A 57671-nucleotide genomic window follows, 5' to 3' on the forward strand; every position below is an offset into this window, starting at 1 on the left:
GGCTTCACCGTCAGTAGCTCGGTGACCCGAAGATCGTAGTTCTCGCTGTCGTGGAGGTCGTAGCGGTGCAGCAGTAGCCCGAGCACCAGCATCGCCTCGTGGATGGCGAACTGACGCCCGATGCAGGCTCGCTCGCCGGTGCCGAACGGCTTGAAGGCGTGACCGGACCGGGCCCGGACGTTCTCCGGCAGGAAGCGGTCCGGTTCGAACTTCTCGGGGTCGCCCCAGACGGCCGGGTCACGGTGCAGCATCGGCAGCAGCACCATCACCCATTCACCCTTACGAACACGGTACGTTCCGTCCAGAACGGTATCTTCTCTGGCCTCACGGGCATAGCCGGGCGCGGTTGGCCACAGTCGCAGCGCCTCGTCCAGAACTCGTCGCACGTAGCGCAGCTTCGTCACCTGCTGGTACGTCGGATCGACGTCCCGATCACTTCCCCAGACCTCATCGACCTCGGCCTGGGCGCGGGCCAGCGCCGTCGGGTTCTTCAGCAGGTAGTACAGCGCGAAGCCGAGTGCTCCCGAGGTGGTCTCATGCCCGGCGATCAGGAACGTGATGATCTGGTTGCGGATGTTCACCTCGTCCAGACGCTCTCCCGTCTGCGGGTCGGCCGCTTGCAGCATCAGCCCGAGCAGGTCGGCGTCGCTGTCGGCTCCGCTGCTGCGCCGGGCCTGTACGACCCGGTCGACCTCAGCCGACATGAACTCGATGTCCCTCTTGTTGGCCGCGATGGCACGTCGGCGCAGCCGCGCCATGAAGGGCAGTAGGAAGGTCTCCTGCTGGGCGAAGCGCAGCGCGCCGACCATCGCGGTGACGAACGGGTGCACCTCGTCGCGGTCGAAAGAACCGAATTCATAACCGAATCCGGTGCGGCCGATGGTCTCCAGGGTCAGCTTGGTCATGTCCCCGACGACATCCACCGGGGTAGCGCGCTCGGCGCTGTCGTCCCAGCTGCTGATCAGTTGCCGGGCGACGGTGAGCATCGTCGGGTGATAGCCGTGCATGGCGCTCTGAGTGAAGGCCGGCATCAGGATGTTGTGCGCACGCTGCCAATTGGGCTCGGCGTTGTAGGCGGTGAAGAGCCCGTCGCCGGCCAGTGGGCGTAGCTGTTCGAGCCCGACGCCGACGTGTTTGGCGAAGCGGCTGTCGTCGGCCAGCTCCGCGGTGAGGGCGGCGGAGGTGATGAAGACGATGTCTCGACCGAGCACCCGGCGGGCGAAGATCGGGCCGAGTGCTCGCCCCATCCGCATCGAATCCTGCACCGGCGTGCGGATCGAGACCCCGAGGATGTCGCCGAGAAACGGCACCCGTCGCGCCGGATGCGGGATCGTCGAGGTGTCGATGGTGGTGCGCTGCGGCCGTGACGGCGGGTTGGCCCGGGTCAAGTTGATGCCGTCGGCGTTGTGGGGGCACGCGGTCTTCGGGGAGGCGGGCACGGCTTCTCCAGATCGGGGTGGTGGCGCGGCATCGTGGTGATCGAATCGTGGGTGATCGAATCGTGGTGATCGAATCGTGGTGAGACCAACTCGCGGCGATACTGAATCGGAATCTAATAGCAGCATGAGGTCTTATTGACTCGGTGTCAAGTAAGATCTCGACGTGCCCACCAGGACCCGAATGAGCGTGGCGGCGCGACGCCGCCAGCTCGTGCAGATCGGGGTCGAGCTGCTCTCCACTCGCCCGTATGACGACGTCTGGGTGGAGATGGTGGCCGACCGGGCCGGGGTCTCACGTGGCCTGCTGTATCACTACTTTCCGACCAAGCGTGACTTCGTGGCGGCCGTGGTCAGCGACGAGTGCACCCAGATGCTCGAGCTCATCGAGACCGAGCCCAAGCAGACGGTCACCGAGCAGCTCTACCACGGGCTGGACGTCTACCTGGCTTACGTGCAGGAGCATCGGCTGGCCTATCGCATGCTGCATCAGGGCGCCCTGACCAATGACCGCGAGATCCGCCGGATCATCGGCGATGCGATGAGCGTGCAGGAGGAGCGCATCCTGCAGGCGCTGCAGAACGACGCCGAAAGCGGCTCCGACGAGCCCAGCGCCATGGTGCGCCTGGCCGTCCGCGGATGGCTCGCCTTCACCATCGCGATCTGCCTGGACTGGCTCGACGAGTCGCGACCTTCGGCCGAGCTCACCCGTCAGCAGGTGCGAGAGCTCTGTGCGCAGTCGCTACTCAGTGCGGTGGCTGCGGCGCGAGTTCAGCAGTAGCCGGGGCAGTCTCGACGACCGTCCGCATTGCGTGTGCGGTCATCCGGGCCTGGTCGATCGCGGCGTCGCTGAGGGCGGCCAGCGGTGCGTCCGCGCGATGCACGCTCTCGCGGATGAAGCCGAGCACGTCCGCGGCTGAGCACGGTCGAGCGAAGAAGTAGCCCTGGCCGATCTCGACATTGGCATTGCGCAGGGTGTCGGCCTGGTGGGCGTACTCGATTCCTTCGGCCACCACGCTGAGGTCGAAGGCATGCGCCGCCGCGACCATCAGGCGCATCAGATCCTGGTTACCCGGCTCGGTCGAGATGACGAAGCTGCGGTCGATCTTGAGGATGTCGACCGGGAGCATCGGCAACTGGCCGATCGAGGTGTAACCGGTGCCGAAGTCGTCGATTGCGATGAGCACACCCTGCTCCCGCAGTTGGTGCATGTTCTTCTTGGCGATGATGTTGTCGACCAGCACCGTTTCGGTGAGTTCGATGACCAGCTGCCGCGGTTCGACTCCGGACTGGGCCAGGGCCTCGGCGACCTCGGCCGGCAACTGCGGGCTGATGAGATGACGACCGGAGATGTTCACCGACATGGTGAGCGCGGCCAGATCGGGGTCGAGCGCCGTCCATTCGGCGAGCTGGGTGGTCGCCGTCTTCAGTACCCACTTGCCGATGTCGTTGATTAGCGTCGTGTATTCGGCGATCGGGATGAACTCGTCCGGCGGGACCATGCCGAAGCCGGGGCGGTCCCAACGGATCAACGCCTCCATGCCGTGCACGGTGCCGCTGACGAGGTCGACCACAGGCTGGTAGTACAGGACGAACTCGTCGTTCTCGAGCGCGTTGACGATCGCCTGCTCCAGTTCGAAGCGGTCGGCGATCTCGCTGCGCAGGTCATCGTCGTAGATGCCGATCCGCCCACGACCGGCGCTCTTGGCCCGGTAAACGGCGGCGTCGGCCTCGCGCAGCAGCCGGCTCGCGTCGACGTGCTGCCCTTCGCGGCAGAGCGAGACGCCGACGCTGGCGCCGACGCGCACCTCGCGGCCGTCGATCTCGATCGGCAGTGACGCCGCTTCGACGACCCGTTCGGCGAGGTGGAAACAGGCACCCTCGTCCTCGATTGCCTCGAGCAGGATGACGAACTCGTCACCGCCGAGGCGGGCCACGGTGTCGCCGGTACGCATGATGTGCTGCATTCTGCGGGCCATTGTGCGCAGTACGGTGTCACCGGCGGCGTGCCCGAAGGTGTCGTTGACCGCCTTGAAGTGATCGAGGTCGACGAACATGACAGCGGTCATCGAGCCGGTGCGCTGAGCGCGGTGCAGGGCACTGTCGATCTGGGCCAGCGCGCGGGCGCGGTTGGGCAGTTCGGTCAGCGGGTCGTGGGCGGCGCGATGAGCCAGCGCCTCCTGGGCGCGCTCCCGGTCGCGCAGCGCGCTGACGATGCGCTCGACCGAGGCGTGCATGAGGGCGCCGAGGGGGCCCGGGACGGGTTGGGAGACAACGCTGCTCTCCAAATCGCCGAGGTCCCCGTCGGCGACGGCGGAGGCCTGGGACTCGATCATCCGGAGACTGTTCACGGAGGCCGCCAGTCCGCGGGCCACAGTGCGTACTTCTCGCGGGCCGCTGACCGCGACGTCGATGAGTTCGCCCTGGCTGACCTTGTCGGCCTGGTAGGCGAGTCGATGCAGCGGCCCGGTGAGCGCCCGCTGGGCGCGCCGGGCGGCGAGCAGGCTGATGGCGACGACGAGCAGGCAGAGCAGGATGACCATGATCAGGGTGCGGGTCGCCGCGCTCTGCTGTTTCTTGGCCGAGGCGAGCACCTTGTTCGCGGTGATGTCCTGAATGGTGGAGAGCGCCTTCACCCGCTGCGGGTCGTTCATCACGACCTTGATCGTGGTGGGTAGACCCAGTGGCTTGGCTGACGTGACCGTTGAATCGAAGATATCGTTGAGTTCCTTCGGGATGGGCTCGTTCATCGTCTTCTGCCAGGCGGCGGCGATCTCCGGTGAGGCCTGCGAGGTCACTGACTCCGAGCCTGAGCGGGAACTGCCCCAGCTCTGTACCCAGCTCAGCTGCGCGGTGGCCGCCGGGGCGACCGCGCCCGGGAACTGGGCGGTGGCGAAGTAAGCGGCCAGCTGCCCACCGAACTGGACGGCGCGGCTGACCAGGTCCAGGTCCTTCAGAGCCTTGGTGGTTGCCGGGTCGAGGCCGTAGTGCATGGCCAGCGCGGTCTGGCTGTTCTGTACGGCGGCGAGGTCGTAGACGGCGGTCATCGCCTCGGTGAAGGTGGTCTGCGGCTGGGTGCGCTGATCGATGGTTGCGCGCAACGACTTCAGCCGGGATTGGAACTGCTTGCCGATGCTGCCGAGGTCCGAGCGCGAGGCCACCTTGGCCAGCGCGTCATCGGTGGTCTTGCGCAGCGCGACGACGTCGTTCGGGTTGCCGGCGAAGAGGGCAACCTGCGCGGCGTTGAGGTTGAACTGCCGGAGGATGTCCTGGTTGGAGAGGATCGAGTTGATCATCGCGGGGAGAAGCTCGGCCTGCAGACCGGTGCGGACGTGGTCGAGCTCGACTGTTCCCTCGATGAGGCTCTCGACCTTCTTGTCCGACTGCACAGTCGAGGAGTGCGCGACGATTACCGAGGCAGCCGCGAGCCCCACGCCAATGATCGGGACCATGACTAGGGAGAGCAGCCACAGGCGCAGGCTTCCGCCATCGGCGGTTCGTTTCTGAAGGAGTCGTCGCACATCGTGGTTATCGACGTGCGACCCAAATAAATTAGTTGAAAGATGAAACAAATGGCAATTTCGGTTCAGATTAGTGGCCGAGGAAACCATTTTCGGTGAACCGGCATGCCTAAGAGTGCTGAATTAGCTTGCCTGGTCGGCGAAATGCCGATTTTCGCTACGCTCCGAGTTGCCTAGGCCACCTAAGGTCAAATGTGAGCTGGGTCTCATCTGCTTAGTCATTCCGGCCGCTGAAGGCCAACCGGGCGCCGATACCCACCATAAGTAGGCCTCCGGTGCCACCGAGAGTAGCCAGCCGCCCCGGGGAGCGGGCGAACCAATTCCGCGCCGATCCGGCCACCACGGCCCAGAGGCTGTCGGAAAGGAGTGCGACCAGAAAGAAGATGGCCCCGAGGATCAATAGCTGCACCGGGACGTGCCCGGCGGGTCGGTCGACGAACTGGGGGAGGACAGCGGCGAAGAAGACCACCGATTTGGGGTTGGCCAAGCCGACGGTGAACCCCTCGCGGAGCACCCGCAGCCGGCTCTGCGGTGCCGGACGGTTGTCAAAGACGGCGCTCAGTGCGCGGCGGTGACGCAGCGCCTGCACACCGAGGTAGATCAGGTACCCGGCGCCGGCGAGTTTGATGATCGTGAAGACGGCGATGGAGCGTTCAACGATGGCGCCGACCCCGAAGGCCACCGCAACCACCTGCACGTAGACGCCCAGCGCATTTCCGAGCACCGTGATTAGCGCGCCCGTGCGGCCGATGACCAGGGCCCGGCTGATGACGAAGAGCACGCTCGGCCCGGGGACGGCGATGAGCGCGAACGCAGTCAGCGTGAAGGTGACCAGGTGGTTAGTGGGAACCATGCAGTGACTCTAAGGCCGGTATACGGGCAGCGGCGCCGGAATTTCGGTGCCTGTGGACAGCCGGATGGGCTGTGGACAGCTGTCGCTCCTAGCCGGTGATGTACTGCTCGAGATCGCGGCGCTGCTGCTCGAGTTCACGGCTGCGGTTCAGCACCACGTCGCCGATGGTGACGATGCCGACCAGCGCGCCGTCATCGATCACCGGCATATGGCGGATGCGTCGATCGGTCATGGTCTGGGCCACCTCATCGAGCGCGTCGTCGCTGCTGCAGCTGATGACATTGGTGGTCATGATGTCCTCGACCTTGGCCTGCAGCAGGTCGCCCTGCAGACTGTTCAGCTTGCGGACGAGGTCTCGTTCGGAGACGACACCGATGACCCGGCTGTCGAGGCTCACCAGCAGCGCGCCGACGTTGTGCTCGGCCAGTTCGCTCAGCAGCGTCCGGACGTCCGCGCTGGGCGCGATCGTCACCACGTTGGAGCCCTTGTAGCGCAAAATGTCCGAGATCTTCATCTATGCCTCCACTGTTGTGCGCTCTGTTAACTGGCTGTTAGCTGGCTCACATCGGGCCAACTCAAACCTAGCCAACCCGAGGGCGAACGGGAAGGGGTTCCGGCGGCGTTGGTGTCGTCTGTGGGGGCGTGTCGTAGTGCTCGGCTAGCGTTCCGGGCATGACGGCCAAGCTGAAGCGCTGCGCGTGGGCGGAGGGGTCTGACCTGATGCGGGCCTATCACGACGAAGAGTGGGGTGTTCCGTCGCGGGACGAGCGCTACCTCTTCGAATTCCTGACCCTCGAAGGGGCGCAGGCCGGTCTCTCCTGGTCCACCGTACTGAACAAGCGGGCCCGGTACCGCGAGGTCCTCGACGACTTCGAGCCGACCGTGGTCGCGGGGTACGACGCGGATCGGCTGGATTCGCTGCTGCTCGACCCGGGGATCATCCGACACCGGGGCAAGGTCGCCTCACTGGTCACGAACGCCGAAGCCTTCCTAGCGGTACGGGCCGAGTTCGGTAGCTTCGCGACCTATCTCTGGGGGTGGGTCGACGGGCGGCCGATCGTCAACGCGCCGCCCTCTGGGGTCGCGCTGCCGGCCACCACGGAGTTGTCGGATCGGCTGAGCAAGGATCTGAAGAAGCGCGGCTTCAAGTTCGTCGGCTCGACGATCGTCTACTCCTACCTGCAGGCGGTCGGCGTGGTCGACGACCACGTCGAGGGCTGCAACACCCGCGCCCTGGTCGGGTAGCCCGGCCGAGCGCTGGTCAACTCCAGCCTTGTGCTGGTAGTTGCCGATTCTGGCGCCAGAATCGGCAACTACCCACACAAGGCCGCGGTGAGTAGTCGAGGCGGCCGCTAAGCAGTCTCCGATACGACGCCGGCGCGGCAAAAGCGTTCTGTACGATTCGCCGATGAACGGCAATCGAGTCCAGGTCGCGCCGGCGCCGGGCCACCGGCCGGCGCGACGCTGCCTGGGCCTCGCCGTCCTGGTGCTCGCCCTCAGTTTCGGCGGCGCCTTCTGGGGTGATCTGCGTCCTGGTGACGCAACTGGCTGGTCCACGGTCGAGTTCGGACTCACCTTCGCCGCTCTGGTGCTCGTCGCAACGCTCCGTCCCGAGTTGCTCTACGCCCGCACAGCCTGCGCGCGGTTTCGCGGCAGTCGCGAGGCTCCCTCCAGACTGGCCCGCTACCTGCTGGGGACTGTGCTGTGGATCGCCGTCGTCGCCGTGCTGCCCCTGGAGCAATTCCGGTGGCATCACGTTGTGGGCTCTGTCCTGGCCTTGGGCTTCGCCCTCGCGACCGGGTTCTTCGCCGACTTCTGCGGGATACTTGCCAGTCCCTCTAATTGGGGACTCGGGCGAACGGTGCGCCGGGAGTATCGCTTCAACCCGCCGCCCAATTGGCCTCACCCGCCGGCCGGCTGGGTTCCGCCGGCGGGGTGGGCTCCTGATCCGGCCTGGGGGCCACTCCCTGCCGGCTGGCCGCTGTGGGTCAAGTTCGCCGCGTGACCGCAGAACCGGGCGGCGGCGCGGTCGTCTGCCCGCCTTGTGTTCAGGGTTGCCGGTTTCGGGCTCTAGATCGCGTATTACCCGCACAAAGCTCGCCACCTCAACGGAATCGCCGCCGCGCAACCGCGTTCCAGCGAAGCCGGCGGCTAGTTGCCCAGCGACTGAAGCACGCTGTGCACCATCCGGGTGCCGCCACTGATCAGCAGGGTCACCGCGATTGCGGTGAGCAGGATTCCGGCCAGCCGGCCGAGGACGATCTGCATCTTCTGCGACGACCGGCGGGCCACGTGTCCGGCCGCGTAAATCGTTACCCCGGTGACCAGCGCATAGAGGGCCGCCGCCACGCTCAGCCCGATTGCGCCATGGACACTGCCGACGTCGGCCCGGAAGGCGACCAGGATTCCGAAGGTGGTGCCGCCGATCGTCAACGGGAACGTGATCGGCATGAAGGCGACTGATCGCCAGCCGCCGGTCTCCGGATCCGCCTGAACCTCCTCCGGCTCCTTCGCGATGAACTGTTCCTCGGGTCCGGTCATCAGGTGAATGCCCTCAAAAATAAGGGCAATGCCACCAGTGACGACCAGCGAATCGGTGGAGAGCCCGAGCACCTTCTCCAGCAGTAACTCACCGATCCAGATCGCGACGAAGGCGATCACCAGCACGTTGACGAAGAGCGCTATCGCTAGGCGCAGTTGATCCTTCGCGCTGAACCGGGCGATGATCGGCAAGTAGGAGGAGAGCGCCGCCGCCGGACTGTAGAGCGCGACCAGCGTGATGAAGAGGACGACCGCGTCGTCCACCGCGAAGCTGTTGGTACCGCTCACGTCTGCACCTTCGCTGGGCTACTGATGGTTACCGATCTGGTGACTAGGGTCTGGCGGTGACGGTGACGGTGGTGCTGGCCTTCGTACCGTCGCGCTGATATTCGACCGGGATCTGGTCGCCCGGCTTGGCCTTCACCAGCGCGAGGAAGATGCTGTTCGCGCTGGTGGTGGCCCGACCGTTGACACTCGTGATGATGTCGCCGACTTTCAGCCCGGCCTTCTCAGCCGGCCCGCCGGGCGTCACCGCCTGCACGAAGAGCCCGTCCGTGACGCCGAACCGTTCAGCCACCGCGTCGGGGATCGGTGCCGTCGAGATCCCCATCACCGGCGGATTGAACTGGCCGCCGCTGATCAACTGGTCGGCCACCAGGATGGCTAGGTTGACCGGGATGGCGAAACCGATGCCGACGCTTCCGGAGCTGTCACCCTGACCGGATCCGCCCGGGACGGTGGCGATGGCCGTGTTGACGCCGACCAGGTGCCCCGCGCAGTCGACCAGAGCGCCGCCGGAGTTGCCCGGGTTGATCGCCGCGTCGGTCTGGATCGCCCCGGCCAGCACAGCCGTCTGCCCCTGATCGGCCGGAACGGACACGTCCCGACCAAGCGCACTGACGATGCCGGCGGTGACGCTGCCGTCCAGACCCAACGGGGCGCCGAGGGCCACCACCGGCTGACCGACCTGCAGTTCGTTCGAGTCGCCCTGGGCTATCGTCGGCAGGCTCTCGTCCGCGTCCACCTTGATGACCGCGAGGTCAAGCGCGATCGAGCGCCCGATCAGGGTGGCCCGCTCGGTGTGCCCACTGCTGAAGAGGACATCGATGACTCCCGAGTTCGCCGCGGCCGAGATGACGTGGTCGTTGGTCAGGATGTAGCCGTCGTCGCGGATGATCTCGCCGCTTCCACTCCCCGATCCGGAACTGGTGCGCACGGACAGGGTGACGACCGTCGGCAGCACGGCGTCAGCGATCGTGACTGCCGGGCATCCGGTGGATTCCGCGCTCTGCGCGAGTGCCGTCGTGGAGTTGTCGCCGGCCAGGTGGACGACCAGGCCGCCGATCAGCCCGCCGACCAGTGCGATCAGCGCACCGAAGACGACGAGGAGGTAGCTGCGGTTGCCCGGGTGCCGGTCGCCGGGCCGGTGCGGGTCGGCCGGCTGGGCTGGTTCTGAGGGCCGGCCGGGTTCAGCGGGTGAGGTCGGTTCGCTTGACTCCGAGGTCGTCACAGAAAAAGACTCCCGCGATGTCCGGCGCTTCGACTCATTCTCTACGGGTGACTATTCGACTACCGGCCCAGATTGATCGGTGCCAGATCCCTCGGCACCCGGTTGGTCGGTGCTGGGTTGGTCGGTGCAGGGTTGGTCGGTGCTCACCGGCGCGATGACGCTGCTCGCTCGCCAGTGCAGCAGCGCCACCGCTCCGAGCCCGAGCGGGACGAGCAGTGTCATCACCCGGAAGACCACCAGTGCCGCGACCAGGCGAGACGTGTCGCCCGGGTCGTGGTCGGCCAGCAGCGCGATCAGGGCGGCGTCGAGAACACCGAGCCCGACCAGTGGGAGCGCCGTGATCGGGTAGACGCAGAAGAAGGCGGCGAAGATGGCCACCAGGCTCAGTTCCGAGCTGGTGATGCCGACCGAGCGGATGCTCACCGCCAGGATCGTGGCGTCTGTGGTGAGCTGGAGGATCAGCGCTGCCGCTGATGGTGTGCTGGCCCTGACGATGCGATTCGACGCCGCCCGCTGGAAGTCGGCGAAGCTGCTGCCCCAGGCCTGCGGGTCGATCTTGTCGGCTCCGGCGCGACGGGCCAGCCGTCCGGCCCGGGCTCCGGCGGCGTGCGCGATGCGCTCTCCCTTTGCCGCGATGACCAGACCCACCAGCAGGACGGCGACCACCACCACGCCGGAGACGGCGGCGGCGGTGTAGGCCCCGCTGTTGTCGTAGAAGGAGATGTAGAGCAGCAGCCCGATGATCGGTGCGCTGAACCGGGCCACGTAGTAGAAGAGCGAGTTGACGATGATTCCGGCGATGCCGACCGAGGTGTCGATCTCCCAGGAGGCGAGCATGCGCTGGCGCAGGAAGACATCGGCCGGGTTCGGCGCCACCACCGACACCATGAAGCCCGACATGTCGTTGGAGAGCGCGCGCTTGATACCCAGTCCGGGAATCAAAAGCGCCAGCGGTGTCGCGTTGCAGACCTGACGAAGCGCGACCAGCACCAGCAGCACCAGCACTTCCCAGATGGTCAGCTGTCCGATCGCGTCCGCGACCTGATGCCAGTCAACGCGGCGGACGAACTGGGTGAAGAGCACCAGAAAGAGGATGTAGATCAGGTACTTGACGATGGCGCCGAGCACCGTCCGCCATCGGGGGCGAACCCTCCCGCCCCCGGCGTCACCGCCGAGTGACTCTGCCGTGGTGCCGGGTGGGTCGGCCGGAGCGGACTCAGAAGACAAGCGCGCTCTCCAGTTGTCCGTCGGCGATGGCCCGCTGCAACTGGACATGATCAGTCGCGTTCTGGTCGGCGTAACTGACCGCGAAGCCCTGCAGCGCCTTGGTGAAGGCATCCCCCCGGCCGACGTAGGAGGCGATTGCAACCGCATCACCGGAGCGGGCGTGCGCCCGGGCCAGCACCTCCCCGCAGGCCGTGGCGAACTGGCTGAGCCGTGGGGCGATGCGGTGGCTGTCCGGGATCACCTTCATGTCGCGGAACTGGCGGACGTAGAAGTCGAACCCACGAGCGGTCGCCCAGCCGGCGAAGATGTCGGTGGCCGTCTGTAGCTGCCGCTTTCCGTTGACGACCCGCTGCCCATGGTTGGTCGTGTCACTGCGCTTGAGGTACCGCTCATAGACCGACGGACCGGCCTGTTTGAGCTGCAGGAAGAGCGGATCGTCACTGCCGCCGCGCCCGTCCAGCAGCACCAGATACACCTGCATGCCGACGCTTCCCACGCCGACGATCTGGCGGACCACATCGACGTAGGAGAACCGGTTGAGCAGATGCCAGAGATGCGGCTGTAGCGAGCCGCGGTAGGAGTCGATGACCTCGCGCGCCGTCTTCAGGTGCACGGCATCGTCGATGGCGACGCGGAACGGGGGGCTCTCCACGATGCGCCGGGAGCCGTCGGTCAGCTCGGTGAGCTTGTCGAAGGCCCCGGTGCTGGTACGCCGGTTCGCCTGCTTCTGGATGAACGCGTCGAGGCGGGCTCGATCCTCCACCTCGAAGAAGCCGAGGAGGTCGCCGACGTCGACCCGGTCGTACCAGACGGCCAGCTCGGGCGCGGTGGCGTACCGCGCGATCGCCCGCTGGTAGGCCCGGAGGGTGGCCTGCACGGCCTCGTTGGCCGTCGTCGCCGGGAGTTCGTTGTCCCGGGCCAGCACCACGATGCTGGCGGCCAGTCGCTTCACATCCCACTCGAACGGGCCGGGCAGCGTCTCGTCGAAGTCACGCAGATCGAAGAGCAGGTTGCGCTCGGGCGTAGCCCAGAGGCCGAAGTTCAGCACATGCGCATCACCGCAGAGCTGGACCTCTAGCCCGCTGTGCGGCGTGGCCGCCAGATCGGCGGCCATCACCCCGGCGGCCCCGCGGTAGAACGTCCAGGGCGAGACTGCCATCCGGGCATGACGGATCGGGATCAACGACTGCAGGCGAGTCGCATCCTGAGCCCGGATGACGCCCAGCGCATCCTCCCGGCGAGTCGCCGGGGACCACGGCCCAAGCGCCGATCGCTTGACTCGTCGGCGAGCGCCGCGGCCGATCGCGGCCCGTTCGGCCACGATCGGCTGCCATCCGATTGGCATCTACAGATCAGCTCGTCTCCACGGTGGTACCCGATACCGAAGTGGCATCAGGCGGTGGAATCAGAACGTAACAGGTTCGCGGATGATCGGGCAGGTCATGCAGTGGCCACCGCCGCGTCCACGTCCGAGTTCGGCACCGACGATGGTGATGACTTCGACGCCCGCCTTGCGCAGCAGGGTGTTCGTCACGGTGTTCCGGTCGTAGGTGAAGACCACACCCGGCTCGAGGGCGACCGCGTTGTTGCCGCTATCCCACTGCTGCCGCTCGGAGGCGTATACGTCGCCGCCGGTCTCCAGCACGTTCAGCGACGTCAACCCGAGCGACTTGGCGACGACGTCGGTGAACTTTGCCGATCCCTCGTCGGTGACGTGCACGCCCCCGGAGTCACCCCCGGGGCGCAGCGTGAAGGTGTGAACCGCATCCATGATGTTCGGATATAGGGTGACAATATCCTTATCGGCAAAGGTGAAGACCGTGTCCAGGTGCATGGCCGCGCGCAGCTTCGGCATCCCGGCGACCACCACCCGCTCGGCGCCGCCCTGCTCGAAGAGGGCGTTGGCGACCTGGGTGACGGCCTGCCGGGAGGTGCGCTCGCTCATCCCCATCAGGACCACGCCGTTGCCGACGGGCATGATGTCGCCGCCCTCGAAGGTGGCCTGCCCCCACTCCTTCTCCGGGTCGCCCCACCAGACCGTCGAGCCGACGAAGTCCGGGTGGAACTGGTAGATCGCCTTCATCAGCAGCGTCTCGTCGTGGCGGGCCGGCCAGTAGAGCGGGTTCAGGGTCACGCCGCCGTAGAGCCAGCAGGTGGTGTCCCGGGTGTAGAGCGTGTTCGGCAGCGGCGGCATCAGGTACTCGCGCACCCCGGTCGATTCGCGGGCCAGCGATAGGTAGTCCTTGCGGAAGTCATCCGGCAGGTCGGCCGTCGACAGGCCGCCGATGAGGAACTCGGCCAACTGACGCGGCGTCAGTGTCTCCAGGTAGGCGCGGGTGTCATCGACCAGCCCGAGCCCGACTTCGTTAGGGGTGATCTTGCGATCCAGCAGCCAGTCCCGGGCCGCGGTGTCGGCGACGGTGGCGGCTAGCAGGTCGTGTAGCTCGACCACCTCGACGCCGCGGGTGGTGAGCTTGTTGACGAAATCGGCGTGGTCGCGCTGGGCGTTCTCCACCCACATGACGTCGTCGAAGAGCAGATCGTCGGCGTTGGTCGGGGTGAGGCGCCGGTGGGCCAGTCCCGGCGCGCAGACCAGCACCTTGCGCAGCCGGCCGACCTCGGAGTGGACGCCGTAAGAAGCCGACGGAAGCGTGTCACTACTTGTCATGGGAAGTCCTCTGCAGAAGTGGGTTCGAGATGGATGAGTTCGATTACTCAGACGTCGATCCAGCCCGCCGCCAGGGCGACGATGCCGACGATCGCACCGATGATCGATACGGCGAAGATGAGCAGTTCGCGACTGGAGAAGAGCGTTCGGCCCTGCTCGCGACGGGCCATCACAAAGAGCACGGTGGCCGGTGCGTAGATGATGAACGACACCAGGACGAACTTGAGTCCAGCTGCGTAGAGCAGGAATGCCGTGTAAAAGGTGGCCAATAGCCCGACGATAAGGTCGCGTTGATAGCCGGCTGCACCCGGGGGTGCGCTCGAATCGTCCTCCGGTGGCGCGCCTGCGCCGCCCGCTCCAGCCGGTGGCGGGCCTGCGCCGCCGACCGGTACCGCGACCACGTCGCTGTAGGTCTCGCGGGTCAGTACGAGCTTCAGCGCGTAGGCCGCGGCCAGCAGGAACGGAATCAGCGAGAGGGCGCTGGTCAGGTCGAGGGCGAAGTTGAAGGCGTCGTCTGAGAAATAGGTGATGATCAGGAAGCACTGGCTGAGCAGCGTCGTCATGATCAGGGCCGGCACGGGCACGTCGGCGGCGCTCGACCGACGCAGGAACTTGGGCATGTCATCGTCCTTGGCCGCGACATAGAGCACCTCGGCCGCCATCAGCGTCCAGGCCAGATAGGCCCCGAGAACCGAGATGATCAGGCCGACGCTGACGAAGACCTTCCCCCAGGTGCCGACGGCTGACTCCAATACACCGGCCATCGACGGCTGGCGCAGCTTGGCGATCTCGCTCATCGGCAGCAGCCCGTAGGAGACGATGGTGACCGACGCGAAGATCGAGAAGACGCTGAGGAAGCCGAGCACCGTGGCCCGGCCGACGTCGGCCCGCTGCTTGGCGTGCCGGGAGTAGACGCTGGCCCCCTCCACGCCGAGGAAGACGAAGACGGTGGCCAGCATGGTTCCCCGGACCTGGCTGAAGAGCGAGCCGGCGTAGTCGGCCCCGCGGAAGTTCTGGGCGAAGACGTGCGGGTCCAGGTAGAAGAGCGCGATGATGATGAAGACGATGATCGGCACCAGCTTGGCGATGGTGACGATCCGGTTGATGGCAGCGGCCTCCTTCACCCCCCGCCGGATGAAGAGGAAGAACGCCCAGAGCCCGACCGAGGAGAGCACGATGGCCAGCACGGTGTCGCCGTCGCCCAGCGATGGCGCGATGGCGCCGACGGTCGACATGATGAGCACCCAGTACGTCACATTGCCGACGCAGGCACTGGCCCAGTAGCCGAAGGCCGAGAAGAATCCGAGGTACTCGCCGAAACCGGCCTTGGCGTAGGCGTAGACACCGGCGTCCAGTTCGGGCTTGCGCACGGCGAGGGTCTGGAAGACGAAGGCCAGCATCAGCATGCCGGCCCCGGCCACCACCCAGGCGATGAGCGCGCCGGCGACCCCGGTCTCCTGGGCGAAACGGCGGGGCAGTGAGAAGACGCCGGCGCCGACCATCGACCCGACGACCATCATGGCCATCGTCGGCATGCTCAGCTTGGCGGCTGGCCCTGATTCCGGGGTGGGGGCCACGTTTACGTCGGTGCTGGTCATAGGTCCTGCCTCATCGAGAACGTGCCAGATAGGTCTGCGACGTGGTCCCGGTGGCGGAGCGGAACCCCGCTCAGCCTGACGTGCCTGCCTCAGTCACGCCTCCCTCGCGCAGGGTGAGCGGCGACGCGGCAAGCCGAACCGAGGACGGCAATCCGGTCGTTTGACGGAACAGACTGCCGGGGTCATTTCGGGGCCTGCGGGGGTAGCGTGGTCGTCAAATCCGCCGAGACTCTGTCGAGGACAACCATGACTGCGTTGATGATGGCTCTGAGCGACGACGAACTGGCCGTTGTGCGGGAAACCGAATCCAGCGTTCTGTCGGCGATGAACGAGGACGAACTGGTGGATCTCCACACCCGTGTGCGCCGTGCTCGAACGAAGTATGTCGGGCAGTACCGGCGTGCGGCCGCCGAGCGCGTCGCCGGTGCTGGGGGGCGGGGCAAGGCGCGTCCGGCAAATCGACGAGCGGCCGACAAGGCTGAGATCTTCGAAGCAGCGTTGGCGAAGGTCAGCACGGCGCTGGCCAAGGCGGCCCGCAGCAGCGCGGCCGAGTTGAAGGCCGAGCGTCTGGCGGCCGCCCGCGCGGCCCGCGGGACGCCTGCCACGCCACCGGCCAAGAGCACTGGGCCGTCAGCGATGAAGTCGGTGAAGCGTCGGCCGGCGAAGTCGAGCGGACGCAAGAAGCGCGACGCCTCGTCGATCGCGGCCGGCGCCCGTCGCCAAGCCGCCCGCGACGCGCGCTGACGCCACCTGCGTCGGCGCCGAAGAATGGCATCGCCCCACGCTGCCCCACGCCGTGGTTGGGCCGGAGACGCGGCGATCCCCATCGCCCGTCTCCGGCCCATCACCCCCAGCACACCGGCCGCTGACCCCCAGACTTGCGTCCGTCAACAACCGGTACACACAACCGAAGAGTTCCAATTGACCCCAGCCAGCTGGCCTCTCTCCGGTCGCGTCCCCGAACGCCCATCCGTGGGCAGAGCTACTCCGGCATATCCATGAAACGGCTGTAATGGCCTTGAAAACTAACGGGAACGGTCCGGGTCGGGCCGTTACGGTGCTTGGCGATGATCAGGTCGGCCTCGCCCGCACGGGCCGACTCCTTCTCGTACATATCCTCGCGGTGCACCAGGATGACGAGGTCGGAGTCCTGCTCGATGGACCCGGACTCACGGAGGTCCGAGAGCATCGGCTTCTTGTCGGTGCGCTGCTCGGGTCCACGGTTGAGCTGGCTCAGCGCGATCACCGGCACCTCGAGCTCCTTGGCCAGTAGCTTGATCGCGCGGCTGAACTCGCTGACCTCCTGCTGGCGGGATTCGACGCGCTTGCCGGACGTCATGAGCTGCAGGTAGTCGATGACGATCATCTGCAGGTCGTGGCGCTGTTTCAGCCGCCGCGCCTTGGCCCGGATCTCCATCATGGTGAGGTTGGGCGAATCGTCGATGAACAACGGCGCCTCGGCCATCTCGCCGGAGCGACGCGCCATCCGGGTCCAGTCCTGATCGCTCATATGCCCCGAGCGCATGTTGTTCAGCGGGACCGTCGCCTCGGCCGAGAAGAGCCGCATCATGATCTCGAGCTTCCCCATCTCGAGGGAGAAGATGACCGTCGGCTTCTTGTGCTTGATCGCCGACGCCCGGGCGAAGTCCAGTGCGAGCGTGCTCTTACCGCTACCGGGGCGCCCGGCCAGCGTGATCATCTGCCCCGGGTGCAGGCCGTTGGTGAGTTCGTCCAGACGGGCGAACCCGGTGGGGATGCCGAGGCCGACGCCGCCTGAGCTCTGGATGCGCTCCGCCTCGTCGAGGGTTGCCTCCAGCAGGCTGCCGATGACGACGTAGTCCTCGCTGGTGCGGCGCTCGGTGACGTCGTAGACCTCGGCCTGGGCCCGGTCCACCACCTCGTCGACGCTGCCCACGATGTCGGCACTGCCAGAGGCCGTGTCGTAGCCCATCTGCACGATGCGGGTGCCGGCGGTGACCAGCCGGCGCAGCGTCGCCCGCTCAGCCACGATCTGGGCGTAGTAGCCGGCGTTGGCCGCAGTCGGCACCATCGAGATGAGCGTGTGCAGGTACGCCGCGCCGCCGACGCGGGCCAGCTGCCCGATGCGGGTCAGTTCGGCTGAGATGGTGACGGCGTCGGCCGGCTCGCCGCGTCCGTAGAGGTTCAGGACGGCGTCGAAGATGACCTGGTGGGCCGGTCGGTAGAAATCGGTGGGGCGGAGCACCTCGATGACGTCGGCGATGGCGTCCTTGCTCAACAGCATGCCGCCCAGCGCCGACTGCTCGGCGGCGATGTCCTGCGGGGGTGTCCGGTCGTACTCGGTGGGTGCATGCCCACGGGCCCCCGGCGCTGAGGACGGTGACACGCGGGTGTCGTCAGCGAGAACCACGAAGCCGGGCCTTTCGATATGTAGCTGAGGCACTCAGAACGCAGCGCATCGGCCAACCTGCAGAGACACAGGTTGGTTTACGCGCAGGGTCTGACAATTTTCTCGGCTGCGGTGAGCGGGGGCAGCGCATTCGGTGATGCGCTATCTCGAAGAGGACGCTATGCCTGTCCCGCGAGTTTGAGAAACGACCCTGTGGATAACGGTGTGCGCTGGCTGTGCGCAACTTCCAAACACGTTGTTAACAGGTTGTGGACAAGACTGTGCACGCCGAACAAGTTTTCCCCAAACCCCCTGGATTTGCTGGGCTGTGTTCTGCTCAGGGTGTGGACGAAAAATAGTTCGAGATGTTGATCGAGGCAGCCCAAAGGAAGCCCACCAGACCTAACGCAGATTTTATGTCGATTTGACAAGTGTTGAACGGGGCCAAATTGTGGTGTCCGAATTCAACCGCTGTGTGTAATCACGCTTCTGCACTGCGTGGAGCCGATGACTCGACAGAGTGCCGGTGAACGACTCGCAACTGCTGGTCAATCTCTGCATATTCGTCCAGATGGCCAGTCTCGGACCGGTCTGCACACCTGTCCAATCGGCTCTCAGGGACGTCACCTGAGCAATATCCAACAAGGTTGCGCGGCAAACTATTAATTCGGTCCGCTCGTGACGATCCTGCGAATCGGGCGCCCGGGTACGCATAGTGCAGGACCTTCGGACGGGTGGGCTCGCTGGGGAACGCAGAACGGCCCGGCGCCGCCCCCAGATGGGAGCGAGCGCCGGGCCGTCTGGACCAGCTTGTTGCTATCGGGCCGTATCGCTAGCCTGCGGTGACGTTCAGCGGCACCGAGGCCACGACGTCCGGGTGCAGGTCGACGGTGACGACGTGCGAGCCGACCGTCTTGATGTGCCCCGGCAGGTTGATGCGCTTCTTGTCCAGCAGCGGGCCGCCGGCCTTCTTGACCGCCGCGGCGACGTCCGCCGTGGTGACCGAGCCGAAGAGCTTGCCGCCGTTGCCGGCGTGCGCGACCAGCGAGACCGAGAGCTTCTCGAGGTCGGTCTTGATCTCCTGGGCGTGGCCGCGGTCGCGGATCTCCCGGGTGTCACGGGCCCGCTTGATCTGCACGATCTGCTTCTCGGCGCCCGAGGACCACATGATGGCCGCGCCGCGCGGGACGAGGAAGTTGCGGCCGTAGCCGTCAGCGACCTCGACGATGTCGCCGGCGAGTCCCAGACCACTGACTTCGCGGGTGAGGATGAGCTTCATATTCTTCGTCCTCCTTAGCGAGCGGTCGAGGTGTAGGGCAGCAGCGCCATCTCGCGGGCGTTCTTGATCGCCTTGGCGATCTCGCGCTGCTGCTGGGAGCTGACGCCGGTCACCCGACGAGCGCGGATCTTGCCGCGGTCGGAGATGAACTTGCGCAGCAGGGTGGTGTCCTTGTAGTCGATGTAGCCGATCTTTGCGGTGACCAGCGGGTTCGACTTCTTCTTCGGCTTGCGAATGGGTGGCTTTGCCATGGTGATTCTCCGTTAATTCTTGCTGGGAAGTGAGATTTAGAAGGGGGGCTCGTCAGAGAGACCGCCGGCCGGCGGTGCTGAACCCCATGGGTCGTCGGCGGGCTCGTTCGAGCGTCCGCCACCGGAGCCGAAGCCACCGGATGACCCTCCGCCGAAACCACCCTCGGAGCCCCGCGATGAGCGGTTCACCTTGGCGGTTGCGTAGCGCAGCGACGGGCCGATCTCGTCAACTTCGAGTTCGACGACCGTGCGCTTCTCGCCTTCCTTCGTCTCATAGGAACGCTGCTTGAGCCGGCCGGTGACAACGACGCGGGTGCCGCGGGTAAGCGACTCGGCGACGTTCTCGGCGGCCTGGCGCCAGATCGAGCAGCGTAGGAACAGCGCTTCGCCGTCCTTCCACTCGTTGCTGGCCTTGTCGAGGGTGCGAGGCGTCGAGGCAACGGTGAAGTTGGCGACAGCAGCCCCGGACGGGGTGAAACGCAGCTCCGGATCGGCGGTGATGTTGCCGATGACGGTGATGACGGTTTCGCCGGCCACCCTTAGACCGCCGCAGCCTTGATCTTCGCCGGCTTCTGCGGAGTCGGGCGCAGCACCTTGGTGCGGAGCACGGACTCGTTGAGGTTGAGCTGGCGGTCGAGCTCGAGCACGGATGCCGGCTCGGCCTGCAGATCGATGACGGCGTAGATGCCTTCGGTGTGCTTGTTGATCTCGTAGGCGAAGCGACGCTTGCCCCAGATATCAACCTTCTCGACGGTGCCGCCGTCATTTCGCACGACGCTGAGGAACGTGTCCAGCGACGGAGCGACGGTGCGCTCGTCAAGGTTCGGGTCGAGAATGACCATGACTTCGTAATGGCGCGTAAGGCTTGCCATACTTCGGCCTCCTATGGGCTAGTCGGCCGCAGACGATCTGCGGCAGGAGGGTGCCCGACGTTGGATCAGACACAGGGGTCGGACGTCGAGCAAACAACCTTTACAGAGTACCCGTAGCGCGGCTGAACCACGAAATCGTCGGGGTCTGCGCTGAACTCTGTCCCGGGGGGCGTCGGTTGGGCCGGGTGGTTCGACGCTGTGCGGAGCAAGCTGCAGTGGGCGGCGCGACGGAAGCGGGTGGTCGGTGGTCTCTCGCCCGATCTAACGGAATCTAGTCTCTCTGCTAGATAGGCGCATAGTCCTCTATCGAACCGGCTTTTCACCCGGACTTGCCGGCTTCGGGCTGCAGATCGGCAATTCCATGCGAAGAGTGGTCGGACGCCGCGCAGTCGCTTCGTCCGGGCAAGCGATGGCCCGAAACGTGGACGCGGTCAGGCCCACTTCTTCACGCGAACAAGAAGGGCCCGACCCGTCCGCCGCGCAGTCCCCCCGGATAGCGCAAGCTGGACGAGTCGGGCCCGTCTGAGGCTGATGTTGAGCCGCTGACGCGGCGCAGATCAGACAGTCTTGATGGCGGATACGTCGAACTCGAGGGTGATCTTCTCGGAGACGAGCACGCCGCCCGCGTCGAGCGCAGCGTTGAAGTTGATGCCGTAGTCGCTGCGGTTGAGCGTGGTCTTGCCTTCGAAGCCGGCGCGCAGGTTGCCGTACGGATCGGTGGCGACGCCGTTGAACTCCCACTCGACGGTGACGGACTTGGTGACGTCCTTGATGGTGAGGTCGCCGGTGACCTTGTACTCCGAGTCACTGACCTTCTCGACCGAGGTGGACTTGAAGGTGATCTTCGGGAAGGTCGGGGCGTCGAAGAAGTCGTTGGTGCGCAGGTGGCCGTCGCGCTGCTCGCTGGCGGTGTTGACGCTGACGACGTCGATGCTGATCTCGGCGCTCGAGGCGGCCGGGTTCTCCACGTCGAGGTGCAGGCTGCCCTCGAACGACTCGAACTGGCCGCGGACCTTGGTCACCATGGCGTGGCGGGCGACAAAGCCGAGACGGGAGTGCGCGGCGTCGATGGTGTAGTCGCCGGTGACGGTGGAGGCGTTCACTGCGGTGGTCATTTCTTCTCCTGAGAGTTGTTGTTGACTGGTTGTGTGTGCAGGTCGGGCGTGAGCGGCCCTCACGAACGGAGCCCGACCCGGCGAAGCAGGTTGTTGATCTGTCAACAATATTACACCAGATTGATGACGTGTCAACAACATCCGGCTATAGTGGTTGACATGACCAAACCAAGGTGGCTCAACGAGCAGGAGGCCTGCATGTGGCGATCGTTCCGTCTCATGTGGATGCGCCTGGATCAGGCGGTCGAGCAGCAACTGAGCACCGAGTCAGGGCTGTCGGGCGCAGACTACGCCCTGCTGGTGCCACTGTCGGAGGCCACCGAGGACGGCCTGCGGGCCCGGGACCTGGCTCGCGGGGTGAGCTGGGACCGCAGCCGCCTCTCCCACCAACTGCGCCGGATGCAGGAACGCGGTCTCGTTGAGCGCCGCGAATGCCCGACCGACGCCCGCGGCACGATCTTCGCGCTCACGCCGGCCGGGCGTGAGGTCATCGAACGGGCCGCTCCTTCGCACGTCGAGACGGTGCGCGAGGTATTCGTCGACGTGATGACGCCAGATGAGATCGCCACCCTCTCCGCCATCTCGCAGCGGGTGCTGAGCCGCCTGGACGCGAAGACCCTCGCGCCACACGTTGTGGGGAGTTAAGTTCCCGGAATCCGGGAAGAAGACTCCCCAAGCCGGAGGAGTTCGGGGGTACGGCAGTAGCCTCGCAGCTATGAGTGAGAAGAGCCTCCCCGGCACCGCGATCGGAGCCCACGTCGATTCGGTTGACCCGCTGTCGGCGGCCCGAGCCAACGGCGCCGAGGTGATCCAGTTCTTCCTCGCCGATCCGCAGGGCTGGAAGGCTCCGAAGCCGCATGAACTGCAGGCCGAGATTCAGGCCAGCGATCTCACCGTCTACATCCACTCGCCGTATGTGCTGAACCTGGCGACAACCAACAACCGCATCCGCATCCCGAGCCGCAAGATCCTGGCCCAGCACGCCGCCGGCGCAGCGGCGATCGGCGCGAAGGGGCTCATCGTGCACGGTGGGCACCTCGGCAAGGACGAGGACCCGGCGATCGGCGTCGACAACTGGCGCAAGGCCTTCGTCCAGGCCCAGGACGACAACGGCGGGTTTCCGCTGCCGATCCTCATCGAGAACACCGCCGGCGGCTCCAACGCCGTGGCCCGCCGGTTCGACCGGCTGGCCCGGCTCTGGGACGCCATCGGTGACTTCAACCCGGGGTTCTGCCTGGATACCTGCCACGCGTTCGCCGGCGGAGAGGACCTCGACGGCATCGTCGAACGGGTGCGGGGCATCACCGGCCGGATCGATCTGGTGCACGCCAACGACAGCCGCGACGCCTTCGACTCCGGCGCCGACCGGCACGCGAACTTCGGCGCCGGGAGCATCGATCCGGCGCAGATCGCCGCCATTGCCACGGCGGCCGGCTGTGACGTGCTGGTGGAGACGCCGGCCGAGGGTCAGTCCGAGGACATCGGCTTCTTGAAATCGGCGCGTGAATCCGCACTCGCGTCAGCTGGGCCGTCTTCGTCGGAGTCGGCCCGGGCCTGAGCCCGGGCGTCGGCGCTGGCCTCGTAGCGGACCTGCGCCCGGGCTGCGGCCCGCTCCCGGTAGGCACGCAGGGCGAAACCGTCGGCCCAGTAGTCACGCACGTTGTCGAAGACGCCACCGCCGGGATCGTCCAGGCCATGCTGGCGGACGACGTCGTGCTCGGGCCGCAGAATGTCGCGTACGACCAGGCCCATCAAAGCGATAAGGGCGGCGTCGCGGATTAGTACCACCGTCATCAGCGGCCCGTAGTCGATGCCCTTGTTGTTGGTGCCCATCAGCCAGAGCAGGAAGCTGATCCAGACGGCGATCTCGCTGAACTGCCAGAGCAACGCGGCGCGCCACCGGGGCCGGGCCAGTGCCACCAGCGGCAGCAGCCAGAGCGAGTACTGCCGGCTCCAGATCTTGGTGGTGAGCAGGAAGATCGCCACGGCCAGGAACGCCAACTGTGCCACCCGGGGCTTTCGGCGGGCCAACAGCCCGACCGCGGCGACCGCGGCCAGCCCGAGCATGACCACGATTGCCACCAGCAGGCCCGGCGGCTTCCAATCCTGATAGGACGGGTCGAGGCCCGCGGTGGCCAGGTGATGCACGATGTACCAGAGCGTGTCGGCCTCAGTCGAGCGCTCGACGTTGAAGTCGAAGAATCCGCGCCAGCCGGTGTTGTAGGCGATCGCGATAGGCAGATTCACGACCAGCCAGGCCGCCGCCGCAGCGCCGACGGCCCACACCGCCGGCCGATAGCGGCGGGTGCGAATCGCCAGCACGACTATCGGCAGCAGCAGCAGCACCGGGTACAGCTTCGCCGCAGTACCGAGGCCGATGAGGACACCAGCCAGGGCCGGTTGTCGCCGCGACCAGGCCCAGAGCGCGCAGCTGGCCAGCGCGATCGCCAGCAGGTCCCAGTTGGTGAAGGCGTGGAAGACCAGCAGCGGGCTCACGGCGAAGATCGCCGCGTCATACGGCCGCCGCCCGGCCGCCTGAGCCGTCGCCGCGACCGCGAGCAGCGCGCAGGCGGCCAGCAGCAGCGAAGTGAGCATGCCGAAGAGCGAGCTCTCCGCGTTGTCGGGCAGCAGGTGGTGCACGGCGTAGGTCAGCAGTGCGGTGACGTACATGAACGCGCCGGTGAGCACCGGGTACTCGTTCACCTGATCGCGGTACGGGACCGCGTGGACGTCGAAGCGTTCGGTGCTCCAGAGCGGGATGACGTCGCTGTAGCAGGCGTGCGTGTACTGGAGGTTGCTCGTCCAGTTGCCGCTGGCGCAGGGCGACTTCTGGGCAAAGCCGAGAACCAGCGTGATCGACGCCAGCGCCAGCAGCACCCTGATCGGCGACCACCAACCGGAGTTCCCGGCGTGCCGGCCCCACGGGCCACCGAGCGCGCCAGTGGCCTTGGCCACGGTGGTGTCTATCCAGCTCGGTGGCGGCTGTTCGATCTCCGGGGCGGAGGGGCTGGTGGGCAACTCGGGCGGCGGCACGGTCTCGCCGGCCTCAGGAGTCGTCACCTTCGAATCGTCGCACGCGGGATGACCGAGGCCGCGACGGACCATCGCCCAGCCCGCCGCAGTCCGCTTCAGCCCGTCTCAGTCCGCCTCGAGCCAGCCTCAAGCCAGCCTCAAGCCACCGCCGGTCTGCCCCCGGCTCAACTAGCCGCCGACGGCGGCTGTCTGCTGGGCGCCGGTCGGCACGGCCGGCGTCGGCGTCGGCTGCGGTGTCGGCTTCGGCTTCGGGGTGACGACCGGCTTGGGAGTCGGGGTCACCACCGGCTGCTGGGTCGGCACGGGGGTGGGGGTCGACCGGGTCGCCGGGGTCGGCGACGGGGTGCTGCTCGGAGTGGTCGAGGGAGCCGGGGTCGGCGTCGGCGTGCTGGCCGGGATCGCGCCGTTCTCGCTGATCTCCTGCTTACTGGCCAACGGCAACTTCGGCTTGCCCTTCAGGTACGCGTCCATGAACGCCTTCCACGTCTTCCCCGGCAGGTCGGAGCCGTACTCGGGCTTGCCCGCGGCGTTGAAGATCGAGGAGTTGTCGCCACTGCCGACCCAGACCGCCGCGCTCACCTGAGGCGTGTAGCCGACCGTCCAGGCGTCGGAGTTGTCCGTCCCGCCGACGCCCTTGTTGTTCCCCTCGGTGCCTGTCTTGGCGGCCGAGGCCCGCCCGTCCGCGAGGCCGAAGCCGCTGTAGGAGGCGATCGGCTCCAGCGTCATGGTGACGTCGTTGGCGACCTTCGCGTCGACCCCCTGGGTGGTGCTGGCGGTGTGCTTGTAGAGGGTGTTGCCGGCCAGGTCGGTGACGCTGGTGACCAGGTAGGGCGAGTTGGCCTTGCCGGCGTTGGCCAGCGTTGCGTAGCCGGCTGCCATGTCGATCGGACGAACTGGGTACCCGCCGATGCCGATGCCGAAGTTGGTGCTTCCGTCGGGCTCCTGCAGGGTGTTCTTGCCGCCGAGGGTGCGGGCGACACCGAGGTTGTAGGCGGTCTCGGCCACCTTGTCCGGCCCGGCACTGTTGGCCATCAGGTCGAAGGTGGTGTTCAGCGAGTACTTCATCGCGGTGGCCACCGGGATCAGCGCGCGGCTCTTGGTCTTGTCGCCCGGGTCGTTGTGAATGGTCACACCGGTGCCCGGAATCTCGGCCGCGAAGCTGCCGTTGACCAGCGAGTTGATCGCGGTCGGCGGGTTGCCGGTGCCATTCAGCGTCTGGGACAGGGCGGTCGCGAGGACGAACGGCTTGAAGGTGGAGCCCGGCGGGCGCACGCCGTCGCCGGCGTAGTCGAAGGTGTCGGGCTGGCCGGCGTAGTCAGTGCCGTTGGGGCCGCCGTAGTAGGCGATCACGCCGCCGTCACTGGGGTTGATCGCGACCAGTGCGTTCTTCATGTTCTTCTGCTTGGCCGTCAGCTTGCTGAACGTCGTCGTGATCGCGCGCTGGGCGGCGGCCTGGGCGTTGCGGTCGATCGTGGTCTTGATGATCAAGCCGCCGGCCTGAACCTGTTCGGCGGAGAGGCCGTGCGCCTCCACCTCGGCCGTCACGGCGCGGGCGATGAGGGCGTTCGGTCCGCTGAAGGTCATGTCCGAGGGCGGGATGGTGGCCGGGAACTTGGTCGCCGCCGCCGTCTCGGTGTCGAGGTGCTTCGTCTCGACCAGGCCCTCGATGACGTAGTCCCAGCGGGCCTTCGACTCGGTCGGGTTGTTGGCCGGGTCGTAGTACGTCGGTGAGCGCAGCACGGCGGCCAGCAACGCACTCTGGGCGACGTTCAGCTTGGCCGCGGTGGTGTTGAAGTACGCCTTCGCCGCGGCCTCTACCCCCCATGCCCCCCGACCGAAGTAGACGGTGTTCAGGTAGTACTCGAGGATCTCGTCCTTGGTGTAGTTGCGGGCCAGTTTCACCGATATCGCGATCTCACGCAGTTTCCGGCTCAGTGTCCGGTCGCTGTTGAGGTACGCGTTCTTGACGTACTGCTGGGTGAGCCCCGATCCACCCTGGGTGTCTCCGCCCTTGATGTCATTGAGGACGGCCCGCCCGATGCCGCTGATCGAGACACCGGGCTCGCTGTAGAAGTTACGGTCCTCGGCGGCGATGACGGCCCACTGGACATTCTTGGAGACCTGGTCGAGGGTGACCAGGGTCCGGTTGGTACCCGATTGCGCGAGCACGGAACCGTCGGAGTACTCGATCGTCACCAGCTGGTTGTTGATGCTCTCCTGGCGGGGGACGTCGCTGAGGCGGTAGACGGCGAAGACCGAGACGACCATGAGCAGCGCCAGCCCGGCCAGCAGCCAGGTGCCGATGACGCCGAAGCGGCGCCCCACCCGCTTGGGGCGGGACATGGCGGCGATCCGGCGGCGCTTGCGCAGCCGCCGGGCGGCCCAGGCGTCCGGCAGGTACTTGTCGAAGAAGCGTGGTTTCGGCGTCTTCGCGCTCGCGGTACGGGTCGTTGGACCGAACTCAGAGCTCGCGCCCCCGCCGCTGCCGGCCGGTCGGTTGGACGGCCCCTCGTGATCAGTCATCGCTGAACGACGCTACCGAGGACGCCCTGAGAATCGCCAATGCCTCTTGGCGCTCTCTTGGCCGGGGTCGGCGTCAGCCGCGCAGTCCGGCCAGCAGTGCCGGCAGCGTCACGCCGGCTCGGCCCTGCTCGACCATCGACCCCGACATGTACATGACGCCGGTGAGTCCGTCCGCCTTCGCGCGCTTTACGGCGAGGGAGAGGGCGAGCGGACCGCCGCCGCCAGTATTCTCGCCGGCGACTGGGAGGGCGTACTGCTTGGCCAGTGAGGCCAGGTAGTCGATCGGGGGGACTTGCGCGGCGGTGCTGCCCTGGGCGGGAGCGTCTAGCCACGTGCAGTAGACCGTGCCGTTGATGTGTGCTGCGGAGATGGCCGCCACCTGCGCCGGCCAGTCGAGACCGGAGCTGATCATGCCGTTGATCTCGGCGTTAGTTGAACCGCGATTGCCGGCGGTGATCGCGGCCTCAGTCATCCCCGGCCGCAGTCCCCACGATGGAAACAGGATCTCCTGGTTCAACGAGCCGAAGGCGGCCGCTACTGTCTTCATCAACCAGGTTTCGTACCCGGTCAGGCTGTCGTAGTAGAACTTCAACGAGGCCCGCGCCTGGGTCGCCGACGTGACGCCGGTGCCGACCGTCGGCCGCCAATTGGGGTACGGCGACTGGGCTAGGGCGGTGGCGTCGTAGTCCCAGAGCAGATTCGAGTGTCCGTTGTAGGTGGCCGGCGGGTAGCGAAGCTCGCCCGACAGCAGCCCGCCCACTCGAACCGTCGCGAAGTTCTTCGGCCCCAGCGCGGCAGCCACGTGGGCGATGTACTGCTGCTGGGCTGATCGCACCTGCTGATTGAAGACGGCATTTGGCACGTCCTGTGAGAGTGGGCCGTGCCACGCGTCGCCGTACTGATCGACGAATCGGGTCGCGCCCGGCAAGTCGAAGACCCACGACGGAGGGTATTGCAGACCCAGATCGAGCACGATGTGATAGCCCGCGTTTCGCAGGACAGTCAGCCGGGCGACCACCAACCCGATCTCGTAGCTGCTGAAGACACCCGGCTTCGGTTCGATGCTGTCCCAGCCCAGCCCTAGGGTCATCCGGGTCACTTGGCCATGGGCGAGGGTTGCTATCTGGTCGGTGGTCGGAGCGATGAGTCCGAACCACGGCGCCGTGGGGGTGATCGCAGGTTTGGCCGCCGGCGTTGGGGTCGGCGACGAAGTAGCTGCGACAGCGATAGTGGCGACTGCTGGAGTGGCGACGGGAGAGACAGAAGCCGGGGAGGCGAGTGCTGAGGCGGCGCCGCGCTCGGATCCGACTCCGAGGGCCAGGATTCCGAGAACCAGCCCGGCACGACGAAGCAGGTCAGCACGTCCGCGCAACCGGGGATCCATGGGTGCCCTTCTGGTGCAGTTTCAACCCAGCGACATTCCCCAATCCAATGTATGACCGCCGACTGACCGCTGCAACTCGAGCACGGTCGGCGACTGAATATTGCTGCGCGGCTACCGAGCGCCGCGTGATGCCTCCAGCGCATTGAAATATGCTCGTTCCTGGTCCAACGCGATCGAGTCCCAGTCAAACTGACGGGCAAAGATCCGACCCTGTTCACCCATCGCAGCAACCCGTTCGGTGTCCGAGTAGAGGGACAGCAACTCGGCGGCGAAGCGGCTGACCTCGAAGGCGGGCACGAGAACGCCGCAGTCGTCAGGGATGACGGCGCGTAGACAGGGAATGTCAAAGGCGATCACCGGTGTGCCGCTAGCCAGCGCCTCCACGGCGACGATCCCGAACGTTTCGAATCGCGACGGCATCGCCACTACCCGGGCCTCGCCCAGCAGTCGATGCTTGACCTCCCCGTCGACCCGACCGACGAAGACGACCCGATCCCTGATTTGCAGGGAATCGACCAACGTATGTAGGCGCTCCTGGTCTGGGCCGACCCCAGCGATCAGCAGTCGACCTCGAAGCTGCGGGGCCACCTGGGCGTAGGCCTGCAGAAGCAGATCGATGCCCTTCTGAGCGGTCTCCAGACGCCCCATGAACAGCACATCCTCGCCGGTCTGGAAGTCGTAATCGAAGATGTCGCGGTCGACACCATTCGCGATCACGTCGACGTGCGCCTTCGGTCGAGAGTCGAGAATCTTCGCTCGCATGTCCTCCGAAACCGTGACGAACCGGTTGTAACAGCGCAGCCCGAGCCACTCGAAGATGAAGAACGGTAACTTGTACTGCCTCGACTTCTCTTTGGCGTTTAGCCACTGCACCAAGGCGAGCGTCGGCCGCTGGGTCCAGAGCGGCATGAGGATGCTCGACAGCGGGGCAGCGAACTCTTCGACTACGAGATCGGCCTGGTATTTGCGGGCCGCGAACGGGAGCACGGCAAAGTAGCTCATCAGGCTGGGGAAGTATCCGATTGGAAGTCCGATCGGCACGTAGCGCACACCGTCTTCGACGCGCTCGGTCGCGCCGTTGTAGTTCGTCGTCAGCACCGTTATCGCGTGCCGGTCGGCCAGGCGTCGATTGACCTCTCGATTGCGCAGTGACCCGCCGCCACTGCCCTCTCGTCGATGATCCTCGAAGCCGAGGTGAAGAATCCGCATGGCGTTACCTTGGTCAGTCGGGCTTCCGTCGGGACGGGGCGAGCGAGCTGGCGCGTCCGGGGCGACAGCGATTGATTTCCTGAAGAACACGCGATAAGTCTGCACTGCGAGCAGCACCGTGCTCAGCCCCACCCATAGCAGCGGGCTCGTCCGGCTGATGCTTAGCGCAGCCACCACAGCAGCGCCGAAGATCCAGAAGGAACCGAGCGGGAGAAGCGAGACCCGCCACCGGCGCCGACAGTCGATAAGCAGCAGCAGAACGCTGGATGCAGCGCCGATCATTGCGCCGCTGGCGATGCCGGTGAGTCCGGCCCAGTGCCAGCCGAGCGGCACCGCGACCAGCGAGACAACCAGTCCGAGCGACTGGCGCAGCAGCGCTGGCCGGTAGACGGCGCGAGCCTGGTAGAAAGTTGAGACCAACTCGATGAGTCCAATGAGGAAGCCGGATGCGGCCGTGTAGGGCAGCACATCCGCGACCCGGTCAAATCCCGCTGGGAAGAGAAGCGAGATTACGGACAGCGGCAAGGTGGCGACCACGCACGCGAAGGGCACTGCGATGCGAAGGTAGAGCTGCACCGAGACGTCCAGCAGGGCACCCTCGCGCAGTTGTCGCTTGGCGATCAGCGGGAACGCGACTATCGCGATCGCACCGCCCAGAAATAAGGGGATCCGAGAGAGGATCATGCTGGCCTGGTAGCTGGCGGCTTCGGACGGAGAGGTCGCCAACACCGCGACCAGGACGACGTCGACCGAGGCCAACACCGATACGAGGCCCTGAATCGAGGCGACGCCGAAGATGTCACGCCAGACGGCGAGCCCGGTGACTGACCAGGATCGGAACAGCGGTCCGATGTCGGAGCGCATCAATACGAAGCCGGTGACGACGATCGCGGCCGACCCGAGTCCGAAGCCGCCGAGCGCGCCGGCCGCCCCAGCCCCGAGGCCGATGAGAGAGAGCCCTGAAGCTATCTTGACCGCGGGCTCGAGAACCTTGGTGGAGGCGAGCAATCCGAACCTCTGAGTGCCCTGAAGCCAGCCGCCGGCGGTGGAGGCGACGAAGATCGAAAAGGCGCTGATGGCCAGTACCAGCGAACTGGTCGAATCGGCGAACGATTGACCGATGACGTAGAGGATGAAGCCGGCCACCGTGCCCTGGACGGTGTTGATCAGCAGTGCGAACTTGACGATTCGCTGACGTCCGGTCCGATCGAGCGTCGTCGATGCCAGCTGCTTAGCCAGAATCCAGGGGATGGAGGAGACGGCGACGGTTCCCGCCGTGAGTAGCAGGGCCTGGCCGGCGGCAAAGATCGCGTACTCCTCGGGTGCGAGAAGTCGGGTCAGGGCGAATGAGTACGCGTAGTTGATGACACCAACGACGAAGGTCGAAAGGGTGAGCCAGCGCGCGCCGACGGCCAGCGCTGAAGGTGCTTCAGATGCCATCTCAGTGAGATCCGGCTGTCAAGGCTCGGACGTCGAAGAGGATGAGATCTCCATCGCTGCGCGAGTGGGCGACGAAGACCGGATCCGCGTTCGCCTGCAGATACCGGAGGAATTCCGGGCTCCCCTCTCCGTATCCCTGCCGGACGAGCTCGGTGTTGAGCAGGATGTAGTCGGCGTGATTCTGCTTCAACGCCTCGGCGGTCGACCACCTACCGATGACTACGTCCTTGAGCAGGAATTGAGCCGAGAACTCGGTGACCGATACTCGACTCCCAGCGGCAACGTGCGTCGGCTCCCACCGGAAGAACTGCGCGTAGAGGTTGTTGTCGCTGCGGTGAATGCGAGACCAGGCGGCGGAGTCGAAGAGGAGCAGCACAAGCAGGATCGCGCTCCAGAGCGTCCGCGCAACCCTGTCCAGTCGGTCCTGCCGGAGGCGGTGAACAACCGCGGCGATCGCCAGCACGCAGGGAACCAGCGTTATGTAGTACATCTGTTCTTCGAGCGACCCGATGGCCATCGCGTAGGTGAGGTATCCGCAGGCGGCCACGGTCCAGACACAGACCAGCGACCGCACTGCTTCGCGGGGCGTTGTCGGCTCGCTGCGCTCCCACAGACGCTGTCGCCGAATGAGCATCAGCGCGCTGACTCCGCCTGCGAAAAGCAGGAGATACGTGCCGGCCAGGTCGCCGAGATTGGCCAGTAGTCGATCAGCGAGGGAGACGTGCGTGGTCGCGGCGTTGAATCCGGTCGTCTGCTGAGTACCGACCAGGCGCGATATGCCGCTGGTGTGTGCCGTCCACCACGGGGCGAAACCCGTGGTGAGCCAGACCGTCAATGTCGACGTGGCGTAGATCGCCGACCCGATACCGAGAACGGTCAGCGGGTTGCGCCGCGGCCCGGCGGCTCGGCAGAGGGCAGCTAGGCCCAGGGTCGCCGCGAGGACCAGACCGAACGTCTCCTTACTGCAGAACGCGGCGCCGCAACTCACCCCGGTGAGCAGGGTGAGGATGGTGCGTAGACGGTTGGAGCCGTCGCGCGGCCGACCGAAGGTGGTGGCGAGAAGGGCGAGGAGAAGCACGGTGAGACAGACGAAGAACTGAGCCTCAGCCTCCAGCATTACTCGACTGTCAAAAGAGATCTGGAATGGGTCAAGGGCGATGACTGCCGCTACGCCCAGCGGGAGTGCCCGTGAATCAGTAAGGCGCCTGGCCAGCAGATAGCTGAGCACCACCGTCAATGATCCGAAGACGACAGGCACCGGGCGTAGCGCGAAGATGACGTCTTGGGGGTGGCCGTGAAGCCCGAAGAGACGCACAACAGCACCGAGCGTCAGGAAGACCATCGGAGGGTGCAGGTCGAAGGGGGCTCCGTATGATGTCAACCCATGGCCGGATGCAAGATTCGTCGCGATCTCGGAGTAAGTGACCTCGTCTATGAACATGTTGTAGGCGGATTTCAGGTGCAGCAGCCGGATCGTCAGGGCTAGTAGGAAGATCGGCACGCCCCAGACGATTGGCGCCGGTGAACGGCGTGGTGCTGGGGGCAGCGTGGCTGAGACGCTGTGCTTGCTGCGGGCTGGTCGGAGGTCAGTCACGGTCGGTGGAGGCTGCTTCCACTACGCCATTGATACCTGCCGTGCCGTTGCGTGTCTCCATGAAGTCTGGGCCTCGAGCAACTCGGATCGAGATCTCCGGTCGGTCGTCACTGGAAGGGAGGCCGATCCGGGCGAGAATGGACGGGACGCTCAGCGTGTCGGCCCCGGCCAGGAAGAGCGAGATCCCTGACGCATCGTTGGCCACCCGGTCCTCGTGGCGCAGCGTCGGTGACCAATTGACCGGCACGTACTCCTGTGGAACGTGGACTACCACGCCGAGGTCACTCCAGGTTCGTCGATCTTGGCGGGCGAGTTCGAGCCGCGCGTCCTCGGCGAGCAACGCGTGATCGATTTTCTCACCCATCTGCGCCCAGGTGAAGTTGGCGGCCCATGCCCGGCACGAGACCTGCATGTCTCGCTCCGTTGTCTCGTTCTGCAGTTCGTTCAGGGCGTTCTCCGCGGCTGCGGCCAACGGGCTTCCCTCCGGCGCCAGCCATCCGGTGACGCCGTCCCGGATCGAATCCCGCAGACCCGGGCGGTCAAAGGCCAGTACCGGTGTGCCGAAGGCGTTGGCCTCGATGACCGACAGTCCCCAGCCCTCGCCGGAGGAGGCGTTGATGCAGAGCCACGAAGCGGCCAGAAGCTCGTCTCGGGAACGGTTCGAACACTGCGAATGGAACGTGACCGAGCTCCCGACCCCGAGACGCTTGACGATGTCCCGAAGCGCGTCCAGCTCCGGTCCGGAGCCGACGATGTTCAGCTTTAGCTGCGGGTATTGGCGCAGCAGCCCGGGCATTGCCTCAATGACGAGGTTAGTCCGCTTATGCGGAACGAGGCGCCCGACGGTGACGATCGACGGGTGCTCGGTCCGCTGCACCACGGCGGCGAGCGCCCCCGCTGGACGTGAGCCCGGCGGCACCACACGCATCTCACCCTTTAGTGCGAGCTGCTGACGAGCCAGGTGCCGGGTTGACGGCGATACCGTGATGATCGAACGCCGGCGGTACACCAGCCGAGATCCCGTCGACTCCAACCAACGGCCGAAGGTGGCCATCGGGGCTGGAAAATACTGCCCGAACTGCTCCTGGTGAACGTGATGCAGGAGCAGCAGGATCGGTGTGCGGCGGGGCAACGCAAGTGGAGTGAAGAATGGAATGCCGTTCTGTGAGTCGATCACGGCGGAGACCCGGCGACGATTTCGCACCAGCCACAGCAGCGCGGCGGCATAGACGGTGAACTGCCCGCCTGACCGGCGGATGGTGTAGCCGTTGACTACTTCGGTCCTGCGCTGCCCGTCGACATGCGCGGCCAGAAGCAGCACGTCCTCGCCCTGCTCCGCGAAGTGCGCCGCCAACTCCTCGCACACCACCTCGGCGCCGCCGGCTTGTGGATGCTTCAAGTCGCGCCAGTTCGTGATGACCAGAACCCCGGGCCGGCGGCTGCGCAGGACCACCGGCATCAGGCGGCCTCGAGGTCAGGAGCGCGCATAGTCGCCTGATTTCTTGAGTAGCCGGCGGACCGAGAAGACGTCCTGAAAGGCGCGCACGCCGTCGGAGACCACGTTGAAGGTGGAACCTTCGTCATTCGACCAGTGAATCGGAAGCTCGTGAACATCGGCATCGCGGCGGAGGAGGCGAGCGATCAGCTCGACATCGAAGGCGAAGCCGGCCATCTGCATCTCGGCAAAGACGGCGCGTGCAGTTTCTCCGCGCATGAGCTTGAAGCCGCACTGGGTGTCGGTGATGCCGCCGACGAGGGACGCTGAGGCTCGGTTGAAAGCACGGCTTCCCAGTCGGCGCATCAGAGGCTGGGAGACCTCATAGCTGGCCCCGGCGCAGCGCCGCGATCCGATCACCACCTCGACCCCGGCGTCGAGACGGGCCAGCGCATCGCTGATTGACGAGGGAGGGGTGGAGAGGTCGGCGTCGCAATACCCTACGAACCGTGCGGTGCTTTTGAGCACGCCAGCCCGGACGGCGGCGCCCTTGCCGCGCGTGCGGCAACTGATGACGCGAACCGGTGTCGCAATCCGGAGCTGGTCGAGGGCAGCGGCGGTGGCGTCGACGCATCCGTTGTCGACGACGGTGATGCGCGCGGAGTAGCCGCATGTCTCCAATACGCGGGATATAGCGGAGACGGTTGCCCCAATTCTCTGGGCTTCGTTCAGAGCCGGAATGATGAGATCGAGATCATAGGTTCGGTGCATATGAACCACGGAAGTCGATACGTTTGCTGCCGGTGGTCGCACCAGCGTCTCCGGCTTGAGCGGCAAGAGCGAGAGTTCAACGCCGTTCGTGTGAAGAAGTGATCTTTCGTCCAGAAGCACTTTGGGCATAACGAAACAATCCCCCTAGCTAGTTCGCGCAATGCACTACCGCAATACCCCTGATTACTTCGAGTAGTGGTTACCCCGTCGCGATCCAGCCGAAGAATACACATATGCAATGACGTCAAATCCCTTCCGAATGTTTCTTCCGATGCACGCCTCCGAAATCCATTTTTGTCCAATTTGCGAGTATTTGAGCGGATCTGGCGCTCGCTTTTCATGAACATCGGATCGCTCGAAATGAAGAATGGGTTCACTAGTTGGAAACGGCATGTTTCACGGCAATTTTCGGGTGGATCCAGGGTATCTGTTGGTTACCTACTGGACATATTGTGATGATGGGCTCATTTTCCCGACCGCGGTGCTTGGTGGTTTCCCTGGTCACCACTTGTCCATTTCGACTGCTACGCTCGCCTCCGTATCCAGGCTTCGGAGGGTCGAGACCTATCGTGAATAGTTCGCATGTAAGGCGTTTGTCCTGCATCGCCTACGTGCTGGGACGTTCGGCACTGAGTTGAGCACAAGAGGCAATGCGGGCGAGTTGCTCGACGTCATCAGTGCGTTCGGGGGGTGCGGTGACGGGCCTGTCACGACGCGAGGTCGGCTGCGGGGTGCGAAATTGATCGTCGCCTCTCCGCATCTAGATGATGCATTCCTTTCCTGCGCGGCGTTGCTGCAAGATATCCGTCGCATGGTTTCAGTATCCGTGGTCACATTGTTTACCGAGGGTGGCAATTTGGTGACCCTTTCTGGTCGGCAATTCGTCAGGCAGTGCGGATACTCCGACGTGGACGGTCTCTACCGCGATAGGCGGGCTGAGGATCTCGTGGCGGCGGGGATGCTCGGCGTCGACGCTGAGCACTTGAGCTTCGTCGAGGCTCTCTATCGACCGAAGCCCGAGGCCCGAGGCCGTGTGCTCCGACGTATGTCGGCCGCCTTTCCGGAGTCTGCCGCGATCTATCCGACTTATCGATGGCACGCCTCCAAGGGGACGATTGCCCAATCGGACCTGTCGACTCTGAAGTCGGCGTCAACGGCTCTCGGGCGGTACAACACCTCGGAGAACGTCGTGGCGCTCTGCCCGCTGGGCATTGGTGATCACGTAGATCATGTGCTGACCCGTACTGCGGTTGAGGCAGTGTTCCAACCCGAGCAGATCATCTACTACGCCGACCAGCCGTACGCCCTGCACTGGCCGACCTCAAGGTGGCGCTATCCGGATGGTTCACGGGAGCCTGTCGAATACCGGGGCGATCAGATACGGAAGGCGAGCATCCTGCGCACCTACGCCACGCAGGTCGACGCTCTCTTTCCGGAGGGCATGCCGGAACTGTCCGAGTTCTACTACGCCTACCGGCGATGACGCTCCGGCGACGGACATGAGGATCGGACCCCGGCGGGGGCCGCGAACCCGTCCTCGGATTATCCTCTCGATCTTCGATCACGAACAGAATCCGTACTACGCTGGCGGCGGCCCAGCCGTAGTCAAGCGGATAGCCGCTGAGCTTACGCCGCAATACGAGGTGATCGTGGTGACGGCGGGGAGCCGGCGCACCGAATTCCGAGAGGGCATCTGCTACCGATTTCTGCCCGTTCTCTGGGGTGGGCCGAGAGGCGGTCAGCTTCTTTGGGCCCTCGTGCTGCCACTGGTTGCGGTCTTCTGCGACTTCGATCTCTGGGTCGAGAGCTTCACGCCGCCCGTCTCCTCCAACTGCCTACCTCTGGTGACCCGCAAACCTGTCCTGGGTGTCGCGCAGGCGCTGTCAGCTCGAGCCATGGCTAAGCGCTACGGCACCAAGCTGCCCGTCCTGCTGGAGCGGCGCCTCTTGTCGACATATCGAGACATTGTGGTGCTGAACGAATTCGACCAAGCCGAAGTGCGTACGTCGACGCCCAAGACCGCCGTTCATCTCATTCGCAACTCGGTCGCCGTTCCGGAATCGCTTCCTTCGCGCAACTCGGCAACGCAGCCGTATGGGCTCTTTCTTGGGCGTATCGAGATATATCAGAAGGGGATCGACCTGCTGCTCGCCGCGCATCGTGAAGCTGGCGCAGCAGCGCTGCCGTTGGTCATCGCTGGATCTGGCGCGTCTTCGGAGAACCGCACGCTAGAGCGACTCATCGCCCAGGCACCCACCGACGTCCGTTGGGTGGGTCGGGTCGCCGGCGCCGAGAAGGATTCTCTGGTTCGGGGTGCGGCCTACCTTGTCGTCACATCGCGTGAAGAGAGCTTCTGTCTGGCCGCACTGGAGGCGATGTCCTTCGCGGTCCCGGTCATCCACTTCGATCTTCCACAGCTCTCCTGGATTCCGGACGAGTGCGGTGTCCGTGTCCGCTGCTTCGACATACCGGCGCTGGCCGGGTCGCTCCGTGACCTGTCGGCGAATACGGAGGCTCGTGAGCGGTTGGGAAGCAACGCTCGTGATTTTGCCGTCGAGACGAGTCGCACCAATCAGGGTGCGTATCGGCGGTTAGTGGAAGAACTACTTGGCGCGGAGCGCGTCCGGGCAATCCGGCCTGGAGCAGACCCAATCCGTCCCAGAAAAATGACCGACCCGGAAAGGGAATTTTGATGAGTGGCAATAGTCGATCGGTGAAGCAGGGCCTCTTGCGACGGCGTAAGCGGCCCGCGCCGGAGGTGGGCGGCTTTGCCGATCTGGGGTCGCAGCTGAACTACGTACTCGGTATTGACACCGGCCGACGCGCCAAGAGCCTCGCGATTGTCGGCAACTATGGCAATGGCAACACCGGCGATGAAGCGATTCTGGCCGGTATCGCCGAGCTGCTTCCGACCGGGACCCGCTTGCGGGTGCTGGCGAAGGATGCGAGCCTCGTCCCGCCGATCGAACTGGCGGATGGCGCCGTCGTGGTGAATCGTCAATCGAAGCAGGGCATCAAGGCCCTGCTCGGCTCTGACGTCGTCGCCATCGGCGGAGGTGGAATGTTCGGCTCCGGAATGCCTCGCCTCTTGCACGCATTGCCGGTGGTCGGTCTTCTGCTCAGCTACGCCGGGCGCGACGTGATCTTCGTCGTGATCGGAGCCTACCCCGACATGCCCGGGACCAGTGCGCGTCTCCTGCAGTCGCTGGTGTCACGCTCGCCCGCGGTGACCGTGCGGGACCCGATCACGGCTGAATTCCTGCAGCGTAGAGATGCTCGCCGTAGAAACGGGCTGAGCGTCGTGGCCGATCCAGCGGTCGCCCTCTCGCCGGCAACGCCTGAAGCTATCGCGCGCGAACTAGGCGACGACTGGCAGGTCGACCGCCTGCGGTTGGTGGTCTCCCTGAAGCCGTCGCCGCGGCCCAGTGACAATGAGGCTCAGGTCGTCTGGGCAGCGGAGGTGATCCGGGAGTGGACATCGCGGCCTGGTGCCACCGCCTGCCTTCTGTCACTCTCGTCCCAGGGGGATTTCGGCCTCGGGGATTCGGTCACCGACGCCACGCTGGCGGGGCAGGTGCGGCAGCTCTGCGGCCTCGACTCGGAGATCCGCTTAGTCGGCCCGAACCTGTCACCTCGGGTCGCGAAGGGTGTCATCGCATCCTCCGGGGGCGTGGTCGGGGCGCGGCTCCACGCTCTGATCTTCGCCCATGCCGTGGACGTCCCAGCGTTTGGCATCATCTTCGAGGTCAAGACACGTCAGTACGCCTCCGAGATCGACGCCGAGTTCTGCGAACTGCCTCACCCTGACTTCGCTGGCATCAGCGAATGGCTCGACCAGGTGTATCGCGCCGGCTCATTGTCGTGGGAGGTACGCGCCGAGGAGATCGCCGGCGGCTAGCTCGTCACAACTGGCTCCGGGGCCGGCTCCGGTTCGGGCTCCGGCTCCGGTGCGGCCGGAGGAGCCGGCGGCGCGGTGAGCGACTGCTGCAGGATCTGCGCGACATCCAGTACCTGCACGTCGTCGCGGGCATCGCCGTCGGCCTTCTTCGCCGTCACGGCGTCCGAGAGCATGACCATGCAGAACGGGCAGGCGGTCGAGATCAGGTCGGGGTCCAGGCCCAGCGCCTCTTCGGTGCGCTCGACGTTGACCCGCTTGCCGATCTTCTCCTCCATCCAGAAGCGAGCGCCGCCGGCGCCACAGCAGAAGCCTCGGTCCTTGCAGCGGTGCATCTCTTCGGACTTCAGCGACGGGATAGCGCCGAGGACGTCACGCGGCGGCGTGTAGACCTTGTTGTGCCGGCCCAGGTAGCACGGGTCGTGGTAGGTGACCTTCTTGTCGACCGGCTCGACCGGCGTGAGGCGCCCCTCGTCGACCAGCTTGGCCAGCAGCTGGGTGTGATGGACGACCTCGTAGTTCCCGCCGATCTGCGGGTACTCGTTGGCGATCGTGTTGAAGCAGTGCGGGCAGGTGGCGACGATCTTCAACGGCTCGGCCCGGGTGATCGAGTTGAGCACCTCGACGTTCTGCTGCCCGAGCTGCTGGAAGAGGAACTCGTTGCCCAGACGGCGCGCCGAGTCGCCGGTGCAGGTCTCCTCCTTGCCCAGCACCGCGAATTCGACGCCGGCCACGTTCAGCAGCTCGGCGAAGGCCTTGGTGACCTTCTTGGAGCGGTCCTCCAAGGATCCGGCGCAGCCGACCCAGAAGAGGTACTCGATCTCCGGGCCGAGCTTCTCGCCCGGGTTCGCGCGCTTGACCTCGAAGTCGAGCTCCTTGATCCAGTCCTCACGCATCTTCGGGGCCAGGCCCCAGGGGTTGCCCTTGCTCTCCAGCTTGCGCAGCATGACGCCGGCCTCGGACGGGAACGCGGACTCGATCAGCACCTGGTAGCGGCGCATGTCGACGATGTGGTCGATGTGCTCGATATCCACCGGGCACTGCTCGACGCAGGCGCCACAGGTGGTGCAGGACCAGAGCACATCCGGGTCGATGACCCCGAAGCTGGCGGCGTCACCGACGAGCGGGCGCATCAGCTGCTCGACGTTGGTGCCCTCGACGCGCGGGTACCCCGCCTCGGGGACGTGCGCTCCGTGGTCGCCCTCCAGGCTGAAGGCCGGCTCCACGCCCTCGCCTGCGGTCTTGCCGTCGATCAGGTACGGGGCCTTGGCGAAGAGGTGGTCGCGCAGGTCCATGATGAGCAGCTTCGGCGACAGCGGCTTGCCGGTGTTCCAGGCCGGACACTGCGACTGGCAGCGTCCACACTCGGTGCAGGTGGCGAAGTCGAGGTAGCCCTTCCAGGTGAAGTCCTCGATCTTGCCCTTGCCGAAGACGGTGTCCTCGTCGAGGGAGTCGGGGTCGGCGAAGTCGATCGGGTCGCCGTTGTTGTCGGTGACCGGCAGCAGCGGGCCGAGGCCCTTCGGCAGCCGCTTGAAGTACACGTTGATCGGTGCCGTGGCGATGTGCAGGTGCTTGGAGTAGGTGACGATCACCAGGAACACCATGACGACGGCGACCTGGGCGATCAGGAAGAAGGTGGCCAGACCCTCGTTGTAGTCACCCTGCCCGAAGAGCTGGGCGGTGGCGTAGCTGGCGAAGGTCCACTTCGACTCGCCGAAGGGGAACTGGCCGGCGTTCATCTGCGCGCCACGCAGCCCGAAGAGGGTGAGCACGACCAGCGTGATCATGATGAGGATGATCCAGGCCGGGCCGGTGTGCGAGCCGTAGAACCGGGACGCGCGCTGCTTTCGGGCCGGTGCGTTGCGAACTCGCAGGATGGCGAAGGTGGCCAGACCACAGAGCACCGCGACCCCGAAGAAGTCTTCGAGGAACCCGAGCACCTGGGACTCACCGATGATCGGGATGTGGAAGTCCTTGCTGATGATCAGGGCGCCGTAGGCCTCGAGGATCGTCAGGTTGAGGATGAGGAAGCCCCAGAAGGTGAAGAAGTGCGCGAGGCCGGGGACAGACCACTTCAGCAGCTTCTTCTGGCCGAGCACCTCCTCGGCGTCGTTGACTACGCGCGGAGCGGCATCCTTGCCCCGGCCCTTGGCGGGTTTGCCGGAGCGAATCAGCTTCACCAGCCAGAGGATTCGGCGACCGGCGATTATCGCGGTGACCAGAGTCAAGGCAACGGTGATGATGACGCGCAGTAACACTCGGTTCTCCTATTGCGGCAGTCTGCTGACCTGTCGTGTCAGCAGTCTTCTCAGCAGTTTTTCCGGCAGTCTTCCCAGCGGTCTTTGCCAGCAGTCTTGCCAGCACAGCAAATACATGACAACTAGATCATGTACGACGCTAGAACCTAGAGAGCCTATAGAAACTACTGGCCGGTAACTAGCAGACGTTGCGCGCATCACCCCCCGGACCGCCCGATCGGGGAGTTCGATGCCCGGAATCCGGACCGAAAACTCCCCGATCGAGGGGTAGGGCAGACGTGCGTTAGTTGCAGGCGCCCCAGAGCCACTTGCCGCTGAACCGGTCGTCCAGGAAGTTGAGGACGTCCGGCGTCTTGGTGACGGCCAGCGTGACGTGCTCGGAGAGCAGGACGGGCTGGGCCACCACCTTCACGCCCTGGCTGCAGTACTTCTTGACCAGCGCCTCGGAGTCGGCCGTCGGGATCGCCTCGTCCAGCTGGGAGTAGTAGTCATAGATAACCGACACGGGCTTGTTCTGGCCGAGACTGTCGGCGGCCAGGATGGCCTGGTTCTGCGGCTCGCTGAACGCATTCGGGTTGGTCGTGAAGTCACTGATCTTCTTCAGGGCCAGTCCGGGTGCGAAGTCGGCGATGCAGGAGTTGTCGGCCGCCTTGAAGGCCGCGACGCCAGCCGGATTCAACTGCCCCCACATGTTCCACTCCGGGTACTCGTGGCTGAGCCCGAGCATGGCCCCGGCGATGAAGCCGAAGAAGAGGCCCCCGTCCAGTGACTTGACCGTGTTGGCCAGGTTCGGCGGCGCGCCGCCGAAGGCGATCCCGGCGATCTTGAGGTCCGGCGCGTAGCTGTGCTGCAACTCTGCCGTCCAGGCCGTCGCGTGGCCTCCGCCTGAGTAGCCCCAGGCACCGACCGGCGTCTTGGAGGAGAGGCCGGCGGTGGAGAAGCTCTGCGCGGCGCGGATGCCGTCAAGGGCGATGTGGGCCTCCTGTGGCCCGACCAGGAAACCGGAGTCCGGGCCCTCGTAGTCGGGTATGGACAGCGCGAAGCCCTTCATCAGGGCCAGGGCCATCAGCGACTGCTCCTGACCGGTGAGGATGTTGCTGCCGGTCTCCAGGGTGTAGGACGGGGCGCACTGCGATCCGGTGCTGTCCTCGGCCGCCTGGTAGGAGACCAGTGGGCGCGATGGCGCGCCACCGGTGTACTTGGCCGTCGGCACCAGGATGGTCGTCACCGCGGTGATCGGCTGGTTGTGGGCGTTGTTGGAGCGGTAGGCCAGCTGCCAGGACTTGGCTGACTGGGTGATCCCGACGAAGGCCACCGACGCGTTCACCACCCGGGATCGGATGATGGCACCGTTGGAGTAGCTCGCGAGATTGGCCGGCGATTGGTAGAACGGATCGTCCTTGGGCAGCGGATAGGTCGCTGCGGTGTCGGCCCCGGCGCCGCTGCTGGCGGTGCCGACCAGACCGGCCGCGGCCGCCGCAGTCACCGCGAGCAGGCCGGCGGTGAGGGCGGCGAGGCGCCGTCCAGATCGTTTTCTCATGTTTCCCCCGTGCTTGTGCTGGTTTTCGGTAGGCAGCCGCAGCGCCGACCGTCGCGCTTCGCGGTCCGGCCGGCGCCGCAGCTGCCTCTCTTGCCAGGTCGTGGTGCTGCTTATTCCCAGAGCAGCACCACCACCAGTCCTCGCTAGTGCCTCAGCGCTCGTAGGGGGAGGATGGCCGAAGCCTCGTTTATTACTCCCCGGTAGATGCGATGTAGGTCTCGAAGCTATGGGCAGACCGGGATTGTGACAAGGCCACTTTTCATATGCGAATGTGATCTAAATCACGTGGTACCCGACGTTCACGATACCGTTCGTAGAACCCAAAACCGGGCGGGGCGATTGTTACTTAGCGCCGGGTTAGCGAGGGTTTACTCAGTGTGGGTAACTCTGGCGCTGATGTCCGTCTCGTGCGGGTGCTTCGGAGGGGGTGACTAGCTGGGCGTGATGGACGGCGGGGCGATCGAATCGCGGAGTTGAACCGCCGGCGAGAGCACCTTGCGGCGGCTGCGCTTGCCGCCGTCGACGGCCAGTATCGTCCGCGCGACGACCGACTCGGTGAGCTCGTCCACCGGCCAGTGATACGTCGACAGCGGTGGGGTGAGGACCCGGGAGACCGGCTCGTCGTCGTAGCCCATCACCGACAGATCCGTCGGGATATCCAGGTTGAGCCCGCGCGCGGCCAGGTAGACGCCATAGGCGATCGAATCGGCCAGGCAGAGGATCGCCGTCGGCCGGGGGATGCCGGTGAGCACCGAGGTGGCCACTGCGGTGGCGCCGTCCAGGTCATGGGGCGCGGTACGTAGTACCGCTCGCAGCCCCAGTGTCGGCGCCACCTGGTGGACAACCGCCTCAGCGGAGCGGTCCGGGGTCCCGGTGCTCACTGCGGTCAGTACGGTGACGTCCCGATGCCCGGCGTCGGCCAGCCGGGTCAGCGCGTCGGTGACCGCCATCGCGTTGTCGAAGACGACCTCGGCCGCGGTCGATGCACCCGGAAGCCCGTCGCCGATGCTGACCAGCACCGTCTCGGCGGCGATGGTCGACCAGTGGGCCGCGCGCGGGTCGACCGGCAGGCTGATCAGGCCGTCGACGCGCTGGTCCACGAGTTGGCGGGCCAGCGACGCTTCGCGCTGTGGATCGTTGGCGGCGTCGACGATGAGGGCCTGCCGTCCGGCCTCCAGGAGCCCGCGTCCGAGTGCGGCGGCGACGCGCTGCTGCCAGGCATCTTCGAGGGCGCCGCAGAGGACGCCGATGTTGTTCGTCCGACCGGAGGAGAGGGCCCGCGCGATCGGATCGACCTGGTATCCGAGTCGCTCGGCCGAGGCGCGCACCCGCGCCTGGGTCTGCTCCGGGACTTGCAGTCCGCGCAATGCATAGGAGACTGCAGCAGTAGAGAGACCGGTGTCTGAGGCGATGTCGCGTAGCGTCGGCCGGCGCCGGTGCTCGGTCATGGCGCCAGCCTACGGCGTGCCGGCCCACGGCGGGCTATAGCGCACTGAACCGATTCACTGTAGCGTGTCACTTAACCGTTTCACCGGAATGGAGGCGACCAGCTAGTGAGTCTGCTGCCGGGGCGTGTCGACGTGCACCAGCATCTCTGGCCGGCCGCCCTCATCGACGCCTTACGCACGCGCAGTGAGCCGCCTTTTCTTGACGGTTGGACGCTGCATCTGGCCGGCGAGGCGCCCTACCCGGTCAACCCGGCGCATCATGACGTCGCGACGCGGGCGGCCGCCGAATCCGGGGCCGACCAGGTGCTCCTCTCCCTCTCGGCCGGCCTGGGAATCCATGACCTGAAGCCGGAGGATGCCGCGCCGCTACTGACCGCCTGGCACGACGGCGTCGCTGAACTGCCGGCGCCGTTCGGGGCCTGGGCCGCCACCACCTACGCCGACCCTGATCTGGGGCTGCTCGCGCGGCGACTGGCCGGCGGAGCCTTCGTCGGGTTGGAGGTCTCGGCCAACTGGTTGGCGACGCCGACGCTGCTGCAGCGTCTGCTCCCGACGCTCGAGGTCTGCCAGGCGGCCGACCGGCCGGTGCTGGTTCACCCGGGGCCGGTCACCGGTGAGCACGGCGGCACCGAGCAGGCTTGGTGGGCGCCGGTGGTGAACTACACCGCGCAGTTGCAATCGGCCTGGTGGGCCTGGGCCGCGGTCGGACGCCGCCTGCTGCCCGAACTGAGGATCTGCTTCGTCGCCTGTGCCGGCTTGGCGCCGGCCCACCAGGAGCGGTACCTGGCCCGCGGCGGCGTCCCCCTGGCCGTGGATCCGGATGCATTCGTCGACAGCTCCTCCTACGGTCCGCAGGGACTCGACGCGGTGATCCGCGCCCTCGGTGTGGACGTGATCGTCTATGGAAGTGATCGCCCCTACGCCGAGCCGGTGGAGCTCGCCGGCTCCTACGCCGGTGCATCCGTGCGGCACGCGATCAACATCGCCAATCCCCGACGGCTGCTTGTCGGTGGCTCGCCGTGACCGATGTGGATTGGGTGCCGGCGCAGGAGGCGCTGCGCCTGAACGTCACCGGGCACGAGGTGTCGCTGGCGACGCTGCCCGGGCGTGACCTGGATCGGTGGGAACTGCTGGAGCTGGCTGGGTCGGTGGCGGCTACACCGCACCTGTGGCGCGAACACGTCGCCTACTCCGACTCCGAACGCCACTATGTGTCGCTGTACCGCGACGCCCATGTGGATGTCTGGGTGCTCTGCTGGACTCCGAGCAACGACACCGGCTGGCACGACCACGACATCTCGTCGGGGGCGGTGGCCGTGGTCGAGGGGTGCCTAGTCGAGCACAACCTGGCCGTCGGCGTGCCGAGCCTGGTCACCGACGTGCCGGCCGGCCAGATCTTCTGCTTCGGTCCGGAGCATATTCATCGGCTGGTCGGACGTGATGCCGGCAGTGTCTCCGTCCACGCGTATTCACCACCGTTGTGGCGGCTCGGCCAGTACACGGTGAGCCGCACCGGCGTGCTGCGACGCAGATCGGTCTCCTACGCCGACGAGCTGCGCCCGCTGGACGACATGATCGTCTGAGCGCCGGGGTGCGCGCCTTGTAGGTGGAGCTGCCGGTCGCGGCGCGATAAACGGAACTTCGGCCTACAAAGCGGTGGGTTGGGCGAGGGTTGGCAGCAAATCCTGCGCGATGGAGATGTCGTCGGTGAGGGATCGATCGTTGAGCCGGCCGGGCAGCGACGCGGCGGTGCGCAGGGCTGCCGCGAGGCCGGGAGTGAGCTGTGCGGTCTCGACGTCGGCCAGTCGCAGCGCGCGAACGGCGGCCACCAGTTCGCAACCCAGCACCGCCGAGTAGGAGTCCACCGCGCGCAACGCATTGCGAGCGGCCAGTGACGCGAAGCTGGCATCGTCCTCGACGCCCTGCGATAGTGCCACACCCTGCAGCCCGACCGGTATGCCGTAGCCGCGGAGCTCGGCCAGCGCCGACGCGGCGACGTACTCGAGGATCATCGCGCCGGAGGCTCCTGGCTCAGGCCCGGCGAGAAAGGACGCCAGCCCGGTGAGCGACGGATCGTTCAGGTACGTGAGGCGGGCGAGGCTCAACTGCGTGGTCTGGGCCAGGGCTGAGGTGAGACCGTCCAGAGCCTGGGCCAGGTAGACCGCGTGGAAGCCACCGTGATGGGCCACCCCGGAGTCAGCGAGGAAGAGCGGGTTCTCGCTCGGGGCGTTGGCCATCGTCTCGACGACGCCGGCGGCGCGAGCCAGGGCATCGACGAAGGCGCCGTGGACCTGGGGCAGGGCTCGGAGTCCGAATGGGTCCTGGATGCGAGCGGGCGGCCGGTCGCCGACCAGTGCGCCCATCGTCGTAGCAACGTGCGAAACCCCCGGAAAGGGCGACCCGACGACAGCTGACGGGCTGAGCGCCTCGCGGTTGCCGTCGAGAGCGACAAAGCTGAGCGCACCCACGACCAGGCTCGCCGATGAGAGCATCCGGAGGTCGGAGCAGGCCAGTGCCGCGTCGGCGATGGTGGCCGCGTTGCTGCTCATGAACGGCAACGCGTCGCCGGCGGTGAAGCGGATCGGGGTCGCGAACCGCGGCTCACAGACCGCCTCCCCGGCCAGGGCCAGCGCCGCGGTGGCCAGCGCCGAGAGGTCGCCGGTGCCGATGCTGCCGAGTTCGAGGATGGTGGGTTGGGCGTCGGTCGCGAGTTGGGCGGTCAGTGCGTCGAGCAGCCGAGGGCTGACGCCGCTGCCACCGGCGGCCAGTTGGTTGAGCCGGATGACCAGCATCGCCCGCACCCGCCGACGCGAGCGTGGCCCGCCGGCTGCCGTCGAGTGAGAGCGCAGCAGGCGCAGTGCGTGCGCGTCCGAGGTCGCCACCTCGGTGCCGCGGTTGGCCCCGACCCCGGTGGAGCGACCGTAGAGGGGACGGAACCCGGCGACGTGCTCGGCGTAGTCGTGCGACGCGGCGGCCCGGGAGCGGGCGGCGTCGGTGACGCGGACCGCGGCGGTGCTGTCGGTCGCCGCGCGCGCGATCTGATCGACCCTCAGTGAAGCACCGTCCAGCTCCAGCACTCTAGTATTCCTATCGCAGCTATGTGGAACGCGAAGAATTCGACGCGATACTCGGTAACGATTGGATCACGCATCCAACCCTTAATCCGTTCAGTGCTTTCCTGAGCCTCCACGCTGTGGAACGGTTTCACTGGTTGGTAGCAACATTCCACCAGACGGCATCAACGCAGTCGATGATGCTCCCGTTCGGACCCCTGTCAGCTGGCGTCTTGGAGTCGCACGAAGTATGACCACTGATTCTGTGGCCAAATCCTCGACGCGCGCCGTCGAGCGGGCGCTCGGCCTGCTGGCTGAAGTCTGCGATCAGGGCGCTCTCACCCTCGCCGAATGTGCCCGCCGCTCCGGACTCCCGTCGAGCACCGCGCTGCGGCTGCTGCGCACGCTGGAGAGTTCCGACTTCGTCAGCCGCGATCATGACGGCACCTTCCGGGCCGGCACGCGCCTCATCCAGATCGGCGCGTCGGCACTGGGACGGCAGTCGCTGGTCCGGCTCTGTCAACCGGCGCTGGGGCGAATCGCCGAGGCCAGTGGCGAGTCGACCTACCTCAGCATCCTGGGTCCGGGAGAGACGGCGGTGTACATCGGCATGGTGGAGGGGACGCACGCCGTTCGGCACACCAGTTGGGTCGGGCGCACCATCCCGCTCGACGCGACGGCGGCCGGGCAGGTGCTGCGCGGCGAACTCCCCCCGTCGGGTTACGTGGCCTACCGCTCGTCAGTCGAGCCGGATGTGACCGCCCTCGCCGCGCCGATTCGTCGATCTGGCGGAATAGCCGGAGTCATCTCGGTGGTTGGACCTACTTATCGACTGGACGAGCCACAGGTCGAGTTCATCGGCCGGCTCGTCAACCGCGAAGCCGCGTCTCTCAGCCGGCAATTCGCCGCCGCCCAACTGGCAACGCCAGAGCTCTCCGATTCACGAAGTGAGGTGGTAGCCGGATGATCCGCTTCGAGTCGGTGACCAAGCGATACCCCGACGGGACCGTCGCCGTCGATTCCCTGGATTTCACTGCGCCTTCCGGGCAGATCACGGTGCTCGTGGGGCCTTCGGGGTGTGGCAAGACCACCAGCCTGCGCATGATCAACCGAATGATCGAGCGCACCAGCGGCACCATCTGGCTCGACGATCGCGACGTGTCGAAGGTCGCTCCGGCCCAACTGCGCCGGGGCATCGGCTACGTCATCCAGAACGCCGGGCTCTTCCCCCATCGCACGATCGTCGACAACATCGCGACGGTCCCGCTGCTGCTCGGCGAGAACAAGAGAGAGGCCCGTCGTAAGGCCCTGGAGTTACTGGAGCGGGTCGGACTCGACCCGAAGTTCGCCAAGCGCTATCCGGCCCAGCTCTCCGGCGGCCAGCAGCAGCGCGTGGGCGTCGCCCGGGCGCTGGCCGCCGACCCGCCGGTGATGTTGATGGATGAGCCGTTCAGTGCCGTCGACCCGGTGGTCCGCGAGCAGTTGCAGAACGAGTTCCTCCGACTGCAGAGCGAACTGGGCAAGACCATCGTCTTCGTCACCCACGACATCGACGAGGCGATCAAGCTCGGCGATCAGGTGGCGGTGCTGAGAGTGGGTGGCCACCTGGCGCAGCTCGCGACACCGGCCGAACTCCTCTCCCACCCGGCCGACCCGTTCGTCGCCGGCTTCGTCGGCCGGGATCGGGGCTACCGGGCGCTCGGCTTCACCTCGGCCGGCCCCCTCCCACTGGCAGAGGAGCCCGTGGTGAGCATCGGCGCGCCGCTGGCCACCGCCAGGGACCGGGCCCAGGACGGGTGGATCATCGTCGTCGACGACCACAACGCGCCGCTGGGGTGGCTGTCGGTCAAGGGCGTCTCGGACGAGGCGCTGCGGGGCGATGTGACCCCCGACCTGCTCAATCTCGGGGGAACGCTGGCCCGCGAAGGTACGAGTTCGCTTCGCGAGACGCTCGACGCGGCGCTCTCCTCGCCCAGCGGGCGCGGCGCAGTGGTCGACGAGAACGGCTACCTACTCGGCACGGTCACGGCGAACGTGGTTCTCGAACGCATCCAACGCTCCTCGGCCGAGTCGTTTCTCTCCCGAACGCCGGCTCAACTGTCGCCGTCCTCGGAGCCGACGGCGACATGAAGATCTGGGACTACTTCCGCCACGACCAGTCCGAGATCATCGGCTGGATCTGGACCACGGTCTGGCTGGCGCTGGTGCCGCTGGTCATCGGGCTGGTCATCGCCCTTCCGATCGGGTGGGTGGCCAGTCGATTTCGATGGACCTACCCGCCGCTCTCCACCGCAGCCGGGATCCTCTACACGATTCCGTCGCTGGTCCTCTTCGTGGTTCTCCCTGGGATTCTCGGCACGAAGGTCCTCTCGCCGATCAACATCGCGGTCGCCCTGACCGTCTATACCGTGGCGCTGCTGGTGCGGGTGGTGGCCGACGGGCTGAACTCGGTGTCGGCCGACACTCTGGCCGCCGCCTCGGCGATGGGGTACACCGGGGTGCAGCGACTCTTTGCGGTGCAGTTTCCGATCGCGGTGCCGGTGATCGGCGCCGGCCTGCGGGTCGCGGCGGTCTCCAACGTCAGCCTGGTCTCGGTGGCCTCGGTGGTCGGCATATCGCAGCTCGGCTCGCTCTTCACCCTCGGTTACCAGACCGGTGACCTCACCCCGATCCTGCTGGGCATCATCCTCATCATGCTGCTGGCCCTGATCTTCGACTCGCTCATCCTGATCTCGCTGCGGGTCATGACCCCGTGGAAGCGGGCGGTGGCCGGTCGATGAGTTCGGCAACGATACTGGCCGACGGGTCGACCAGCCTCTCCTTCGACACCGTCCGCGTCTGGTTCAACGACCCGAGCAACTGGTGGGGTCCGCAGGGCCTGCTGGCGCTGCTGCGCGAACACATCGTCTACACCGTCATCGCCGTCGTCGTGGCGACGGCGATCGCCCTGCCGCTCGGGCTACTGATCGGCCACACCGGCCGCGGGGTCGCGCTGGTAGGTGGCCTCACCAATGGAATGCGGGCCATTCCCACACTCGGGTTCGTGGTGCTGCTCGTGGTGTGGATCTCGCCGCAGATCCACATCAAGGCGGCGGTGCCCGGACTGATCCCGCGGGGGGGATTGCCGTTCGTGATCCCGATCGAGATCGTCCTTATCGTCTTGGCGATTCCGGCCATCCTGACCAACACCTACGCCGGGGTGCAGAACGTCGACCCGGTTATTCGCGACGCCGCGACGGGGATGGGTATGACCGGCGGGCAGGTCGTCCGGCAGGTGGAGGTCCCGATAGCGCTTCCCCTGATTATCTCGGGCATTCGTAGCGCCACCCTGCAGGTGATTGCCACGGCGACGGTGGCGGCCTACGTGCCTTTCCTGGGCGGCCTGGGGCAGCTCATCATCAATGGCGCGCAGCAGTTCAACGACCCTCAGCACGGCTATCCGGCCATGGTCTGTGCCGGAATTACGGTTGCCGTGCTGGCCATGTTGGCTGACTTCCTGCTGGCCCTGCTGCAGCGGGTGCTCGTCTCGCCTGGTGTCTCCGGGCGATTCGGCCGAGCGTCGCGCCGTTCAGACGGTATCGCCATTCAGATCCCGGAGGTGCTACCCACAAACGGCTGATCGGTATTTCAACATTTTCAGTTAGAAATCAAGGAGAATCATGAAGCGTATTTCCCTAGTTGCGGCTGCCAGCGTGGCCGCCGCCCTGGCCCTCACGGCCTGCGGCAGTAGCGGCAGTTCCAGCAAGACCAGCACCGAGGCGACGACCGCCGGTGGCACTGCCGCATCGGCGGCCTCCGGACCGGGATCGCTGATCGTCGGATCGGCCGACTTCGGTGAGAACGTACTGCTGGCCAACATCTACGCCGACGCGATGGCGGCCAAGGGTGTGAAGATCACCAAGAAGCTCAACATCGGCGAGCGCGCAGCGTACATTCCAGCCCTCAAGGACGGATCGATCGACTTCATCCCTGAGTACAGCGGATCGATCCTGTACTACCTCGACCCGAAGGCAACCGCCAAGAGTCCGGACGATGTCTACGCGGCGCTGCCGACCGCGGCCGGCAGCGACCTGTCGGTGCTGAAGTACGCCGCCGCGCAGGACAGTGACACGATCACCGTCACCAAGAGCACGGCGTCGAAGTACAACCTGAAGTCGATCGCGGACCTGTCCTCGGTCGCCAGCAAGCTGACGCTGGGTGCCCCGGCCGCGTTCCAGACCCGCCCGGATGGGGTACCGGCCCTGAAGTCCGTCTACGGAGTCACCTTCGGCACATTCACGCCGATCTCGGCCTCCGGTTCGATCACGGTCGACTCGCTCAAGGGCGGAAACATCGATGCGGCGGACATCTTCTCCACCGACCCGTCGATCGCGGCCAACGACTTCGTGTCGCTGTCTGACCCGAAGAGCATGTTCGCGGCCCAGAACATCATCCCGCTGCTCAGCGCCTCCAAGGTGACCTCGACGATCACCGACGCGGCGAATGCGGTCTCGGCCAAGCTCGACACGGCGACCCTGGCCAGCCTGGTCACCAAGGTCCAGGTGGATAAGCAGGATTCGGACACCGTCGCCAAGGCGTGGCTGACCAGCGTCGGCCTCGCCTGACCGATAGAAGGTTCTCAGCGGCTCGGACGGTGCCGGGTGTTCTCCACGAACACCCGGCACCGGTCGTCTGCGCTGCTTTGGCGGCGAGCGTCCGGCTACCGACCGAGCAGGCCGCCGAGACCGCCGAGGCCGCCGATACCTTCGCGCGGTGACTCGCTCGGCACCACCGCCGAGACCCAGGCCGCGAAGGCATCGGGGTTACGGGACTGCAGCAGCACCCGTCCCGGGCCGGTGAAGTCGAAGACCCATCCCTCGCCGGATTTCAACGACTGGATCGATCGCCCCTGTGAGGCCCGACGCATCTGGAAGTTGATGGAGAGGTGATAGGCCACCACGTGGCCGGTGTCGATGGTGACGGTCTCACCCGGCTCCAGGTCGATGATGTCGACCGCGCCGTAGACGCTCACCAGCGCCTGGCCCTGACCGGCGGCACGGTAGCCGAAGCCGCCCTCGCCGCCGAAGAGGTTCTGCATGCCGCCCCACTGGGTGTCGATCTCCACACCGTGCGAATTCGCGATCCAACTGCCGCGGCGCAGGAAGAACGGCTGATCCGGGGTGACGTCGATGGAGATCGTGTCGCCGGGTAGCACCCCGGCCACGTCCACCCAACCACCCTGCGGGGGCGCGGTGTAGGTCGTGACGTAGTACGAGCCGCCGCCCAGCATGCTCCGTTTCAGCCCGGCCACCATGCCGCCCTGAGACTTCGCCTCGAGGGTGACGCCTGAGCTGTGCGCGATCATCGCGCCCCCCTCGACCCGCAGCGGCTCGCCGGGCGCGAGGAGGCAGCGCGCGACGGTGAAGGACGGGTTGTGACGCATCTGGACCTGCATGCTGCCTCGGCTATCTACCGCTTCTGCGGATAAGTCGCTACTCGGTTAAGAACGCTTGGCCATGTCGGCCAACCACTGGTTGTAGGCGTCGCGATCGGCGTCGCTGTCGTCGATGTCGGCCGTCTGCGTGGTGATGGCGTCCCGCTCGGGAGAGGAGGCGATGGAGGCGCGCTCGGCCAGCGTCTGGGCTCTGGCCTGCTCCAGCCAGCTGGCTCGGTCGCGACCGGAGCGCCCGCTCTGACCAAGCCAACTGATGGCCAGCGCCACCATGATCGCGGCCATGATCGCATCGCCGCCGAACCACATGATGGAGCCGCCGGTCTTGGTGTCACTCAGGGCGCCGACACCGGTCGGAGCCTGCATCGAGATCGGCTCGGTGCTCATCATCAGAACCACCCCGGTGAAGGTGTCGACGGCCATCGACACCGCCAGCAGCACCCAGCGGATCGGGGTGGAGAGCTGCCAGCGCAGCGGCTCGTCTCCGAGGATCAGGGCGAAGAACTGGCAGCCGACCAGCAGGTAGACCAGATGCTCGACCTGCGCGGCCCAGGTGTGCTCCATGATCACGTTCATCACCCCGGTGAGGTGCGAACCGACGATGACCGCGGTGTAGCTGGCCAGCGCGACCGGCGGCGAGGTGAGCAGCGAGACGACTGATCCGCCGACGACCGCGCGGATTCTGCTGGCCGTCGGCTCCGCCGCCGCCTGGCTGGCCAGCTTGAGCGGGTGGCCGAGGACGAGCAGCGCCGGGGCCAGCATGACCAGGCTGAGGTGGCCGAGCATGTGTGCTGAGAAGAGCGCGGCGTCGTAGACAGCGATGCTGCCGCAGGTGGCGAAGATGACCACCGCCAGCCCGCAGTAGAACGCGACGATGCTGCGGATTGGCCAACGAATATCAGGGTGTCTGCGTCGGTGGTGCAGCAATGCAGTGAGGTACGCGGTGGCCAGGATGGCGACGACACCCACTGCGACGCTGTTGAGCTGCCAGCTGGTGATCAGCCGGGTGCCGAGCAGCGTTGCCCCGGTGGGGGAGGCGCCGCCACGGAAGAGGCTGTCGCTCATCGAGTCGTGCGCGCCATGGCCGCCGGCGCTGCGGCTCATGTGGCGCAGGACATAGACGCAGAGCGTGACCAGGATCCCGGCGGCGAGGATCCAGGCCAGGAGGGCGATGTCGGGCAGCCCGGTGCGGCGCGCTGCCGGCTCGGGCCGCTGGCCGGTCTTGGTCGGAGCACCCATCAGGGTGTCCCGGTGGGGGTGAAGGCGGCGAGGTCGTGGATCCCGAGCGTGGACTCGATCGCCGATACCCGCTCCACCATCTGAGTCAGCGTGTTCGGTCCGAAGAGGCGATCCTGCTCGGAGGCGAACCGCTCGGCCAGCAGGCGCCAGGTCGCGTCCGGCGTGATCTCGCGGAAAGACGGAAAGATCACCGTGTCCTCCCATGCCTCGTGTGGTTCGTACATCCTGACGAACGCGTCCAGATCGGTCCGCAGAGCCGAGCGGGCGGCGGCCGTGCCGAGCCCGTCGGCGGTGACATCGAGGATAGTCGCGGTGAGGTGGCGGCCGCGGTCGTGCTGGGCCTGAAGCGTGGTGACGATGTCGATGGACCGCCCGGCGGCGACCAATCGGGGAAACACGTAGGCCTCCTCCATGCCTTCGTGGTAGCCCTCGATGAAATCGCGAATCAGTTCAGCGGCGTCGGAGACCGCCGTGGCCAGCAGCGCCGCTGCGACCGCGGCAACGGGCGCGTCGGGCCCGAGCCGACGGCTGGACTCCCGGTAGCAGAGCAGGATCCGCTTGAGGAGGCCGTGGTCGTACATCAGCTCCTCGTTGGCGCTCACCGGCGGGATTGGCTCGGGGTCCGGCTGGACGGCGGCGGTGATCGCGGCCCCGGCGCCGGCGCCGACCACCACCCCGATCCCGGCGCCCGCCACCACGCCGATCCCAGCGCTGAGCAGGCCGCGCCGCGACACACCGGCGTCGCCGGCGGGGGTCGTCATGGTCGGCTCACTCATGAGCGGTCCGAACCGGTGGTGACGATCTCACCGTCGGCCCGGATCGTGTACCAGGGGCCGCCATTGAGGAAGAGCGCCTGCCCGCGGGCGTGCGTGCGGTCGGCGTCACCGGTGTAGAGGTAGAGCGGCCAGCCACGGAAGGTGACCACGTTGAAGCCCTCCGAGCCGACCACCCCGAGATCGGACGCGGCCACGCCGCCGGCCGCGATTGCGGCGCCGTCGCTGCGCAGCGGGGGCCAGATGCCGGTGCAGGCGCCGGTGCAGGTGACGACCGCGTGGTGGTCCGGGGAGAAGACGTAGAGCGCCCGGCCGCCGCTGCTCAGCACCGCGCCCAGGCCTGGGATCTGCTGGGTGGTGATGACGGGGTGGGGGGCCGGGGTGGCGACGACCAGCGGGTCGGCGGCGGTCTTATCGCTGCCGCAGCCGGTGAGCAGTCCGATGAGCCCGACGAGAACCACCGCGAGCAGGGCGGCGAGGACTCTCCCGGAGGCTCGGCGCACCCCGGGTCTCGTCACGTTCTCGATTCTCCCACCGTCGCCGGCGGCGGTTTTCGGCGAGCCAACCCGGCATGAGAGTGGTACGCGTCACATGCGGCTGAGGAACATGAGCGGACCCCGCTCAGTTCTTTTGACATGGGCCAACGCTGAGCGGCACGATAGCAAGGCGCTCGACGTTATCTCCCTGAGACACGTTCCAACAGACAGCAGCAGACGATCACATATAGAAGGAGCTTCACAATGGCAAAAGCGGTCGGCATCGACCTCGGAACCACCAACTCGGCAGTCGCGGTCCTCACCGGCGGCGAGCCCGAGGTCATCGCGAACGCGGAGGGCTCGCGCACCACGCCGAGCGTCGTCGCCTTCGCCAAGAACGGCGAGGTGCTCGTCGGTGAGGTAGCCAAGCGTCAGGCCGTGACCAACGTCGATCGCACGATCCGTTCGGTCAAGCGCCACATCGGCACCGACTGGTCGGTCGACATCGACGGCAAGAAGTACACCTCGCAGGAGATCAGCGCCCGCGTGCTGCAGAAGCTCAAGCGCGACGCCGAGGCATACCTGGGTGAGGATGTCACCGACGCCGTCATCACGGTTCCGGCATACTTCAACGACGCCGAGCGGCAGGCCACCAAGGAGGCCGGCACGATCGCCGGACTGAACGTGCTGCGGATCGTCAACGAGCCGACTGCGGCCGCACTGGCCTACGGCCTGGACAAGGGCGAGAAGGAGCAGACCATCCTGGTCTTCGACCTCGGCGGTGGAACCTTCGACGTATCCCTGCTCGAGATCGGTGACGGTGTCATCGAGGTCAAGGCGACCAGCGGCGACAACCACCTCGGTGGCGACGACTGGGACCAGCGGGTCATCGACTGGCTGGTCGAGAAGTTCAAGGCCGCGCACGGCATCGACCTCACCAAGGACAAGATGGCCATGCAGCGTCTGCGGGAGTCGGCCGAGAAGGCGAAGATCGAACTCTCCAGCTCGCAGCAGACCAGCATCAACCTCCCCTACATCACCCAGGACGCGGAGAAGAACCCGCTTTTCCTTGATGAATCCCTCAGCCGCGCCGAGTTCCAGAAGATCACCGGCGACCTGCTGGCCCGTACCAAGGCGCCGTTCCAGAGCGTCATCAAGGATGCCGGCGTCAGCGTCAGCCAGATCGATCACGTCGTTCTGGTCGGTGGCTCCACCCGTATGCCGGCCGTGGCCGAACTCGTCAAGGAGCTGACCGGAGGCAAGGAGCCGAACAAGGGTGTCAACCCGGATGAGGTCGTCGCCGTCGGTGCCGCGCTGCAGGCCGGTGTCCTCAAGGGTGAGGTGAAGGACGTCCTGCTTCTGGATGTCACCCCGCTGAGCCTGGGCATCGAGACCAAGGGCGGCATCATGACCAAGCTCATCGAGCGGAACACCACGATTCCGACGAAGCGTTCGGAGATCTTCACCACCGCCGACGCCAACCAGAGCAGCGTCCAGATCCAGGTCTTCCAGGGTGAGCGTGACATCGCCTCCTACAACAAGAAGCTGGGCATGTTCGAGTTGACCGGTCTGCCGCCGGCGCCGCAGGGCGTCCCGCAGATCGAGGTCACCTTCGACATCGACGCCAACGGCATCGTGCACGTCTCGGCCAAGGACCTGGCGACCAACAAAGAGCAGGGCATGACCATCACCGGTGGTTCTGGTCTGAGCAAGGACGAGATCGACCGGATGATGGCCGACGCCGAGGCTCACGCCGAGGAGGATCGTCAGCGTCGCGAGGACGCGGAGACGCGTAACTCGGCTGAGTCGCTGCAGTTCACCACGGAGAAGTTCCTGGCCGACAACGGTGACAAGCTGCCGGCCGACAAGAAGATCGAGCTCGAGGCCGCTCTCGAAGAGCTCAAGACGACGCTGAATGGCAATGATTTCGCCGCCATTCGGGCCGCGCAGGACAAGCTGGCCAAGGTCTCGCAGGAGACCGGTGGAGCGATGTACGAGGCGGCCGCTGCGAACGCCGAGGGTGGCGCGACCGACGGTGCTGAGGGTGCCTCGGCCGGATCGCCGGCGGATGACTCCGTCGTCGACGCCGAGGTGGTCGACGAGGGCCCCGAGGGTGAGCAGAAGTGACCGAGCCGTTCTCTGGGTCCTCGGCGCGGGCTGACTCAGCCCGCGCCGGGGAGTCCCGGCCAGAGCAGGACGAGCCGGTGGTGATTCGTGACAAGCGGCGCATCGACCCCAACGGCGAGACCCCGCTGCACACCGAGGACCCGCTGCAGGCGGCCGAGGAGGCGTTGGTCTCCGACGAGATCGTCGAGGCCGAGCGCCAGCTGGCCGAACGGACGGCTGACCTGCAGCGATTGCAGGCCGAATTCGCCAACTACCGTAAGCGGGTCGACCGCGACCGGGTCATCATCGGCGAGCAGGCGGCCGGCAAGGTCGTGGCGGCGCTGCTGCCGGTACTGGACGACATCGACCGCGCGCGTCAGCACGGTGATCTCGACGGTGCCTTCAAGGCCGTGGCCGATCAACTCGACGGCATTCTGGCCAAGTTCGGGCTTGCCTCATTCGGTGAGGTGGGCGATCCGTTCAGCCCGGAACTGCACGAGGCGGTCATGCACTCGGAGAGCGAGGACGTCCAGGTGCCGACCTGCACGACGGTGATGCGCCGGGGCTACCGCCAGGGCGAGCGACTGCTGCGCCCGGCGATGGTCGGCGTGAGCGATCCGGTTGATCCGGTCGTCGCGGGCCCGTTCGAGCCCGACTCCGATGAGTCCGCCGCGCCTGACCCGGTCGAGGAGTCCGGAAGTTAGAACAGGCGGTAAAAGTAAGGGTGAATTACCCGATAGAGCATTCGAGGAGGTGACGTCTGGTGAGTACCAAGGATTGGCTCGAGAAGGATTACTACAAGGCGCTGGGCGTCGACAAGAAGA

Annotated in this window: 50 protein-coding genes (2 of these 50 only partly in view); 19 read left to right on the forward strand and 31 right to left on the reverse strand. The window is 66.2% G+C overall.

The window, feature by feature from the left end; genetic code table 11:
• Positions 1–1346 carry the 5' portion of a cytochrome P450 gene (locus tag CPH63_RS05035; protein ID WP_371364861.1) on the reverse strand. 34 nt of this gene lie to the left of the window's left edge, so 1346 of the gene's 1380 nt are visible here — the first part of the coding sequence; the start codon lies at positions 1344–1346; its stop codon lies off the left edge, out of view.
• Positions 1347–1602: 256 nt separating this feature from the next.
• Between CPH63_RS05035 and CPH63_RS05040 the strand changes: the two genes are divergently transcribed.
• Entirely contained in the window at positions 1603–2217 is a 615-nt protein-coding gene (locus tag CPH63_RS05040; protein WP_241895818.1) for a TetR/AcrR family transcriptional regulator, read from the forward strand.
• Here the strand turns inward: CPH63_RS05040 and CPH63_RS05045 are convergent.
• From CPH63_RS05045 to CPH63_RS05055, 3 genes are all read right to left on the reverse strand, one after another.
• Positions 2183–4870 (reverse strand): EAL domain-containing protein, encoded by a 2688-nt coding sequence (locus CPH63_RS05045; protein WP_206745646.1) that lies wholly within the window; start codon positions 4868–4870, stop codon positions 2183–2185. The genes CPH63_RS05040 and CPH63_RS05045 overlap by 35 nt on opposite strands.
• A gap of 301 nt (positions 4871–5171) precedes the next feature.
• Entirely contained in the window at positions 5172–5810 is a 639-nt protein-coding gene (locus tag CPH63_RS05050) for a LysE family translocator (protein WP_096301849.1), read from the reverse strand.
• A gap of 88 nt (positions 5811–5898) precedes the next feature.
• Positions 5899–6324, reverse strand: a complete 426-nt coding sequence (locus tag CPH63_RS05055; RefSeq protein ID WP_096301850.1) for a CBS domain-containing protein — start codon at positions 6322–6324, stop codon at positions 5899–5901.
• Positions 6325–6482: 158 nt separating this feature from the next.
• On the opposite strand from CPH63_RS05055, the gene CPH63_RS05060 reads away from it, so the two are divergent.
• Both CPH63_RS05060 and CPH63_RS05065 read left to right on the forward strand, forming a co-directional pair.
• Entirely contained in the window at positions 6483–7055 is a 573-nt protein-coding gene (locus CPH63_RS05060; RefSeq protein ID WP_096301851.1) for a DNA-3-methyladenine glycosylase I, read from the forward strand.
• A 163-nt stretch (positions 7056–7218) separates the two neighbouring features.
• Complete coding sequence (locus tag CPH63_RS05065; protein ID WP_096301852.1) at positions 7219–7815, forward strand: hypothetical protein; 597 nt, start codon at positions 7219–7221, stop codon at positions 7813–7815.
• 146 nt (positions 7816–7961) lie between these two features.
• Here CPH63_RS05065 and CPH63_RS05070 read toward each other — a convergent pair whose 3' ends face one another.
• From CPH63_RS05070 to CPH63_RS05095, 6 genes are read right to left on the reverse strand one after another with little or no spacing between them, the layout of a single operon-like run.
• Positions 7962–8639 (reverse strand): MarC family protein, encoded by a 678-nt coding sequence (locus CPH63_RS05070; protein ID WP_096301853.1) that lies wholly within the window; start codon positions 8637–8639, stop codon positions 7962–7964.
• 43 nt (positions 8640–8682) lie between these two features.
• A complete protein-coding gene (locus CPH63_RS05075; RefSeq protein ID WP_096301854.1) occupies positions 8683–9861 on the reverse strand; it encodes a S1C family serine protease in 1179 nt (392 codons plus the stop codon).
• 51 nt (positions 9862–9912) lie between these two features.
• Positions 9913–11088: a lysylphosphatidylglycerol synthase domain-containing protein gene (locus CPH63_RS05080; protein WP_157749288.1), complete on the reverse strand. Its 1176-nt coding sequence runs from the start codon at positions 11086–11088 to the stop codon at positions 9913–9915.
• On the reverse strand, positions 11078–12433 hold the full coding sequence (locus tag CPH63_RS05085; protein WP_096301856.1) for a DUF2252 domain-containing protein: 1356 nt from the start codon (positions 12431–12433) through the stop codon (positions 11078–11080). The genes CPH63_RS05080 and CPH63_RS05085 overlap by 11 nt, the downstream gene beginning before the upstream one ends.
• Positions 12434–12493: 60 nt before the next feature.
• On the reverse strand, positions 12494–13756 hold the full coding sequence (locus CPH63_RS05090; protein ID WP_096301857.1) for an arginine deiminase: 1263 nt from the start codon (positions 13754–13756) through the stop codon (positions 12494–12496).
• A gap of 47 nt (positions 13757–13803) precedes the next feature.
• The gene (locus CPH63_RS05095; protein ID WP_096301858.1) at positions 13804–15354 is read right to left on the reverse strand and encodes a basic amino acid/polyamine antiporter; all 1551 of its coding nucleotides are present in this window, start codon (positions 15352–15354) and stop codon (positions 13804–13806) included.
• A gap of 246 nt (positions 15355–15600) precedes the next feature.
• Here CPH63_RS05095 and CPH63_RS05100 point away from each other — a divergent pair, with 246 nt between their 5' ends.
• On the forward strand, positions 15601–16098 hold the full coding sequence (locus CPH63_RS05100) for a hypothetical protein (protein ID WP_096304960.1): 498 nt from the start codon (positions 15601–15603) through the stop codon (positions 16096–16098).
• Positions 16099–16336: 238 nt separating this feature from the next.
• Here the strand turns inward: CPH63_RS05100 and dnaB are convergent, their stop codons facing one another.
• From dnaB to CPH63_RS05130, 6 genes are all read right to left on the reverse strand, one after another.
• Positions 16337–17743: a replicative DNA helicase gene (dnaB, locus tag CPH63_RS05105; protein ID WP_241895819.1), complete on the reverse strand. Its 1407-nt coding sequence runs from the start codon at positions 17741–17743 to the stop codon at positions 16337–16339.
• A gap of 811 nt (positions 17744–18554) precedes the next feature.
• A complete protein-coding gene (rplI, locus tag CPH63_RS05110; RefSeq protein WP_096301859.1) occupies positions 18555–19001 on the reverse strand; it encodes a 50S ribosomal protein L9 in 447 nt (148 codons plus the stop codon).
• Positions 19002–19015: 14 nt separating this feature from the next.
• Positions 19016–19252 carry a 30S ribosomal protein S18 gene (rpsR, locus tag CPH63_RS05115; protein ID WP_091352088.1) on the reverse strand — a complete coding sequence of 79 codons (237 nt, stop codon included), beginning with the start codon at positions 19250–19252 and terminating at the stop codon, positions 19016–19018.
• A gap of 36 nt (positions 19253–19288) precedes the next feature.
• Entirely contained in the window at positions 19289–19789 is a 501-nt protein-coding gene (locus CPH63_RS05120) for a single-stranded DNA-binding protein (RefSeq protein WP_091352086.1), read from the reverse strand.
• A gap of 2 nt (positions 19790–19791) precedes the next feature.
• Positions 19792–20124: a 30S ribosomal protein S6 gene (gene rpsF, locus CPH63_RS05125; protein ID WP_091352083.1), complete on the reverse strand. Its 333-nt coding sequence runs from the start codon at positions 20122–20124 to the stop codon at positions 19792–19794.
• Positions 20125–20681: 557 nt separating this feature from the next.
• The gene (locus tag CPH63_RS05130) at positions 20682–21239 is read right to left on the reverse strand and encodes a YceI family protein (RefSeq protein WP_096301860.1); all 558 of its coding nucleotides are present in this window, start codon (positions 21237–21239) and stop codon (positions 20682–20684) included.
• A gap of 159 nt (positions 21240–21398) precedes the next feature.
• Here CPH63_RS05130 and CPH63_RS05135 point away from each other — a divergent pair, with 159 nt between their 5' ends.
• The gene (locus CPH63_RS05135; protein ID WP_096301861.1) at positions 21399–21884 is read left to right on the forward strand and encodes a MarR family winged helix-turn-helix transcriptional regulator; all 486 of its coding nucleotides are present in this window, start codon (positions 21399–21401) and stop codon (positions 21882–21884) included.
• A gap of 70 nt (positions 21885–21954) precedes the next feature.
• A complete protein-coding gene (locus tag CPH63_RS05140) occupies positions 21955–22797 on the forward strand; it encodes a deoxyribonuclease IV (RefSeq protein WP_096301862.1) in 843 nt (280 codons plus the stop codon).
• Here the strand turns inward: CPH63_RS05140 and CPH63_RS05145 are convergent.
• The 7 genes from CPH63_RS05145 to CPH63_RS05175 form a co-directional block, all read right to left on the reverse strand.
• Positions 22707–24299 carry a glycosyltransferase family 87 protein gene (locus CPH63_RS05145; RefSeq protein WP_157749289.1) on the reverse strand — a complete coding sequence of 531 codons (1593 nt, stop codon included), beginning with the start codon at positions 24297–24299 and terminating at the stop codon, positions 22707–22709. The two genes, CPH63_RS05140 and CPH63_RS05145, sit on opposite strands and share 91 nt — an antisense overlap.
• Positions 24300–24440: 141 nt before the next feature.
• Positions 24441–26795: a transglycosylase domain-containing protein gene (locus CPH63_RS05150; RefSeq protein ID WP_096301864.1), complete on the reverse strand. Its 2355-nt coding sequence runs from the start codon at positions 26793–26795 to the stop codon at positions 24441–24443.
• A gap of 73 nt (positions 26796–26868) precedes the next feature.
• The gene (locus CPH63_RS05155) at positions 26869–28167 is read right to left on the reverse strand and encodes a hypothetical protein (protein WP_157749290.1); all 1299 of its coding nucleotides are present in this window, start codon (positions 28165–28167) and stop codon (positions 26869–26871) included.
• A gap of 123 nt (positions 28168–28290) precedes the next feature.
• The gene (locus tag CPH63_RS05160) at positions 28291–30828 is read right to left on the reverse strand and encodes a glycosyltransferase (RefSeq protein ID WP_096301866.1); all 2538 of its coding nucleotides are present in this window, start codon (positions 30826–30828) and stop codon (positions 28291–28293) included.
• 1 nt (position 30829) lies between these two features.
• The gene (locus tag CPH63_RS05165; protein WP_096301867.1) at positions 30830–32422 is read right to left on the reverse strand and encodes a phospholipid carrier-dependent glycosyltransferase; all 1593 of its coding nucleotides are present in this window, start codon (positions 32420–32422) and stop codon (positions 30830–30832) included.
• Positions 32415–33881 (reverse strand): glycosyltransferase family 4 protein, encoded by a 1467-nt coding sequence (locus CPH63_RS05170; protein WP_096301868.1) that lies wholly within the window; start codon positions 33879–33881, stop codon positions 32415–32417. The genes CPH63_RS05165 and CPH63_RS05170 overlap by 8 nt, the downstream gene beginning before the upstream one ends.
• 15 nt (positions 33882–33896) lie before the next feature.
• On the reverse strand, positions 33897–34757 hold the full coding sequence (locus tag CPH63_RS05175) for a glycosyltransferase (protein ID WP_096301869.1): 861 nt from the start codon (positions 34755–34757) through the stop codon (positions 33897–33899).
• A 610-nt stretch (positions 34758–35367) separates the two neighbouring features.
• Between CPH63_RS05175 and CPH63_RS05180 the strand changes: the two genes are divergently transcribed.
• The 3 genes from CPH63_RS05180 (at position 35368) to CPH63_RS05190 (ending at position 38526) form a co-directional block, all read left to right on the forward strand.
• Positions 35368–36111: a PIG-L family deacetylase gene (locus CPH63_RS05180; RefSeq protein ID WP_157749291.1), complete on the forward strand. Its 744-nt coding sequence runs from the start codon at positions 35368–35370 to the stop codon at positions 36109–36111.
• A gap of 361 nt (positions 36112–36472) precedes the next feature.
• On the forward strand, positions 36473–37321 hold the full coding sequence (locus CPH63_RS22075) for a glycosyltransferase (RefSeq protein ID WP_157749292.1): 849 nt from the start codon (positions 36473–36475) through the stop codon (positions 37319–37321).
• A 20-nt stretch (positions 37322–37341) separates the two neighbouring features.
• Positions 37342–38526, forward strand: a complete 1185-nt coding sequence (locus tag CPH63_RS05190) for a polysaccharide pyruvyl transferase family protein (RefSeq protein ID WP_157749293.1) — start codon at positions 37342–37344, stop codon at positions 38524–38526.
• Here CPH63_RS05190 and CPH63_RS05195 read toward each other — a convergent pair.
• From CPH63_RS05195 to CPH63_RS05205, 3 genes are all read right to left on the reverse strand, one after another.
• On the reverse strand, positions 38523–40775 hold the full coding sequence (locus CPH63_RS05195) for a (Fe-S)-binding protein (protein ID WP_096304961.1): 2253 nt from the start codon (positions 40773–40775) through the stop codon (positions 38523–38525). The two genes, CPH63_RS05190 and CPH63_RS05195, sit on opposite strands and share 4 nt — an antisense overlap.
• 289 nt (positions 40776–41064) lie before the next feature.
• Positions 41065–42321: a lipase family protein gene (locus tag CPH63_RS05200; RefSeq protein WP_096301873.1), complete on the reverse strand. Its 1257-nt coding sequence runs from the start codon at positions 42319–42321 to the stop codon at positions 41065–41067.
• Between the two features lie 431 nt (positions 42322–42752).
• A complete protein-coding gene (locus CPH63_RS05205) occupies positions 42753–43769 on the reverse strand; it encodes a LacI family DNA-binding transcriptional regulator (RefSeq protein ID WP_096301874.1) in 1017 nt (338 codons plus the stop codon).
• 105 nt (positions 43770–43874) lie between these two features.
• On the opposite strand from CPH63_RS05205, the gene CPH63_RS05210 reads away from it, so the two are divergent.
• Positions 43875–44792 carry an amidohydrolase family protein gene (locus CPH63_RS05210; RefSeq protein ID WP_197704582.1) on the forward strand — a complete coding sequence of 306 codons (918 nt, stop codon included), beginning with the start codon at positions 43875–43877 and terminating at the stop codon, positions 44790–44792.
• Positions 44793–44797: 5 nt separating this feature from the next.
• Complete coding sequence (locus CPH63_RS05215; protein WP_371364864.1) at positions 44798–45352, forward strand: cysteine dioxygenase family protein; 555 nt, start codon at positions 44798–44800, stop codon at positions 45350–45352.
• 63 nt (positions 45353–45415) lie between these two features.
• On the opposite strand, the gene CPH63_RS05220 is transcribed toward CPH63_RS05215, so the two are convergent.
• Positions 45416–46846, reverse strand: coding sequence for an aromatic amino acid lyase (locus CPH63_RS05220; protein WP_157749294.1), 1431 nt, complete (start codon positions 46844–46846; stop codon positions 45416–45418).
• A gap of 226 nt (positions 46847–47072) precedes the next feature.
• Here CPH63_RS05220 and CPH63_RS05225 point away from each other — a divergent pair, with 226 nt between their 5' ends.
• Genes CPH63_RS05225 through CPH63_RS05245 form a run of 5 tightly spaced genes read left to right on the forward strand, consistent with a single transcriptional unit; the run spans position 47073 to position 51426 of the window.
• Positions 47073–47789, forward strand: coding sequence for an IclR family transcriptional regulator (locus CPH63_RS05225; RefSeq protein WP_197704584.1), 717 nt, complete (start codon positions 47073–47075; stop codon positions 47787–47789).
• Positions 47786–48952 (forward strand): ABC transporter ATP-binding protein, encoded by a 1167-nt coding sequence (locus tag CPH63_RS05230; RefSeq protein WP_096301877.1) that lies wholly within the window; start codon positions 47786–47788, stop codon positions 48950–48952. Before CPH63_RS05225 ends, CPH63_RS05230 begins: the two co-directional genes overlap by 4 nt.
• Positions 48949–49602: an ABC transporter permease gene (locus CPH63_RS05235; RefSeq protein WP_096301878.1), complete on the forward strand. Its 654-nt coding sequence runs from the start codon at positions 48949–48951 to the stop codon at positions 49600–49602. Before CPH63_RS05230 ends, CPH63_RS05235 begins: the two co-directional genes overlap by 4 nt.
• The gene (locus CPH63_RS05240) at positions 49599–50441 is read left to right on the forward strand and encodes an ABC transporter permease (RefSeq protein ID WP_096304964.1); all 843 of its coding nucleotides are present in this window, start codon (positions 49599–49601) and stop codon (positions 50439–50441) included. The genes CPH63_RS05235 and CPH63_RS05240 overlap by 4 nt, the downstream gene beginning before the upstream one ends.
• A gap of 40 nt (positions 50442–50481) precedes the next feature.
• Positions 50482–51426 carry an ABC transporter substrate-binding protein gene (locus CPH63_RS05245; protein ID WP_096301879.1) on the forward strand — a complete coding sequence of 315 codons (945 nt, stop codon included), beginning with the start codon at positions 50482–50484 and terminating at the stop codon, positions 51424–51426.
• A 95-nt stretch (positions 51427–51521) separates the two neighbouring features.
• Here the strand turns inward: CPH63_RS05245 and CPH63_RS05250 are convergent, their stop codons facing one another.
• The 4 genes from CPH63_RS05250 to CPH63_RS05265 are packed head-to-tail and all read right to left on the reverse strand — an operon-like array spanning position 51522 to position 54783.
• Positions 51522–52256 carry a TIGR00266 family protein gene (locus tag CPH63_RS05250; RefSeq protein ID WP_096301880.1) on the reverse strand — a complete coding sequence of 245 codons (735 nt, stop codon included), beginning with the start codon at positions 52254–52256 and terminating at the stop codon, positions 51522–51524.
• A gap of 45 nt (positions 52257–52301) precedes the next feature.
• Complete coding sequence (locus CPH63_RS05255) at positions 52302–53492, reverse strand: cytochrome c oxidase assembly protein (RefSeq protein ID WP_157749295.1); 1191 nt, start codon at positions 53490–53492, stop codon at positions 52302–52304.
• Positions 53492–54253: a hemerythrin domain-containing protein gene (locus CPH63_RS05260; protein WP_157749296.1), complete on the reverse strand. Its 762-nt coding sequence runs from the start codon at positions 54251–54253 to the stop codon at positions 53492–53494. Before CPH63_RS05260 ends, CPH63_RS05255 begins: the two co-directional genes overlap by 1 nt.
• A gap of 11 nt (positions 54254–54264) precedes the next feature.
• Positions 54265–54783 carry a hypothetical protein gene (locus CPH63_RS05265; protein ID WP_157749297.1) on the reverse strand — a complete coding sequence of 173 codons (519 nt, stop codon included), beginning with the start codon at positions 54781–54783 and terminating at the stop codon, positions 54265–54267.
• A gap of 222 nt (positions 54784–55005) precedes the next feature.
• On the opposite strand from CPH63_RS05265, the gene dnaK reads away from it, so the two are divergent.
• The 3 genes in view from dnaK to dnaJ are tightly spaced (at most 59 nt apart) and all read left to right on the forward strand, a layout consistent with a single transcriptional unit that may run on beyond the window.
• Positions 55006–56868, forward strand: a complete 1863-nt coding sequence (gene dnaK, locus CPH63_RS05270; protein WP_096301884.1) for a molecular chaperone DnaK — start codon at positions 55006–55008, stop codon at positions 56866–56868.
• Positions 56865–57551 (forward strand): nucleotide exchange factor GrpE, encoded by a 687-nt coding sequence (gene grpE, locus CPH63_RS05275; RefSeq protein ID WP_096301885.1) that lies wholly within the window; start codon positions 56865–56867, stop codon positions 57549–57551. Before dnaK ends, grpE begins: the two co-directional genes overlap by 4 nt.
• A gap of 59 nt (positions 57552–57610) precedes the next feature.
• Positions 57611–57671, forward strand: partial view of a molecular chaperone DnaJ gene (gene dnaJ / locus CPH63_RS05280; protein ID WP_096301886.1) — the 5' portion only. It continues 1208 nt past the right edge of the window; 61 of the gene's 1269 nt are visible here — the first part of the coding sequence; the start codon lies at positions 57611–57613; the stop codon falls past the right edge of the window.

The organism is Jatrophihabitans sp. GAS493, from assembly GCF_900230215.1.
In the GTDB taxonomy this organism is placed as follows: Bacteria; Actinomycetota; Actinomycetes; order Mycobacteriales; family Jatrophihabitantaceae; genus MT45.

What these genes read in the sequence shown, in the direction of transcription:
- CPH63_RS05050 (WP_096301849.1), bottom strand. Translation starts at nt 5,810, where the DNA reads ATGGTTCCCACTAACCACCTGGTCACCTTCACGCTGACTGCGTTCGCG.
- CPH63_RS05055 (WP_096301850.1), bottom strand. Translation starts at nt 6,324, where the DNA reads ATGAAGATCTCGGACATTTTGCGCTACAAGGGCTCCAACGTGGTGACG.
- CPH63_RS05060 (WP_096301851.1), top strand. Translation starts at nt 6,483, where the DNA reads ATGACGGCCAAGCTGAAGCGCTGCGCGTGGGCGGAGGGGTCTGACCTG.
- CPH63_RS05065 (WP_096301852.1), top strand. Translation starts at nt 7,219, where the DNA reads ATGAACGGCAATCGAGTCCAGGTCGCGCCGGCGCCGGGCCACCGGCCG.
- CPH63_RS05085 (WP_096301856.1), bottom strand. Translation starts at nt 12,433, where the DNA reads ATGCCAATCGGATGGCAGCCGATCGTGGCCGAACGGGCCGCGATCGGC.
- CPH63_RS05090 (WP_096301857.1), bottom strand. Translation starts at nt 13,756, where the DNA reads ATGACAAGTAGTGACACGCTTCCGTCGGCTTCTTACGGCGTCCACTCC.
- CPH63_RS05095 (WP_096301858.1), bottom strand. Translation starts at nt 15,354, where the DNA reads ATGACCAGCACCGACGTAAACGTGGCCCCCACCCCGGAATCAGGGCCA.
- CPH63_RS05100 (WP_096304960.1), top strand. Translation starts at nt 15,601, where the DNA reads ATGACTGCGTTGATGATGGCTCTGAGCGACGACGAACTGGCCGTTGTG.
- rplI (WP_096301859.1), bottom strand. Translation starts at nt 19,001, where the DNA reads ATGAAGCTCATCCTCACCCGCGAAGTCAGTGGTCTGGGACTCGCCGGC.
- rpsR (WP_091352088.1), bottom strand. Translation starts at nt 19,252, where the DNA reads ATGGCAAAGCCACCCATTCGCAAGCCGAAGAAGAAGTCGAACCCGCTG.
- rpsF (WP_091352083.1), bottom strand. Translation starts at nt 20,124, where the DNA reads ATGGCAAGCCTTACGCGCCATTACGAAGTCATGGTCATTCTCGACCCG.
- CPH63_RS05130 (WP_096301860.1), bottom strand. Translation starts at nt 21,239, where the DNA reads ATGACCACCGCAGTGAACGCCTCCACCGTCACCGGCGACTACACCATC.
- CPH63_RS05135 (WP_096301861.1), top strand. Translation starts at nt 21,399, where the DNA reads ATGACCAAACCAAGGTGGCTCAACGAGCAGGAGGCCTGCATGTGGCGA.
- CPH63_RS05140 (WP_096301862.1), top strand. Translation starts at nt 21,955, where the DNA reads ATGAGTGAGAAGAGCCTCCCCGGCACCGCGATCGGAGCCCACGTCGAT.
- CPH63_RS05150 (WP_096301864.1), bottom strand. Translation starts at nt 26,795, where the DNA reads ATGACTGATCACGAGGGGCCGTCCAACCGACCGGCCGGCAGCGGCGGG.
- CPH63_RS05160 (WP_096301866.1), bottom strand. Translation starts at nt 30,828, where the DNA reads ATGGCATCTGAAGCACCTTCAGCGCTGGCCGTCGGCGCGCGCTGGCTC.
- CPH63_RS05170 (WP_096301868.1), bottom strand. Translation starts at nt 33,881, where the DNA reads ATGCCGGTGGTCCTGCGCAGCCGCCGGCCCGGGGTTCTGGTCATCACG.
- CPH63_RS05175 (WP_096301869.1), bottom strand. Translation starts at nt 34,757, where the DNA reads ATGCCCAAAGTGCTTCTGGACGAAAGATCACTTCTTCACACGAACGGC.
- CPH63_RS05200 (WP_096301873.1), bottom strand. Translation starts at nt 42,321, where the DNA reads ATGAGAAAACGATCTGGACGGCGCCTCGCCGCCCTCACCGCCGGCCTG.
- CPH63_RS05205 (WP_096301874.1), bottom strand. Translation starts at nt 43,769, where the DNA reads ATGACCGAGCACCGGCGCCGGCCGACGCTACGCGACATCGCCTCAGAC.
- CPH63_RS05225 (WP_197704584.1), top strand. Translation starts at nt 47,073, where the DNA reads ATGACCACTGATTCTGTGGCCAAATCCTCGACGCGCGCCGTCGAGCGG.
- CPH63_RS05230 (WP_096301877.1), top strand. Translation starts at nt 47,786, where the DNA reads ATGATCCGCTTCGAGTCGGTGACCAAGCGATACCCCGACGGGACCGTC.
- CPH63_RS05235 (WP_096301878.1), top strand. Translation starts at nt 48,949, where the DNA reads ATGAAGATCTGGGACTACTTCCGCCACGACCAGTCCGAGATCATCGGC.
- CPH63_RS05240 (WP_096304964.1), top strand. Translation starts at nt 49,599, where the DNA reads ATGAGTTCGGCAACGATACTGGCCGACGGGTCGACCAGCCTCTCCTTC.
- CPH63_RS05245 (WP_096301879.1), top strand. Translation starts at nt 50,482, where the DNA reads ATGAAGCGTATTTCCCTAGTTGCGGCTGCCAGCGTGGCCGCCGCCCTG.
- CPH63_RS05250 (WP_096301880.1), bottom strand. Translation starts at nt 52,256, where the DNA reads ATGCAGGTCCAGATGCGTCACAACCCGTCCTTCACCGTCGCGCGCTGC.
- CPH63_RS05255 (WP_157749295.1), bottom strand. Translation starts at nt 53,492, where the DNA reads ATGGGTGCTCCGACCAAGACCGGCCAGCGGCCCGAGCCGGCAGCGCGC.
- CPH63_RS05260 (WP_157749296.1), bottom strand. Translation starts at nt 54,253, where the DNA reads ATGACGACCCCCGCCGGCGACGCCGGTGTGTCGCGGCGCGGCCTGCTC.
- dnaK (WP_096301884.1), top strand. Translation starts at nt 55,006, where the DNA reads ATGGCAAAAGCGGTCGGCATCGACCTCGGAACCACCAACTCGGCAGTC.